Raw genomic sequence first — 57,457 nt, 5'->3', positions numbered from 1 at the left:
CCGCCGCCGAGGCGTGTTACCTGTCGATGTTCGTGCTCGTCGCCGCCGCCCTCATGCAGTTCACCCGGGGCGGCTCGCTGCTGCGGGAGCGGGCCCGCCTGATCGACCTGCTGGCCGGCGCCTGCTCGACGCTGCTGGTCGTCTGGGTGTTCATGATCGGCGGCTACGCCCCGGCCGGGAAGATCTCGGCCGCCGACGTGATCGGCGACCTTCTGCTGATCGTGGTCTTCACCTGGCTGGTCCTCGCGGCCGGCCGCAACGTCTCGGCGTGCCTGCTGCTGGCCGGCTCGGTCGGCATGCTGGCCGCCGACATCATCTACCCGCTGGCGCCGGGCGCGCTCACCGAGGTGGGCTACATCGTCCTGTACGTCGCGTGGGGCCTGGCCGCGCTGCATCCCTCGATGACCAGGCTGACCCGGCCGATGCCGCCCCGAGCGACGCCCTGGCGCGGTCGCTGGGCGGTCCTGCTCGGCGCGGCCGCGGCGACCCCGCCCGCGGTGCTGCTCGTCGAGGCGCTCTCCGGCACGGTCCGCGACGGCGTCGTGATCGCCGTGGTCGGCGCCATCACCCTGGTGCTCGCGATCACCCGCCTCGCCGACTCGATCTCGCAGAACAGCCAGGCCGCCGCCCGCGAGCGCGCCCTGCGCACGGCCAGCGGCGCGCTGGTCGCCGCGGCCGATCCGCCGGCGGTGGAGGAAGCCGTGCGTGCCGCCGTACGCCAGCTCATGCCGGCCTCGTCGGTGCGCGACGTCGTGCTCGCCCTCGACGAGCGTGGCGCCTCCGTGCCGCCCACCCCGCCCGGGCCCGGCCCGCGCAGCTGGTGGGCGGACGAGTCCGGTGAGGACAACACGATGGTCTGCCCGCTGTGGCTGGAACCGATGGAGGTGGCCCGCCCGAGCGGCGGCGCCCTGGTCATCACCGCCCGGCGGGAGGTGCTGGCCAACACCCGCGACGCCCTCGAGGTGCTGGCCGGGCAGGCCGCCATGGCGCTCGACCGGATCACGCTGGTCGAGGCCGTCGGCCGCCGCGACAGCGATCAGTACCTCCGCACGGTCATCGGCAACACCGCCGACCTGATGCTGGTGATCGACGACGACCAGCGGATCCGGTACGCGAGCCCGGCCGTCCACGACCTGGTCGGCGAGGAGTTCTCCCCGCTCGCGACGCTCACCGACCTGGTCCACCCGGACGACCGCGGGCAGGTGCGGCGGGCGTTCCAGTCCAACGGCGACGGCAAGCTGTTCTGCTCGCTGCGCCGCGCCGACGAGTCCCAGATCCTGATCGAGGCGACCTACCGCGACCTGCGCGAGGACCGCCTGGTGCGGGGGTACGTGGTGACGATGCGCGATGTGACCGACGGCCGCGACCCCGGCGAGCGACAGCCGCGCCGCGATCACCTGGAGGAGCTGCCCGCCTGGGTGAACCGGCGGAGCGCCCAGCACAAGTTCCGCTACTGACCCGGCCGGAGAAGGCAATGCGCCGGACCTGAACCAGGTCCGGCGCATTTCGATGGTGTTGTCGGCGGATGGTGTTACCGGCGGCTGACGCCGCGACGGCTGCCCATGCCGGCCACGAGGGCCACACCGATCGCTGCCAGGACGACCTGGAACAGCAGCTCGATCCAGTCGAAGCCCTTGGTGTCGGCTACGCCGAAGGCGCGGGCGAGCACCGTGCCGAGCAGCGCGGCGACGACACCGATGACCAGGGTCAGCCAGATGGGGATGTTCTGCTTGCCAGGCACGACCAACCGGCCCAGCGCACCGATGATCAGACCGACGATAAGCGCCGTGATGATGCCGGTGACAGTCATGTGGTTCCTCCTCGGGGTGGAGCAATCCGTTGCGTCCGTCGAGCCCCAGATTTCCCGAGCACAGGAGAAACCAAACCGACCTATTTCTTGCCTGCCCCTTTGGTGGCGTCCGGCCCGTCCGAGGTCGACAGCGCGGCGATGAAAGCCTCCTGCGGAACTTCCACCCGGCCGACCATCTTCATCCGCTTCTTGCCCTCTTTCTGCTTCTCGAGCAGCTTGCGCTTACGGGTGATGTCACCGCCGTAGCACTTGGCGAGGACGTCCTTGCGGATCGCGCGGATCGTCTCCCGCGCGATGATCCGGCTGCCGATGGCGGCCTGGATCGGGACCTCGAACTGCTGCCGCGGAATGAGTTTCTGCAGCTTGGCCGCGATGCTCACGCCGTAGTTGTACGCCTTGTCCTTGTGCACGATCGCGCTGAACGCGTCGACCGGCTCGCCGTGCAGCAGGATGTCCACCTTGACCAGCTCGGCGACCTGCTCGCCGGACGGCTCGTAGTCCAGCGAGGCGTACCCCTTGGTCTTGCTCTTCAATTGGTCGAAGAAATCGAAGATGATCTCGGCGAGGGGCAGCGTGTACCGCAGTTCGACCCGTTCGGAGGACAGGTACTCCATGCCGAGCAGGCTGCCGCGGCGGCTCTGGCACAGCTCCATGACCGCGCCGACGTGCTCGTTCGGCACCAGCACGGTGGCCCGTACGACCGGCTCGTGGATCTCGGCGATCTTGCCGGTCGGGAATTCGCTCGGGTTCGTGACCACGAACTCCTGCGCGTCCTCGGTGTACACGCGGTACACCACGTTCGGCGCTGTGGAGATCAGGTCGAGGTTGAACTCGCGCTCCAGCCGCTCGCGGATGATCTCCAGGTGGAGCAGGCCGAGGAAGCCGCAGCGGAAGCCGAAGCCGAGCGCCAGGGAGGTCTCGGGCTCGTAGACCAGGGCGGCGTCGTTGAGCTTGAGCTTGTCGAGGGCGTCGCGCAGGGCCGGGTAGTCGGAGCCGTCGATCGGGTAGAGGCCCGAGTAGACCATCGGCTTCGGGTCCTTGTACCCGCCGAGGGCCTCCTTGGCCGGCCGATTGTTGCCGGTGACGGTGTCGCCGACCCGGGACTGGCGGACGTCCTTCACGCCGGTGATCAGGTAGCCGACCTCGCCGACGCCGAGCGCGCCCGCCTTCTCCATCTCGGGCGAGACGACGCCTATCTCGAGCAGTTCGTGCACCGCACCCGTGGACATCATCTTGATCCGGTCGCGCGCCTCGATCCGCCCGTCGATGACCCGGACGTACGTGACGACACCGCGGTACACGTCGTACACCGAGTCGAAAATCATCGCGCGCGCCGGCGCCTTGGGGTCACCGACCGGCGGCGTGAACTGCCGGACTATCTCGTCCATCAGATGGTCGACGCCGACGCCGGTCTTGCCGGAGACCCGCAGCACTTCGGACGGGTCGACGCCGATCAGCTTGGCCAGCTCCTCGCCGTACTTCTCGGGCTGCGCGGCCGGCAGGTCGATCTTGTTGAGCACCGGGATGATGTGCAGGTCGTTCTCCATCGCCAGGTACAGGTTGGCGAGCGTCTGCGCCTCGATACCCTGCGCCGCGTCGACCAGCAGGACCGCCCCTTCGCAGGCGGCAAGGCTGCGGGACACCTCGTACGTGAAGTCGACGTGCCCCGGCGTGTCGATCATGTTGAGGACGGCGGTGTCGCCCTTTTTGTCGCCCTCACGCACCACCCACGGCATGCGCACGGCCTGCGACTTGATGGTGATGCCGCGTTCCCGCTCGATGTCCATGCGGTCGAGGTACTGCGCCCGCATCTGCCGCGGGTCGACCACCCCGGTGATCTGCAGCATCCGGTCGGCCAGCGTCGACTTGCCGTGGTCGATGTGCGCGATGATGCAGAAGTTGCGGATGCGACTCGGGTCGGTAGCCCCGATCACATTCACAGCGGGGTCGAGCGGTCCAGGCACGTTCTTCCGTTCTTTCCAGGCCGAGGTGGTCAGCCAAGCCGTTTCGGCGCCGACGTCGCGGCACCGGTGGTTCGCACTGCTCGGCTCGTTCGCACCGGGTTGGTTTCGCAGGCAGTCTCGCAGGGCAGTTCGCGGGCAGTACGCGGGCAGTTTCGCAGCGGGTTTCACGCACCGGCGAAGCCGGCCCGCGTTCTATCGTCCCACGCCCGCACGCAAGCCCCGCTCACACCCGTTCAAGCGGCGCATGCGGCAGCGGCGGCAACTCGGCCGTGACCACGTCCCCGGGCCGCACAACCCCACCCCGAAGCACAACCGCCATGACCCCCGCCTTACGCACCACGTTCCCCGCAGCGTCCCGCCCGATAACCTCCTTGAGCAGCCCCTCAGCAAACCCATTGATCTGCCCACACGGATTGCGCAGCCCCGCAAGCACCACAGCCGGCCGCAGATCCTCCCCCAAATCCCGAGCCGCAGCCGCCGCAAGCGCCACCGCCGAGGCAGCAGTAGGCCCATCCAACTCCGCCGCCGCAGCCACCTCCAGAACAGCGCCGAGCGGCCCTCCCGAAAAGCCCACTCCCGCCGCCACGCCCATTCCGACTGCCCCGCCGCCGCCCGCCGCGCTCACTTCCGCCGCGCCGCCGCCGCCCGCCGCGCTCACTCCCGCCGCGCCGCCGCCCGCAGCATCCACTCCCGCCGCGCGCGTTGCTACCGGGCCACCGTCGCCTCCGGCGGGGCTTCCGCCGTCGACTTCCGTTCCAGCCGCCGCGCCCATCGGCGGCCCATCCCCCGAGTCGGCGCCGGCCCGCGCCGGTGGGCCGAAGCGCAGGATCGTGCCCACCGGCAGCCCCAGCAGATCGATGCCGCTGGTGGTCACGTTCTCGCCCAGGTTCCCCGCCGCGACCGCGTACCCCTTGGCCCCGACCTCGGCGAACAACTCCTGCTGGATCAGATGCACCTGCCGGAAGTTCGGCTGCGTCGGATCGGCCCGCACCCGCCCCCGGTGCTTGACGTACACGCCGGCATGCACGTCCCCCTTCACCCCGACCCCGGCGATCAGGACGATCTCGCCCCGCACCGGCTTCGTGAACGCATAGGTGTCGTTACAACTGACCGCGGCAACCGTCCCCTGTGCAGCCTCCATACCTCAGAGTGTCGCCGAGCGAGCGCCCGCCGCTCGACCGTGTTTCTCGCGCATTGGTCTCCCCTAGTCGGGCGGCTCCAGGAACAGAGCGGACAAACGGGGCAGTCGCCTCTGCATCTCCTCCTCGTTGTCGAAATCCCACAGGTCGGCCGCGTCGGGACGGGTCGCCGGGCCCTCCCCGGCCGGCAGCTCGGAGCCGGTGGCCTGCCGATAGGCCTCGGCCCCGATGGCCAGCACCTCCCCCGCCTCGAAGACCGCACCGGTATCGGAGGCGGCCCGAACCGCCGGGAGCTCGGCCAGCGAATCGGGCGCCCGCACCGATTTCGCCACAGCCTCTCGCCCATGCGCGATCAGCCAGCCGCGGAAGGCGTCGAAGCCCTCGTCGGAACATCCGCCGTTGATCAGGTAGGCCGCCGCCCACAGGTCCTGCGTGCCGGAGGCGACCATGACCTTGTCGAGGTGGCGGGCCCAGGCGACGATCTCCTCCGGGTCACGGGTGGCCAGGTCGGCGGTGGCGCGTTCGGCCACCTCGCCGGGGGAGGCGGGCCGATCGGCGGTCGCGCGGTCGATGACCGCCCAGAAGTCGTCGGTTCTCATGGCGAGGATCCTGCCAGTCGGGTACGACAAAATTCGGGACGGCAGGATGGGCGGGTGCGACCGATTTCGCTTCCCGACGTCGCGTACGGTGCCACCGCCGTACGCCCTCAATGGTCTGACCTGCCGGAAAGCCTGCGGAACGCGATCGCGGCCCGGCTTGGCGCGCCGATAGCCTCGGCGCAAAGCGCCGGCGGCGGCTTCACCCGCGCCTTCGCCGCGATCCTCACGACGTCGGCCGGCCAAAGTGCCTTCGTCAAGGCCGCACCCCTTCAAGATCCAAATTCCCAGTGGTACGCGCGGGAAGCGGCGCTGACGACCGCCCTGCCGAGCACGGTCCCCGCCGCCAGACCGCGCTGGACGATGGTGGATTCCGACTATTTCGTCCTGTGTCTGGAGGCAGTCGACGGGCACGTGCCGGCGCTGCCCTGGTCACCACCCGAACTCGAGGCCGCCCTGGCGGCGTGGACGGCGGCCGCCGAAGCGCTGCGTGAGCCGTCGCCGGAGCTGCTGGCGGTGGGCGTGCCAACCTTGCCGGACATTCTGCGCGGCGAGATGTCCTGGTGGTCGGCGATCCAGGGCGGACACGAGCCGATGCCGAGAACCGCTGGGAACACCGTCGCGCTGGCCAGGCTTCGCGAGCTGGCCGCGTTGGAGCGCGACCTCCCCGCCCTGACCGCGGGCCACGGCCTGATGCACGGCGACCTACGCATCGACAACGTCATGATCGATCGAGCTGGCCGCGCCTGGCTGTGCGACTGGACCTGGCCCTCCCTGGGCGCGCCCTGGTTCGACACTGTGACGCTGCTGGTCAGCGCCTACGCGAGCGGCTTGGACGCGGACGCCCTCCTCGCGCCCTGGAACGCCCCCGCCGAGGGGGTGGACGGCGCGCTGGCCGCACTGGCCGGCTACTGGCTGGTGCGAGCCGACGGCGGCCCGAGCAGCGCCTCGCCGCACAGCCGACAGCACCAGCGCTTCAGCGGCGAGCAGGCGCTGGCCTGGCTCACCGACCGCCGCCGCTGGTGAGCCCGGAGCGGGCCGTTTTGGCGGGTCGTGGCGGTGCTGGTAGTCTGGTTCCTCGCGTGTGGTGACGCGCCGCTGTTTGCTGTTCCGGCAGACAGTTGCTCAGGCGGCTGGCTGTTTTGGCGACCGTGGTGACCACCGCGCTTGATACCAGTTTCCCGAACCTAGTCAGGACAAGGCTGTCGCGTGGCGAACATCAAGTCCCAGATCAAGCGCAACCGGCAGAACGAGAAGGCCCGGCTGCGCAACAAGTCGGTCAAGTCGTCGCTGAAGACGGTGATCCGCAAGCTCAACGAGGCGAGCGAGGCGGGCAACGTCGAGACGGCTACCGTTCTGCTGCGTGACGCCTCGCGTCAGCTCGACAAGGCTGTCAGCAAGGGCGTCATCCACAAGAACCAGGCGGCCAACCGCAAGTCGGCCATCGCCAAGCGAGTCGCCTCGCTGTCCGCCTGACCCTCAGGCTCAAACCGTCGGATCGGCGCACGGCTCCACGGACGCCGCCGCGCCGCTGCCCGCCACCTGCGGGCTGGTCATCGACGACCACACTCGGGCATCGCCGGACCCTCAACGGTCCGAGGCGGTGCCCGCGTCGTTTCCCGGCCCAGGTCGTTTCGGCCGGAGTCGCGCAAGGCACCACAGCGCGGGCACCGCTCGACGCGGGCACCGCTCAACGCGGGCAGCGCACGGCGCGGGCACCACACAGCGCGGGCAGCGCACAGCGCGGGCAGCGCACAGCGCGACGCGACGCGACGCAGTGCACAGCGCGCGAGGCAGCTCGGCGCGGCGCAGCGCGAGACCAGCGCGCAGCGCGAGACCAGCGCACAGCGAGGGCAGCGCACAGCACGGGCACCACAAGCGCGCGAGGCATCGCACAGCGGCCCCAGCGAGGCACGGACGCCCGAGACCGGCAGGCTTCGAGCGGCGCGCGGTAGGCCCGGACCGCGGCTACGAGTGTGCGACCGTCACTCGTAGCGGCGCGTGGCGGACTGGCGGACCCGCCACTGCTGGGCCTCGACCTCCTCAGCCCACGGACGCATGATGGGCGCGCCCCGCTCCCGATTGATGACCCCGGGCAGCCGGGTCGTGGCCTCCTCGGCCATCCGCATGGCGGGAGCCGGTCCCCCGGCGGTCGCCGGGCGCAGCACCTCCGCTCGAGCCGCGGCCGGAGCTCCCGGGCCGGCCGGTGCCGAGGGCCGGCTGAGCGCCCCGGCAACCACGTCGTTGAGCTTGACCATCACCGCGACGGTCAGCGGCAGCACCAGCACGCCCCACCAGCTGACCAGCTCGGCCAGCGCGAGCAGGGCACCCAGCGCGACCGTCCCCTCGAGGAAGATGAAGCACAGCAGGCCGCTCGGTGCGACGTTCCGCAGGCGCAGCAGCCGGGCATACAGCGGCGGGTGAGCCTCGCCACGGCGGGACGGGCTCATCGTGCCCCGCCCGCGCGCCGGGCCGCGACGACGGCGAAGACGGCCTTCTCGAGGGCGTACCCGCGATCCTCGGCGCCGCCCTTGACGTCGGCGTTGCAGTCGGCGGCGGCGCGCATCGCGTCGACCAGGCCCTCGGGGGTCCAGCCGCGGCTGCGTTCCTGGGCACGCTGAATCTTCCACGCCGGCATGCCGAGGGTGCTGGCCAGCTGGTACGGGTTGCCCCGGCCGGCCGCGGCGACCCTGGCCACCGTGCGGACGCCGTCGGCGATGGCGTCGGCGATCGGCACCGGGTCGACGCCGATGTGCAGCGCCCAGCGCAGCGCCTCGAGCGCCCCGGGCACGTCGCCGATCATCGCGGCGTCGGCCACCGTGAAGCCGCTCACCTCGGCGCGGCCCTTGTAATAGCGGGCGACCACCGCCTCGGTGATCTTGCCGTCGGTGTCGGCGAGCAGCTGTGAGCAGGCCGCCGCGATCTCGCGCAGGTCGTTGCCGACGGAGGCGAGCAGCGCGGACGCGGCCGCCTCGTCGCACCGGCCGCCGTTGCGGCGGAACTCGTCGCGGACGAACGCGATGCGCTCGCGATCGCCCTTGAGCTTGGCCGCGGCCACCACGGTGGCACCGGCCGTGCGCAAGCCGTCGGCGAGGGCCTTGCCCTTGGCGCCGCCGAGGTGCGTGACGATCAGCGTCACGTCGGGGTCGGGACTCTTCGCATAGGCCAGCAGGGCCGCGATCAGATCCTTACGCGCATCCTGCCCGGAGCGGATCACCAGCACCCGGCGGCCGCCGAACAGCGACGGGCTCAGCATCTCGGCGACCTCGCCGGCACTGATCGCGCCGCCCTCATACTCCCGGACGTCGGCATCGGGCTCGGCGGCGCGCGCCGCGTCGACCGCAGCCGTGACCGCGCGGGCGGCGAGCAGCTCCTCATCGCCGAGGACGAGCAGCAGCGGGTCGGGGGGCGCGGTGTTCACGCCCAATATCGTCGCACGGGGGGCTGACGTTTCCGCGAGGCTCACTCCTACGCGCAGAACGTCGATCACCGAATGCGAAGGCAGACATATCGGAGTAACAGCATGAGATGACCGCAGTAGAGTCGCTCGATCCCATCGAAGCCGCGTCGGCATCATCGACCTCCACTAATACCAACTAAAAGGACTAACCCGGGCGTGTCGGTGCGCCGTCATTGCGGAGGCGATCCGCGGGCCACCACGGCGAGACCACGGCCGGTGGCGACGGCCGCGAGGTCACCCGACTGATCCGTGCGCAGCACTCGCGCTCCCCCGCGAGCCAGCCGCGCCAGCAGCGACGCGTTCGGATGGCCGTAGTCGTTGTCCTTCCCCACCGACACGAGCGCCACGGCCGGATCGATCGCGTCGAGGAACTCCGGCTCTTGGTAGCTGGACCCGTGATGGGCCACCTTGAGGACGTCGGCCCGCAGCGCCGCGGCGCCCAGATGCCGGAGCAACTCGTCCTGCTCCTCGGTCTCCGCGTCGCCGGGCAGCAGCACGGTCTCGCCCCGCACCTCGGCCCGCAGCACCAGCGAGTTGTTGTTCGGGTCGGAGTTGGTGCCGTGCAGCGGCTCGTACGGCCCGAGCACGGTCAGCCGCAGGCCGCCGACCGCGTACGCCCAGCCCGGGCCGACGTCGTGCAGCGGAGTCCGCCCGGCCGCGGCCACCACGGACGCGCGCCCAGCCGGCGGATCGGGCCAGTCCGGACCGGCGACCGCCGCGACCTCGCGCCCCCGGAACACTCCGGCCACCCCGCCCACGTGATCGACATGGAAGTGACTGACCACGAACAGCACGACCTTGTGCACGCCGAGCCGCCGCAGGCAGTGGTCGACCGGGTCCGGCTCGGGACCGGCGTCGACCACGACCGCCCGGTCCGCGCCGGCGGGCAGCACGATCGCGTCGCCCTGGCCCACCGCGCACGCCACCACCACCCAGTTGTCGGGCGGCCAGCCGGGGGCGAGCACCCGCACCGGCAGCGCCCCGAGCATCCCGGCCAGGGCCGCGATCAGCACGAGCCGCCGCACCAGCGGTCGCCGCGCGGCGACCAGCAGCGCCACCGTGATCGCCGCGAGCAACAGCCCGCCCCACACCCCGCCCGGCCAGGGCAGCGCTCCGGCCGGCAGCCGAGCGCCGTAGGTGGCCACGAGCACCAGCCACTCCGCCGGCCAGTGCCCGAGCCAGGCCGCGAACTCGGCGCCGCCGGCCCACACCGGCGACAGCACGGCCGCGGCGACCCCGAGCAGCGTGGCGGGCGCGATCGCGGGAACGACCACGAGGTTCGCCGGGATCGCCACGAGGCTGACCGTGCCGGAGATGGCCGCCACGACCGGACCGCAGGCCACCTGGGCGGCCGCCGGGACGGCCAGCGCCTCGGCGACGCCCGGCGGCCAGCCCCGTCGCCGCAGCGCATCACGCCACGGCGGTGCGAGCAGGAGCAGTCCCGCGGTGGCGAGCACGGACAGCGCGAAACCCGGATCGGCCGCCAGCTCCGGGTCGTACAGCAGAAGAAGAGCGACCCCGGCACCCAGAGCGGGCAATGCCGCCCGAGGCCGGCCGGAGGCCAGGCCGATCAGTCCGATCGCGCCCATCGCGGCCGCACGCACCACGCTCGGCGAGGGCCGCGCCAGGATCACGAAACCGACCAGCACGACCGCGCAGACCACCGCCCGGGTCACCGGCCCGGCGCGGGTCCACCGCATCGCGAAGAGCACGACGCCCAACACAATTGCCACGTTGGCGCCCGAAACCGCCATTAAGTGCGTCATTCCGGTCGTACGGAAGTCGTCGCTCAAGGCCGGATCGAGGCGGCTCGTATCCCCCACGACCAGGCCGGGCAGCAGTCCGCCGGAGTCGTCGGGCAGCGGCGCGCAGGCACGTTGCAGGCCGGTCCGCAGCACCCCGGCCGCCCGCTGTGCCCACGGTGGACGGCCGATCAGCGTCGGCACCTCCCTGATCGACACCACGGCCGCCCGCAGGTCACCGCCGCGCGGCGGCATCAGCCGGCCGTGAGCGGTCACGCGCTGCCCGGGCAGCAGGCCCTTCCAGCCGGGATCACTGCCGAGCACCAGCGCCCGCGCCGACAGTCTCAGCGGCCGGGCGTCCTCGGCGCCGACCTCCCGCAGGTCAACGGCGACGAGGTACGTCGGGGACCGGCCGGGAGACGCACGCAGGGCACGGGGATCATCACGAACAACTGCTTCGACGCGTACGGGGTCACCCGCCCGCACAAGCGCAACCAGCGGTCCCGACTCCCGGGTCGAGACCCGCGCGCCGGTCATGCCGGCGCCGCAGCCCGCGCCCAGCAGGACAGCCAGCGCGATCCAGCGCGTCGGATGCCGGGGCAGAAGCGCGATGGCCAGGGCGGCGCCGCCGAACGCCGCGGCGCTCAGCAGGAGGCCGGAGCGCGCCGAGAGATAGAGCGCAGCCAGCGACGACAGCCAGGCCGCCACCGCGAAGCCGGCCAGCCGCAGGTCCGGTACCCGGCCGTTCACACCGTCACCAGGTCTTTCAGCTCCTCGTAGCGGGCATCGCCGATACCGTCGACCTTCCGCAGGTCGCTGACCGCCCGGAAGCCGCCCTGTGCGTCGCGGGCGTCGAGGATGCGCTGGGCGAGCACCGGACCGACGCCGGGCAGGGTGTCGAGGTCGGCGAGGGTGGCCGTGTTGAGGTTGACCAGACCGCCGGCGGCCGCGGGCGCGGAACCGGCGGCCGGCGGCGCCACGCCCGGCGGCGGCGTGACGCCGACCATGATGAGTTCGCCGTCGACCACCTTGCGGGCCAGGTTGAGCATTGCCACGTCGACGCCGGGCTCGGCACCGCCGGCCGCGGTGAGCGCGTCCGCCACCCGCGAGCCGGGCGGCAGCCGTACGAGACCGGGATTTCGTACCTTGCCGCCGACGGCAACCACCAGTTCCGATGCGCTGGGCGCGGCGGACGGCTCCACCGTCGCGCCGGTGTTCTCGAAGGACGGCGGCGCGACCGTGTCGACGCGGGGACGAGAGCGCCAGGCCAGGAACGCCGCGATCACGATCACGACCACGGCGACCAGGGCCAGCGCCTTGACGCCGCGGTTGCCCGGATCGAACGCGCCGAGGCCGAACCGCTTGCCGTTGTCGGGCGGGCTGCCGCCGAAGGCACCCTCGGCGGTCAGGGATTGTTCCGGCTCGTCGGGATCGGGGGACGGCCAGGGCAGCGCGTCGTCCGGTTCCTCCGGCAGGACCCAGGCGGGTGGTGGCAGCGGGCGGTACTCCGGGCCCGAGGGGCGTAGGGCCGGCGGCGGTACCTCGTGCATGGGAACTCCGGAAGGGGACGGGACGGGATCGGAGGGCGGGGTCTCGCCGAGTGACCGCGGCGGCGAGGCCCACGCCGTTCCCGGCGGAAAGCCGCTGGTCGGGTCCTCTGTGGGCGGTGCGGCCGGGGCGGGAGCGGGAGAGGGCGGCGGCTCGGGCATCGCATCCAGGTCGACGTCGTCCGGCCAGGAGGAGATGACGTCCGACCAGTCCAGTGGTTCGCCGACCTCGGCCAGGTCGGTGAACGCCGTCGCATAGCGGGACGAAACCGCCGGACCGCCGTACAGGATGCGGCGTTTTGCCTGGTCGCGTGCGTCCTGGGAGGTCGCGGCCAGGGCCGACCGCAGCCGTGTCGCTACCACCTCGTCCTCGGGCATGCCAGGCACGTTAGGGATTTCGCAACCCCGCTGCCGGGCCCCCTGTGGACAGCCGCGAACTGTGGATAACTCCCACGCCCGGCATTTCTGTGCTATCGACTGGCGATGTGACATCGGGGATTCCGGCGACGTCGATCGCCGAGGCTGTTGTTCGCCTACGCGCCGCGGGCTGTGTCTTCGCCGAGGATGAAGCGGAGGTGCTCGCCGTCGCGGCGACCGACGAGATCGCGCTGAAGGCGCTGGTCGAGCGGCGTGCGCTGGGCGAGCCGCTCGAGCAGGTCGTCGGCTACGCCGACTTCTGCGGGGTTCGGGTCCGGCTCCGTCGTGGGGTTTTCGTTCCACGCGTACGCAGTGAGCTCCTCGTGCGGACGGCGGTGCGGAGCGCTTCCGCGGGGTCGGTCGTCGTCGACCTGTGCTGCGGATCGGGCGCCTTGGGTCTGGCCGTGCGAGCGCGGCGCCCCGGCATCGACCTGCACGCGGCCGACGTGGACCCGGTCGCGGTCGCCTGCGCCCGGGACAACCTGGACGGGAACGTCTACCAGGGCGATCTCTACGACGCGCTGCCCGGCCATCTGCGCGGCCGGATCGCGGTGCTGCTGGCCAACGTGCCCTACGTCGCCACCCGGCACATCCCGCTGCTCCCGGCCGAGGCACGCGACCACGAGCCGCCCTCCGCGCTGGACGGCGGCGACGATGGCCTCGACATCTTCCGGGCCGTGGTGGCCGGGGCCGACGAGTGGCTGGCGCCGGGCGGGATCATGCTCTCGGAGATCACCGAGGCGCAGTCCGGCGCCGCGATCGAGGCGATTCGGGCGGCCGGGCTGGACGCTGACCTGCTCGTCGACGAGGACCTTGAGGCCCGGGTCATCCGCGGGCAGAAAACTGTCGGTGCCATGCGCTAACGTCGGCGGCCTCAAGGGAGATGAGGGCGTCGGTTGGGTCTGCTACAGCGGATGGCCCGGGCGCGACTCGGTGGTCTGGTGATCCGCCGATTGCGCCGCGCAGGCTTCACCGACGCGCGGTACGACGCACGCGGTTTCCGGGTCCGCTTCACCGCGGACGGCGACGAGACGCCGACGATCCTGGAGCTCGCTCCGCTGCTGGCAGCACGGGGCGGGCGCCGGAGGGCACGGGTGGATCGGTTCGTGGCCGGCCTGAGGGTGCCCGCGATGCCGCTGGACTGGGCGGAGGCCCGGCCGCTGCTGCGCCCGGTCTTGCGTGGTGGCACGCCGGGATCGCCGCTGAGGCGTCCGGTCCTGCCGTTCCTGTACGAGTACGTGGTGGTCGATCAGCCGGACACCATGACCTACGTCGGGCCGGATCAGCCGGCCGGTTGGGGGGTGAGCGCGGAGGAGGTCTTCGCGGCGGCCCGGGCGAACCTGTCCGGGGCGGTGCTGCAAGGCGTCGCGAGCGAGCCGGTGGTGGTGCGGTTCCTGGACGACGGGGACGCCTACTGGACGTCGCACCTGCTGCTCGACGGCTGGCTCGAGCGGCTGGCGGGGCAGGTCGGCGGCGTGCCGGTGGCGTTCGCGCCGGAACGTGGCACCCTCCTGGTCACGGCGGACGGGAGCGAGCATCTGCGAGGGCTCTTCGCCCAGGCGGAGGAGATCTACGCGAGCGCATCCCGGCCGATCACCCCGATGGCGTACGGGTACGACGACCGCGGCTGCACGGTGCCCTACACGGTCCCGCCCGGCCATCCCCTGCACGCCGCCGTGCGCCGCGCCGAGGGCCTGCTCGCCGTCCACGAGTACACCCGCCAGGCCACGAGCCTGCCCGAACCGCCGGCCGAAGCCGAGCCAAGCACAGCCGACGCGCCAAACACGGTGGGTGCGCCAAGCACAGCAGACACGCCAAGCACGGCGGATGCGCCAAGCACAGCCGACGCGCCAAGCACGGTGGGTGCGCCAAGCACAGCAGACACGCCGAGGACGGCGGATGCGCCAAACACGGCCGACACGCCGAGCACGGCCGACACGGAGACGTGGCGGGGCGCGCACATGGTGGGGCTCAGGCTGGTGGGCTCGGAGGGTGAGGGCTGGCGCACCCGTGCGATCTGGGAGCGAGACGAGCCGGTTCTGCTCCCGGTGGCCGACGAGGTGCAGGTGGGCGCCGACGTGCGCTCGTGGGACGAGGTGGTGCCGCATCTGAGCGCGGCGCCTCGTCTCGAGCCCGCCCGCTGGGCAGCCGACGGCTGGCCGTCCGCCTGATCGACGGTCATGGGCGCGGGGCAGCCGGCAGGCCGCCATCTGGTTGACGGTCAGGGGCGGCGGTGGACCACGACCCCGACGACGCCGGGGCCTACGTGGGCGGCTACCACCGCGCCGATCTCGGTGATGTAGCAGTCTCGTAGGCGGTCGGTCAGGCGCATGGAGACGGCGTCGGCCAGGGCTGCGGCGCGCTCGGGGGCCTCCAGGTGGTGGACGGCTATGTCGACCTCGCCGTCGCCGCTGACTTCGACCGCGTAGTCGACCAGTTTGGCCAGGGCTCGGCCGGCGGTGCGGACCCGGTCGCGGACGACTATGGCGCCGTCGACCACGTGGAGTATGGGTTTTACCGAGAGGGCGGTGCCGAGCAGGGCCGAAGCGGCGCCGATGCGGCCGCCTCGTCGCAGGTACTCCAGGGTGTCCACGTAGAAGAGCGTGCTCACGCGGGAGGCATGGTCGGCTGCTTCGCCTCGTACGGAAGCAAGGTCTTTGCCCTCGGAAGCGGACCTGGCCGCCGCCAGCGCGGCGAAGCCCAGGCCCATGCCGGTTGTCTCGCTGTCGACGACCTGGACATGATCGCCGAGCTCGGCCGCCGCCAGGCACGCGGCCTCGAACGTGCCGGACAGTTTTGCCGACAGATGGACCGAGACGATGCCGTCGGCGCCGGCGTCCAGCAGGCGGCGGTAGGCCTCGGCGAACTGGGCCGGTGCGGGGCGGGACGTGCTGACGGCGAAACGGCGAGCGCTCAGGGCGCGGGCCACCTCGGCGGGCTGGATCTCCAGGCCCTCCAGACCCTCGGCGCCGTTGATCACCACTGTCAGGGGGACGACGGTCAGGTCATACGAGCCGCTCAGTTCGGCGGGCAGGTACGCGGTGGAGTCGGTGACAACCGCGACGGGCATGCGAGGGACGGTAACCGATTCCCGCGCGGGAAGCCGCAAGGCGCGATCATGCGGGGCTCACCGAGGTGACGACGAACGGGACACCCTGCTGACAGGTCGTCATCATGCCGGGCTCGGAACGCCCGGTCACCGTGACCTTCTTGCCCACGGCGGCCGACGCCTTCAGCGACGGATCGTCGAAATACAGCAGGTGGGAGCCCGTGCTGTCCTTGATCAGCCGGCAGTTGGCCTCGACACCGGCCTCGACCGTGCCGGTCACGGTCTGTGCACGACCGGTCGACGGCTCGACCGAGGGCGACGGCGACGCGGAAGCCGATGCGGACGACGCGGGGGCCGAAGAAGCCGGAACCGAAGAAGCCGAGGACGCCGACGAGCCGGTCGCGGACGGCGAGTTGCCGGCGCAACCGGCGACGCACAGCACAAGCGTCAAGGCGATGGCAAGGCGACGAGTCAGCATGATTCTTGGACGCTACCGGACCAAGCCGAGTTCCCCCAGGGTCAGACCGGGGGCGGCACCGGCCGGTCCGTGAACGGCCCGACGTTGTACGCCGCGACCTGCCAGCCTCGCTCGCGATCGTGCGTCAGCTCGACCCAGTGACAGTTCTGCAGGGCGCGCAGCGTGCGCAACTGCTCCAGCGGCCACCCGAGCAGGTGCCCTATCCCCTGCCGGGCCGCCGCGCCGTGCGTGGCCACCACGACCGTGCCGCCGGGCGGCGACAGCTCGGCCGCCGCGTGCAGCGCCTCGGAGACGCGCCGGCCCAGGTCGGCCAGCGTCTCGACCTCGCCGCCGACCTCCTGGCCGTGCGTCCACCGCTCGTACTGGTCGGGGTAGAGCTCGGCCACCTCGGCCATCGTGAGGCCCTGCCAATTGCCGAAGTACCGCTCGCGGAACCGCTTGTCGTAGTTGATCGTCAGCCCGCTGAGCGCGGCGAGCGCGGCGGCCGTGTCGGCCGCGCGGTGCAGGTCGCTGGAGACGATCATGTCGGGCCGCATCTTGATGAGCAGCTCCGAGGCGTCGACCGCCTGCTGGCGGCCGACCGCGTTGAGCGGCACGTCGGTCTGCCCCTGGACGCGATGGCTCGCGTTCCAGTCGGTGTTCCCGTGCCGCCAGACGATCAGCCGGCTCATCGGGCGGCCCGCTGAACGATGAAGGCAAGGCGCCGAGCGATGAAGGCCGGCCGCCGAGCCTCGAAAAGACTCACGAGGCGTCGGCGTCGACCATGTCCCGGTCGACGAACGGGATCGTCGGACAGTCTTTCCACAGCTTGTCGAGGGCGTAGAACTCCCGCTCCTCGGCGTGCTGGATGTGGACGACGATGTCGACGTAGTCGAGCAGCACCCAGCGGCCCTGCCGCTCGCCCTCACGGCGCACGGGTTTAGCCTTTTCCGGCAGGTTGACCAGGGCTTCCTCGATGGCGTCGACGATCGCGATGACCTGCCGCTCGTTGGACGCGGAGGCGATCACGAAGGCGTCGGTGATGTAGAGCTGCTCGGCGACGTCGATGACGACAATGTCCTGCGCCTTCTTGTCGGCAGCGGCCTGCGCGGCCGCCATCGCCAGTTCGAGCGCGCGTTCGGTGACGGGCAAGAGCGTCCCCTCGTTCGGTGTCCTGGAGCTACAAGCGTCTCACACGGGTGTGACATTTCCCGAGCCCCGATAGAGGCCACGCTTGTTGATGTACTGCACAACACCGTCGGGAACCAGATACCAGACCGGCTGACCGAGGGCGACCCGCTCGCGGCAGGCCGACGAGGAGATGGCCATCGCCGGCACCTCGACGAGGGTGACCGAGTCGGCCGGCAGGTGGTCGCCGGAGAGCTCGAAGCCGGGCCGCGTGACGCCCACGAAATGCGCCATGGTCAGCATCTCGAGCGCGTCCTTCCAGCTCAGGATGCGGGCGAGCGCGTCCGCCCCGGTGATGAAGAACAGCTTGGCGTCGTTCCCGAAGATCGCCCGCATGTCCCGCAGCGTGTCGACCGTGTAGGTGGGCCCGTCGCGGTCGATGTCGGCCCGGCTGACGTGGAAACGCGGGTTCGAGGCCGTCGCGATGACGGTCATCAGATAGCGGTCCTCGGCCGGGGAGACCCTGCCCTTCTCGTACGGCTCGCCGGTGGGCACGAAGACGACCTCGTCGAGATCGAACCGCGCCTGCACCTCACTGGCCGCGACCAGGTGCCCGTGGTGGATCGGATCGAAGGTGCCACCCATGATCCCGATCCGGCGCATCAAAAAAATATATGCCTTTCCGATCAAGGGTGGCGGGCGGGGCGGTTGGATGGGGATCAGTCGTCCAGCCGTTTGCGGACGGCCGCAAGCAGGTCACCGGCCGTGAAAGGCTTCTCCAACAGCTCAACCCCGGGATCGAGCGTGCCCTGCGAGTGCAGCACCGGCTGCGCATATCCGGACATGTAGAGCACTCGGGTGTCGGGCCGCACGCAGGTGAGTCGCTCGGCCAGCTCCTTGCCCAGCATCCCGGGCATCACCACGTCGCTGACCAGCAGATCGATGGCCCCCTCATGCCGCGCGGCCAGCTCGAGCGCCGAGGCCCCGCACTCCGCCGACAGCACGTGATAGCCGGCCCCGGAGAGGATCCGCCCGGCCACGTCCCGCAGCGCCGCCTCGTCCTCGACCACGAGAAGCGTCTCCCCCTGACCACCTATAGGGGAAATGTCAGGATTATCGGGGGAAGGGGTAGCAGTCGCCACGGGAAGCAGCACGGTGACAGTGGTGCCCAGCCCCACCGACGAGGCGATCGACACCTCGCCCCCGGCCTGCGTGACGATCCCGTACACGCTGGCCAGCCCCAGTCCCGTACCCCCGCTGCCTTTGGTGGTGAAAAACGGCTCAAAGGCCCTATCCAGCACCTCGGGCGACATCCCCTCCCCGGAATCGCTGACCCGGAGGCACACCTGGTCCCCGTGCCGCGCGGTGTCGATCACCAGGTCGCCGCCCGACGGCATCGCATCCCGCGCGTTGACCGACAAACTGACCAGCAACTGCTCGATCTGCCCCGGATCGCACATCACGGCCGGCAGGGACGGCTCAGCGCGTACGAGAAGATTGATGTGCTCCCCCAGCGAACGCCGCAGCATCTCCTCCACCTCGAAGATCGCCCCGTTGAGGTCGAGCACCTGCGGCCGCACCACCTCCCGCCGGGCGAAGGACAGCAGCTGATGGGTGAGATCGGTCCCGCGCTGCCCCGCGCGCACCACCTGCTTGGCATCCGCCGCGATCGCCTTCAGATCGGGCGACGGCGACGAAGCTTCCTCGATCACGAAGTTCGCATAGTTCACGATCACGCCGAGCATGTTGTTGAAGTCGTGGGCGATCCCCCCGGCCAGCTGCCCCAGGCTCTCCAGCCGCTGGCTGCGGTGCACGTGCGCCTCGGCCCGCAGCCGCGCCTTCTCCTGCTCGGCCCGGGCCCGCTCGCTGAGGTCCCGGATCACGCAGACGGCGAGCCGCCCCTGCGGCGTGTCCACGATCGCGACCGACGACTCCACCGGGATCTCGCTGCCGTCCCGCCGCCGGATCGTCGTGGTCACCGCCCCGACCGGCCCGGGGCGCCCCTCCTCGAGCCGTCGCCGGCGCGCGGCCGGCATCATCCGGGCGTCGTCGGTGAGCAGGGTGTCGATGCGCGTGCCGAGCAACTCGTCCCGGCCGAAGCCGTACAGTTCCTCGGCCCGGTCGTTGACCAGCACGATCCGGCCGTCATCCTCCATCACGAGGATCGCGTCCGGGGCGGCCTGCAGCAGACCGCCGGCAAGCTCCTCGGACCACTCCAAGACACCCCCACCCCCTAGGGGCGAGGGTATCCGCTAAAAGCGTTTAGCAGAGTTCGTTCGGAAAAGGTCTAAAAGCGGGCAGCCAGCGCCTTGCGCATGTCGTCGTCCTGGTCCTGCACGACGCGGCGCAGGATCGGATCAAGATCTTCGCGGGACAGCAGCTCGGCGGCGAGCCGCCGGGTCTCCGGGTCCACCACCAATTCCGGGTACGCGAGACCGACCGTCCTCTCCGCGCTCATGCCACTCCGGATCCGCATCATCGCGGGCATCTCGGCGAAGTAGCGCGCCACGTACGGGGCGAGCAGGCCGAGCTGCTCCGGCTGCCAGAACCCGGACGCGGTCATCTCGACCAGCCGGTTGGACAGCTTCACGTCCTCGACGATCGACCGCCAGGCCGCGGCCTTCGCCTCGGCCGACGGCACCGCCGCACGACAGCGGGCGGCCCACTGCTCGCCGGTGGCGCTGCGGTCCCGTTCGAACTCGGCGTCGATCTCGGCCGGCCCGGCTGCGCCCAGCACGACGAGCCGGTAGAGGATCAGCCAGCGCAGGTCGGCGTCGATCGCGAGCCCCTCCGGCACGCCCACGCCGGCCAGCCAATCGGTGAGCCGGGCCGCGTCGACCGTAGCGCCGATGAACCCGCGGGCGGCCGCGAGCTGCCGGGACCCGCCCGGCTCGGAGACGGCGAGCAGCCGGTCGGTGGCCTGCGCGACGAGCTCGAGCGCGGCGGGCCGAGTGTCGGCGGTCGAGTAGCGGTCGACCAGGCTGCGGGTGGCCCGCAGCACGTCCTCGACGATCACCACCTCGGTCTCCACCGGCAGCGCGGCCAGCACGAGCGTGACCAGCTCGGCGACCGGGCGCTCGCCGTCGACCACGGCGTCGAGGGTGGCGGCCCAGAGCACGGCCCGGGCCAGTGAGTCGCCGATCAGCGGCAGGACGACCGGAACGGCGGCGTTCGACGCCTCGTCCAACCGGATCTTCGCGTACGTGAGATCGCCGTCGTTGAGCAGCACCAGGTCGGCCCTTCCGGAGATGTCCGGAACATCGGAGGAGGCCGACGCCGCGACCTCGGCCGAGACGAGCGAACGCCGTACGACGGTTCCATCGAGGCGGTCGTAGAGCCCGATCCCGATCTTGTGCGGACGCAGGGTCGGATACGCGGCCGGCGCGGTCTGCAGCACCGAGATCGACCCGTCCGCACCGACCGACGTCCGCAGCGTGTTCACCTGCGCCCGCCGCAGCCACACCTCGGCCCACGCCGAGAGATCCCGCCCGCTCGCCTTGGCCAGCTGCGCCAGCAGGTCGGCGAGCGTGGCATTCCCGTACGCGTGGGCCTCGAAGTGCGCGTTCAGCCCCGCCCGGAACGCCTCGTCCCCCACCCACGCCACCAGCTGTTTGAGGGTCGCCGCCCCCTTCGCGTACGAGATCCCGTCGAAGTTGAGCAGCGCCTGATCGGTGTCCGCGACCTCGACCGGCGCCACCGGATGGGTGGACGGGTGCTGGTCGGCCCGCAGCCCCCACGCCTTGCGCTGCATCGCGAAGGTCGTCCACGTCCCCTTGAACCGGGTGGCCTCCTCGGTGACCCGCGTGCCCAGGTACTCGGCGAACGACTCGTTCAGCCACAGGTCGTCCCACCAGGCCATGGTCACCAGGTCGCCGAACCACATGTGCGCCATCTCGTGCGCGATCACGTTGGCTCGCGACTCGCGCTGGCCCTCGGTCACCGCCGAGCGGTAGATCATCTCGTCCCGGAAGACCACCAGGCCGGGGTACTCCATGGCGCCGAAGTTGAACTCCGGCGCGAACGCCTGCTGGTAGTGCCCGAAGGGGTACCGGATGTCGAACATCTCGTGGTACCGGTCCAGGCACTGCTTCGTGATCGTGAACAGTTCCGGGGCCTGCTCGTCGAGGTGCTCGGCGAGCGCCGCCCGCACGTAGAGCGCCAGCGGGATGCCGTCGTGCGTGTCGGTCACCGCGTGGAACGGCCCGGCGAAGAGCGTGGCCAGGTACGTCGAGATCGGCTTCGTGGGCTCGAACTCCCAGTGCCCGCCGGCCGAGGACCGCAGCATGCCGTTGGTGGCAACCTTCCACGCGGCCGGCGCGGTCACCGACACCCGCCACGACGCCTTGAGGTCGGGCTGGTCGAAGGCCGGCAGCACCCGCCCCGCGTTGTTGATGAACAGGTGCTGGTAGAGGTACACGTTCCCGTCGGCCGGGTCGACGTACTTGTGCAGGCCCTCGCCCGTGTTCGAGTACCGCATCGTCGCCGTCACGGCGAGCTCGTTCGTGGCGGCCAAGTCGGAGAGCACAAGCCGCCCGTCGACGGGCGCCGGCACCGGAACGCCGTTCAGCGTCATCGACTCGACGGAGACCGGCTCGAACTCCAGGAAGGTCGTCGAACCTGGCCGGGCATCGAACCGCACCACTGCCCGCGACGTGAACGTGTCCCCCTCACCGGTGACGTCGAGGTGAACCTCGTACTCGTGGACGTCGACGGTGGCGGCGCGGTCAGCGGCCTCGGCACGGGTGAGCGACATGACGACCATCATGCCTGTCCGTCCGATCCGGGACATCGCCGCCTCGCGGTAGGATGGTCACGTGCGCACGCTGAACCTCTGCTGGTGGCTGCCCTGACCGGGCGGCTCACCCACACGCGCACGACACCATCGCGGCCGCCTCTCCGGGCGGCCGTTTTCGCATGTCACGGCCATCTCCGGCGGGGCTCGGCCCCCGACCGGAAGGAAACGACCATGACCAAGCGACTCACCGGCTTTCAGCCCACCGGAAACCTGCACCTCGGCAACCTTCTCGGCGCCATGCGCCCGCTCGTGGCGGCGCAGGAGGAGCCCGGCGGCTCGATCGCCATGATCGCCGACCTGCACGCGATGACCATGGAACATGAGCCGGCCGCCCTGAGAAAGGGCACGCTCGACGTGGCCACGCTGCTGCTCGCCGCCGGTGTCGACCCGGGGCGCACCGAGCTCATCGCGCAGTCGCAGATCCCCGAGCACACCGAGCTGCACTACCTGCTGGAGTGCACGACCGCCTACGGCGAGGCGGCCCGCATGATCCAGTTCAAGGAGAAATCGGCCCGGGGCGGCCCGGTCCGGCTCAGCCTGCTGACCTACCCGGTGCTGATGGCGGCCGACATTCTGGTGCACAACGCCCATGAGGTGCCGGTCGGCGACGACCAGAACCAGCATCTCGAGCTCACCCGGGCCCTGGCCACCCGGTTCAATGCCCGCTACGGCGAGACCTTCGTGGTGCCCGAGGGCGTACGCCCCGAGTCGGCCGCGCGGATCATGGACCTCGCCGATCCGGTCCGCAAGATGAGCAAGAGCTCGGCGACGGCGGCCGGGCGGATCGGCCTGCTCGACCCGCCCGAGGTGATCCGCCGGACGATCTCGCGGGCGGTCACCGACACCGTGGGCATCGTCCGGCACGACCCGGAGAACCAGCCGGGCGTCACCAACCTGCTGGCGATCCTGGCCGAGAGCACGGGCGAGCGGCCGGGCGCGTACACGTCCTACGGTGCGCTGAAACGCGACGTCACCGAGGCGGTGGATGCCCTGCTCGCGCCCATCCGCAAGCGCTACGCCGAGCTGGCCGACGACCCCGGCTACGTCCGCGAGATCTTGGCGGAGGGCAAGGCCAAGGTTCGGCCTGCGGCGCTTGCCACCGTACGGAGGGCACGCGCCGCGCTCGGGTTATTGGACTAACGCGGCGAGGCGTTTTTCGAAGCACACGCTGAACGGGTTGTCGACGTACGGGCCGTAGGCGGGGATCTGGTGGTAGCCCGCCGACTGGTAGAGGGCGATCGCCGCGGGAAGGTAGTCACCGGTCTCGAGACGGATGACCGGCCGGCCCGCGGCGAGCGCCTCCTCCTCGATCGCGACGATCATCTGGCGGGCGATGCCGCGGCCCCGGAACGCCGGCCGCACGTACATGCGCTTGAGCTCGGCGACCCCGTCGTCGAGCGCCTGCCACGCCCCGCAGCCCACCGCGCGGTGACCGACGATCGCCACCAGATACGCAGCGTCATTCTGGGGGATGAACACCGCGGAGTTCATCCCCTTGTCGATCTCCCGTATTTCCCGCTGCTGGGCCGTGACCAGGGCGGCAAGTTCCGGGTCCAGAGCGGGGCGGGATTCGATCAGCACACCGTGACTCTAAGCGAGGACCGTTTCCGGATGGTTGCGCGAAGCTGGACTACGCCCTATTCGCCGGTGTCGTCCTCATCGTCCTCGTCGGTAACCAACACCGGCCGCTGGGCGTTCGCGAGCGTCGTGATCGTGCCGTCGGCGTCCATGTGCAGCAGCTCGTCGTCGGTGCGGGTCCGGCGCGCCTTGCGGGCGGCGAGCCGCTGCGCCGCCGAGGCCCGGCCGCTCTCCTCCTCGAGGCGGGCGTCGGTGCCGCGCGGGCCGGCCACGAACTCGCCGCCGTTGGGATGCCAGTCGAACTCGCGATCGGCGATCCGCACCGGGTCGCCCGGCTGCGCGCCCCTCTTGGCGAGGTCGGCCTCGACCCCGAGCCGCTCGAGCCGGTCGGCCAGGTAGCCGATCGCCTCGTCGTTGTCGAAGTTCGTCTGCCGGATCCAGCGCTCGACCTTCGCGCCGCGCACCACGAAGACACCGTCCTCGTCCTGCGCGATCGTGAAGCCGCTGTCGTCGACCGCGCGGGGGTGCACCACGACCCGGGACGGCTCGGCGGGCGGCTTGGCCAGGCGGTGCTCGGCCACGGTGGCGGCCAGGGCGAACACGAGCTCCTTGAGACCCTCGCGGGTGACGGCGCTGACCTCGAAGACGCGGTAACCGCGCTCCTCCAGCGAGGGCCGGACCATCTCGGCGAGGTCGCGCCCGTCCGGGATATCGATCTTGTTGAGCACCACGAGCCGGGGGCGGTCCTCGAGACCGCCGTACGCGGTCAGCTCGGCCTCGATCGCGTCGAGGTCGGCCAGCGGGTCGCGCTCGATCTCCGGCGTCGCCGCGTCGAGCACGTGAACCAGCACCGAGGTGCGCTCGATGTGCCGCAGGAACTGCATGCCCAGGCCCTTGCCGGTGGCCGCGCCCGGGATGAGACCGGGCACGTCGGCCACGGTGAACGTCTGGTCGCCGGCCTGCACCACGCCGAGGTTGGGCACGAGGGTGGTGAACGGGTAGTCGGCGATCTTCGGCTTGGCCGCGGACATCACCGAGATCAGCGACGACTTGCCGGCCGACGGGAAACCGACCAGGCCGACGTCGGCGACGCTCTTCAGCTCGAGTACGACGTCGAGCTGCTCACCCGGCTCGCCGAGCTCGGCGAAGCCGGGCACCTTGCGCCGGGTGTTGGCCAGCGACGCGTTGCCCCGGCCGCCGCGTCCGCCGCGGGCCGCCTCGAAGCTGGCACCGGCGCCGATCAGGTCGGCCAGCACCTCGCCGTCGGCGTTCTGCACGACCGTGCCGTCGGGCACCGAGAGCACCAGGTCCTTGCCGTTGGCGCCGTCGCGGTTGGCGCCCGCGCCGCCACCGCCGTTGGGGGCCTTGACGTGCGGGTGGAAATGGAAGTCGAGCAGCGTCTGCATCTGCGGGTCGACGACCAGCGTGACGCTGCCGCCGTGCCCGCCGTTGCCGCCGTCGGGGCCGCCGAGCGGCTTGAACTTCTCCCGGCGCACCGAGACGCAGCCGTGCCCGCCGTCACCCGCCTGCAGGTGCAGCACGACCCGATCGACGAACGTGGTCACTTGCTCAACTCTCCTCAAAAGCAACAACGGGCCGAGAACCCCCGGAGGGGTCCTGGGCCCGCTGTTGGTAAGACTTACTCCGAGACCGGGACGATGCTCACGGTCTTGCGGCCGCGGATCGTGCCGAACTGCACGTTGCCGGTGGCCAGCGCGAACAGCGTGTCGTCGCCGCCGCGGCCGACGAGCTCGCCCGGGTGGAACTTCGTGCCGCGCTGGCGGATCAGGATCTCGCCGGCGTTGACCAGCTGGCCGCCGAACCGCTTGACGCCGAGCCGCTGAGCGGAGGAGTCACGGCCGTTGCGCGAGCTGGAAGCACCCTTTTTGTGAGCCATGAGTGATCCGCCCCTTACTTCCCGCTCGTGATGCCGGTCACCTTGACGCGAGTCAGCGGCTGACGGTGCCCCTGGCGCTTGTGGTAGCCGGTCTTGTTCTTGAACTTGTGGATCCGGATCTTCGGACCCTTGGTGTGCTCGGCGATCTCGCCGGACACCGTAACGTTGGCAAGCTTGGCCGCGTCGGTCACCAGGTTGTCACCGTCGACGAGGAGGACCGCAGCGAGCGTCAGCGCATCGCCGGGCGCACCCGCGAGCTTCTCGACCTCGATCACGTCGCCCTCGGCAACCTTGTACTGCTTGCCGCCGGTCTTGACGATCGCGTACATCGGACGCGGACTCCCTGAGACTTACGCAGCGATAACCGCTGCTTGGCGGATGGTGCTGGCCCGGCCGGGTGGTAACACGGACGCGGAGCACGGCGCATGGAAAAGCGCCGTCGGCAAGCGTACTTCATCCGACGCGCCGATCCCAAACCGGGGCGTCAGCTCCGGCCGCAGGCCTTGTCAAGGGTAGCCGTGATCGCCGACATCTTGTCCGGATTGATCTTCGCGACGTCGCCCTTGAACGCGGTGACCTGCTTGCTCATCTGGGTCAGCGCCGCCTTGAGTGCCTTGTCGTCGGCAAGCTTGGCCATGCCGGCCAGCGCGGACGAGAAGCTCGACACGTCCCGGTCGATCTTCTCCTGGGCCTGCGCCTTCGCCGCCGCGCCCTGGCTCGCGGCGTCGATCTGCATCTGGAGGTCGGCGATGAAGGCCTGGCCGAAACCGGTGCTGGTGCGCTCGGCCTGCTCGCAGATGGCCTTGGTGTTGCCGCTCAGCGCCTTGTCGGCCGAGGCGGCCACCGACGGGTCCACCGGCGCGGGCGCCACGGCCGAGGCGCCGCCCCCGGCGTTCGGGGTGGGGCCGGCGGTGGTCGCCGCGTCGTCGCCCGCGGCGGAGCAGCCGGCCAGGAGCAGCGGAAGGACCAACAGGGGCGCGAAGCGTCGCACGGGGAGCTCTCCTCGGGGGGAAGGATCGATCCCCCGGAGGGTAGCGGACTTCGACGACGGTGAGCGGCTTGGCAGTTAAGTTTCTTTACCAAACCGCTCCCGCGTCGATGCCTTACGGCCGGGTACGCCGCCGGGTGCCGCCCCGCCGGGTACGGCGCCGGCCCGCGCCCGCGCCGACCGGCTCGTCGTCGTCCTCTTCTTCCTCGTCTTCTTCCTCGTCGATCGCGTCCGGGTCGTCCGCCCCGGTCAGCCGCAGCGGCTCGACCGGCTCGCCGAGCTCGACCGGCTCGGCCTGCGACGCCTGCGAAGCCTGCGAAGCCTCGTAACGCGACAGGTCGTACCCGCTGATGTCGTAGTCGTCCTCGGGGTCGGCCGAGGTCAGCGCCGACCCGGCCGGCGCGACGATCCCGGAGCCCACGATCGGCGGCAGGCCAGCGGCGACCGCCATCGGGTCCTCGCCATCGGTGACCGGTGTCGCCGGGGCGGCCTCGGCCCCGCCTCGCCGCCGCCGCGACCGGGTGGAGGCGGCCGGCTGCTGTTGCTGCGCCGGTGCGGGCGGCTGCTCGGTACGGGTCGCCGCCGCCACCGCCTTGACCTGGTTGCCCGCGCCGCCGCCACCGCCGCCACCGCCGCCACCGCCGCCACCGTTGGTCCGCTTCTCCGGCACCGGCTCGGTGTGGATGATCACGCCCCGGCCCTTGCAGTGGTCGCAGGTCTCGCTGAACGCCTCGAGCAGGCCCGAGCCGATCCGCTTGCGGGTCATCTGCACCAGGCCGAGCGAGGTGATCTCGGTGACCTGGTGCTTGGTGCGGTCGCGGCCCAGGCACTCGGTGAGCCGCCGCAGCACCAGCTCGCGGTTGCTCTCCAGCACCATGTCGATGAAGTCGATCACCACGATGCCGCCGAGGTCGCGCAGCCGCAGCTGACGCACGATCTCCTCGGCCGCCTCGAGGTTGTTGCGGGTGACCGTCTCCTCGAGGTTGCCGCCGGCGCCGGTGTACTTGCCGGTGTTCACGTCGACGACCGTCATCGCCTCGGTCCGGTCGATCACCAGGTGGCCGCCCGAGGGCAGGAACACCTTGCGGTCGAGGCCCTTGAGGATCTGCTCGTCGATCCGCTTGTCGGCGAAGAGGTCCCCGGCGCCGGTGTACCGGTGCAGGCGCTCGACCAGGTCCGGCGACACCGAGTTGAGGTAGTTCTCCACCTCGGCGTACGCCTGGTCGCCCTGCACCACCAGCTCGCGGAAGTCCTCGTTGAAGAGGTCCCGGACGACCCGGATGACCAGGTCGGGCTCCTCGGAGAGGGCGACCGGCGCGTGGCCCTCGGCCGCCTTGCGCTGGATCTCCTCCCACTGCGCCTGCAGCCGCTTCACGTCGCGGGCCAGCTCGTCCTCGCTCGCGCCCTCGGCCGCGGTCCGCACGATCACCCCGGCGCCGTCCGGCACCAGCTTCTTGAGCACGTCGCGCAGGCGCTTGCGCTCGGTGTCGGGCAGCTTGCGGCTGATCCCGGACGCGTTGCCGTTGGGCACGTAGACCAGGTGCCGGCCGGAGAGCGCGATGTGGCTCGAGAGCCGGGCGCCCTTGTGACCGATGGGGTCCTTGGTGACCTGGACCAGCACCGAGTCGCCGGACTTGAGCGCCTGCTCGATCGAGCGGGCGCGGCCCTCCAGCCCGGTGGCGTCCCAGTTGACCTCGCCGGCGTAGAGCACGGCGTTGCGGCCCCGGCCGACGTCGACGAACGCCGCCTCCATGCTGGGCAGCACGTTCTGCACCTTGCCGAGGTACACGTTGCCGACCATGGTGCCGGAGGTCGCCCGGGCCACGTAGTGCTCGACGAGAATGCCGTCCTCGAGCACCGCGATCTGGGTGCGGTCGGATTTCTGCCGTACGACCATGACCCGGTCGACGGCCTCGCGGCGGGCCAGGAACTCCGACTCGCTCAGGATCGGCGGGCGGGTGCGGCGCTGCTCCCGGCCGTCCCGGCGGCGCTGGCGCTTGGCCTCGAGCCGGGTCGAGCCGGAGACGCCCTGCACCTCGTCGGTGCGGCGCGGCTCGCGCACGCGGACGACCGTGTGCACGCCGTCCTCGATGCCACCTGCCTCGCCGTCCCCGCTGGCGCCCTTGCGGCGGCGACGGCGCCGGCGGCGGGTGACGCCGTCACCCTCGTCGCCCTCGTCCTCGCCTTCCTCGCCGTCGCCCTCGGTCTCGACGGACGCCTCGGCGCCCTCCTCGATCTCGGCCATCTCGTCGTCGGCGGTGCCCTTGCCCCGGCCACGGCCGCGGCGGCCACGGCGGCGGCGACGACGGCCGGCGGCGTAATCGTCGTCGCCCTCGTCCTCGAGGCCTTCCTCGACGTCGTCGGCGGATTCGTCCGCCTCATCGACGGGCTCGGTGACCTCGGCGGTCTCGATCGTCTCGGCCGGCTCCTCGGCGGCCGAACCGCGACGGCGGCGACGGCTGCGGCGGGAGCCCTCGACCGGCTCCTCGACCGGAACCTCGGCTACGGCCGCCTCGGTTTCCGAGACCTCGGGCTCGGCGGGGGCCGGTGCCGCCGCAGGGGCGGCCGCGCGACGCGAGCGCCGCGCGACGGGTGCCGGCTCGGACTCGGTGGCGTCCGGGGGCATGAAGAGCACGGCGGGAGGCAGCGCGACCCGACGCGTACGGCGCCTGGGCTGCTCCTCCTCCACGAAGTCGTCGTCGAGCGGGAGAACACCGATGATCGGCGTCTCCTCGACCGGCTCGTCCTCGACCGGAGCCTCGGCCTCGTCGATCGCGACAACCGGCTCGGGTGCGGGCTCGACGATCGGCTCGGGAGCCGGTTCCGCGAGGGCGGGAGCGGCCTTCTTCCGCCGGGTGCGGGTCGCCTTGACCGGCGGAGCGGCCTCGGCCGCATCCGAATCCGAAGGCACGGCCGCGGGCTCCTCCGGAGAAGCAGCCGGTGCGGCCGCCTTCCGGCGACTGCGGGTCGCCTTCACCGGTTTGACGGGCGGCTGTTCCCCGGTGGTCTCCAGCTCGACGGAGACGGCGGCTTCCGGGGCCACCGCCTTCCGGCGAGGAGCACGAGTCCGGCGAGCGGGAGTGGTAGTAGGTGTATCGGTGGTCTCGGCGGGCGGCACAACAGCTCCGCTCGTTTCACCACCCTGTGGCTCGTTTTCGAGCATGGGGCGCTCTCCAGTTCTGGCGGCCCCGGGCGCGTGTGAGCGCTGCCACGCAGGGCTGCCGCAAGTGTTTCGGTCCCGGCCGGGTTGGCGGACGGGCGTCCGAAGTCTGCCGATAGGGCCCCAACTGGCGATCCAGCTAGTGCCCTCCGATGGCGGCACGGTCCGTGTCCAACGGATCGACGATCTCCCCCTGCGCGGTGAGCGTGCCCTGGGCCAGCCGGGTCACCCGTGGGGGCACCGGCGGCTCCAGGCCAGCTACGACACGCAGGCCGGAAAGGACGTCATCGGGTCGTACGGCGGGCGTTACCTGTCGTACGACAAGGTCGATTATCGCACACGGTGCCGCGAACGCCCCGGAAGGTAGGTGGGACTGCTCGGTCACAGCGAGATGAGTCACCGCGGCCCGGGCGTCGAAGGAGCGGCGCCCCTGCTTGGTCATGCGCTCGACCAGCACCTCGCCGGCGTCCAGAAAACTCTTGACGGCGGCCGCCGCGACGGCCGGGTCGACCTCGGGCAGCTCCAGCCGCCATCGGGAGGCGTCGATGCGGTCGGCGAGGCTGCCCTCGTCGGCCACGACGGCTTCCAGCACGTCAAGCCCGGGAGAGAGGGCCGCGTCGAGGGCAAGCACCAACTGCGCCGGGTCGACCTCGGCCTGCAGACCGATCTCCAGGTACTCCGCCTCGCTGCTGACGCCGGTGGGCGCCGCGCTCGCGTACGAAATCTTGGGGTGTGGGGTGAAACCCTGCGAATAGGCGATCGGAACCGCGGCCCGGCGCAGGGCACGCTCGAAGGCACGGGCGAAGTCCCGGTGTGACGTGAATCGCAGCGGGCCACGCTTCGCGTACCGGATCCGGATCCGCTGGACGACCGGAGCCTGGCCGCCCACCGGCTGGTTCTTGGGGGGAATTGTCGTTACTCCTAAGCCGGGACCCGCAGGTTGTTCACGGGAGTAAGGGGCAATAGCTTCTTGCCGGTCGGGCCGATCTGGATCTCGGTGTCCATCGACGGGCAGACGCCACAGTCGAAGCACGGGGTCCAGCGGCAGTCGTCCTGCTCGTACTCGCTGAGCGAGTCCTGCCAGTCCTGCCAGAGCCAGTCCTTGTCGAGGCCGGAGTCGAGGTGGTCCCAGGGCAGCACCTCGGACTGGTCGCGCTCGCGAGTGGTGAACCAGTCGAGGTCGACCCCGAACCCGGGCAGCACCTCGGCGGCGGACTCGATCCAGCGGGCGTACGAGAAATGCTCGCTCCACCCGTCGAAACGTCCGCCTTTTTCCCAGACGCGCCGGATCACTGCCCCGACGCGCCGATCGCCCCGGGAAAGCAGGCCCTCGATCAGCGACGGCTCGCCGTCGTGGTAGCGGTAGCCGATCGCGCGGCCCAGCGACCGGTCGCTGTTGATCTCCTGCTTGAGCAGCTTGAGCCGGTGGTCGATCACCTCGGGCCGGGCCATCGGCGCCCACTGGAACGGGGTGTGCGGCTTGGGCACGAACCCGCCGATCGACACCGTGCAGCGGATGTCCTTGGTGCCGGTCGCGGCCCGGCCCGCCTTGATCACCTCGTGCGCCATCCGGCCGATCTGCAGCACGTCGTCGTCGGTCTCGGTGGGCAGGCCGCACATGAAGTAGAGCTTCACCTGCCGCCAGCCGTTCGAATACGCCGTCACGACCGTCCGGATCAGGTCCTCCTCGGTCACCATCTTGTTGATGACCTTGCGGATCCGCTCGGAGCCGCCCTCGGGGGCGAAGGTGAGGCCGGTGCGCCGCCCGTTGCGGGACAGTTCCTGCGCGAGGTCGATGTTGAACGCGTCGACCCGGGTCGAGGGCAGCGACAGCGAGACGTTGGTGTCCGCGTACTGCTCGGCGAGGCCGGAGCACATGTCGCCGATCTCGGAGTGGTCGGCGGACGAGAGCGAGAGCAGGCCGACCTCGGAGAAGCCGGAGAACTCGAGCCCCTCCTTCACCATCTGCCCCACCGTCGTGATCGACCGTTCCCGGACCGGGCGGGTGATCATGCCGGCCTGGCAGAACCGGCAGCCGCGGGTACAGCCCCGGAAGATCTCGACGGCGTACCGCTCGTGGACCGTCTCGGCCAGCGGGACCAGCGGCTTCTTCGGGTACGGCCAGGCGTCGAGGTCCATCGTCGTGCGCTTGGAGACTCGGAACGGGACGTCCGGGCGGTTGGGCACGACCCGCTGGATGCGGCCGTCGGGAAGGTAGTCGACGTCGTAGAAGCGCGGAACGTAGATGCTCTCGGTGCGGGCCAGGCGCAGCAGCAGCTCGTCGCGGCCGCCGGGGCTGCCCTCGGCCTTCCACTCGCGGATGATGCCGCTGATCTCGAGGACCGCTTCCTCGCCGTCGCCGAGCACGGCGGCGTCCAGGAAGTCGGCGATCGGCTCGGGGTTGAAGCTGGCGTGGCCGCCGGCCAGCACGATCGGATCGTCATCGCCGCGCTCGGCGGAAAGCAGAGGGATGCCGGCGAGGTCGAGCGCCGTGAACATGTTCGTGTACCCGAGCTCGGTCGAGAACGACAGGCCGAGCACGTCGAAGTCGCGGACCGGGCGGTGCGCGTCGACGGTGAACTGGGGCACGCCGTGCTCGCGCATCAGCGCCTCGAGGTCGGGCCAGACCGCGTACGTCCGCTCGGCGAGCACGTCCTCCTGCTCGTTGAGCACCTCGTACAGAATCTGGACGCCCTGGTTGGGCAGGCCGACCTCGTAGGCGTCCGGGTACATCAGCGCCCAGCGCACGGTGGTGGCGTCCCAGTCCTTGACGACGGCGCCGAGCTCGCCGCCCACGTACTGGATCGGCTTGCTGATCAGCGGCAACAGCTGCTCGAGCTGAGGAAAGACGGAACGTGCACTCATGGGACTTCAGGGTACGCGGACTATCTCCCCAGCTCGGCCGCGGCCCGGTCGAGGTCGGTTTCCAGAACATCCTCGCGAAACGCGCAAAGCTGCAGGGTCATCCGGGCCGGGCCGCGCTCGCCGACCACGAGCCGGGCCCGCTTGCCCTGGGCCGCGAGGTCGCCGATCAGCGCGTCGAGCAGCCGCACCCCGGCGCTGTCCAGGAAAGAGACGGTGGTCAGGTCGATCAGCACCTTGCCGGACTCCCGGATACGGTTCACGATCGCCCTGCCGATCTCGCCGGAGTTGGCCATGTCGATCTCGCCGGACAGCCTGACCAGCTCGGCGTCGCCGAACTTCGAGAAGGTGATCCACTGGTCGGTCACTCCGCCTCCCGGGCCCGGCGCATGGTGACGGTGGTGCCGTCGGTGCGGTCGAAGAGCACCTGGTCCATCGACTCGCGGATCAGCTGCAGGCCGCGCCCGCGCGATACGTCGGTCGTCGGGCCGCGCCAGGTTCCGTGGTCGGCGACCTTGACCTCGACGGCGTCGGCGGTCACCGTGGCCGCCACGTCGATCGTGCCGAACGGGTCGTCCCGGTACCCGTGCTCGATCGCGTTGGCCACCGCCTCCGAGCAGGCCAGCAGCACCGCGTCCCGGGTCTCCGGCTCGACGTCGTGCGAGACCAGCCAGCCGCGCAGGTCGGCGCGCAGCAGCGCGATCTGCATCCGGTCGGCGCCGATGGTCCGCTCGATCCGCTCCTCGGTGCCCAGCGTCAGGCAGATCAGGCAGACGTCGTCGGTGTTGTCCCGGCCGACCAGGGTGTCGGCCAGGGCCGCGGTCAGACCCTGCAGCGGCGCGTCCCGCCGGCGGGCGTACTCGCGCGCCAGCAACTCGAAGCCCTTGTCGATCGGGCGGGTGCGCCGCTCGATCAGCCCGTCGGTGTAGAGCAGCAGGCGGCTGCCGGCCGGCAGGCGGCGGGTGGTCTGGGTGCGGCGCAGGTCGCCGGCCCGGGAGCCGAGCGCCGCCGACCGGGCCTGCAGCAGGTATTCCGGCGAGCCGGCCGGCTCCTGCAGCAGCGGCGGGAGGTGGCCGGCGCAGGCGTAGGTGAGATCGCCGGTCGGCAGGTCGATCTCGGCATAGGCCACGGTCGCCATCCGGGCGGTCTCGACCCGGTCGACGAACCGGTCGAGCGCCTCCAGCAGCTTGGCCGGGCCGACCTCGTCGCCGGCGAGCGCCCGGATCGCGCTGCGCAGCTGGCCCATCGTCGTCGCCGCGTCGATGCCCCGGCCGACCACGTCGCCGACGGCCACGGCCAGGCGATCATTGTTGATCATGAAGGCGTCGAACCAGTCGCCGCCGATCTCGAGATCCTGCCCGGCCGCCTGGTAGTAGGTCTCCACCGCGAACCGGGCGTCGCCGCCCGGCATGTTGCCGGCGAGCAGGCTGCGCTGCAGGGTACGGGCGATCTGCCGCTCCTGTTCGTAGAGACGGGAGTTCTCGAGGGCCAGCGCGGACCGGTCGGCGAGCTCGACGAGGAACGCGTGCTCGCCGGCGACGCTGAGGTGCTCGGGCGCCATCCGCAGCGACAGCGTGCCGAGGACCCGGCCGCGGGCGGTCAGCGGCAGCACCGCGCAGCCCAGTTTCTCGTCGGGCGCCGGGAAGATGGCCTCGCCGGTCGTGGTCACCCGGGCCAAGGCGTGGGCGAGCAGGTCGGCGTCGGGCGCCGGGCCACCCTTCTCCTCCAGTACGCCGGTCGGGCCGACCGAGAGCCGCACGGCCGCCCAGTCGGCGATCTCGGGCACCACCCGGTCGACCAGGATGCGCGACCGGGGCAGGAGGCGGTGCAACTCGTCGAGCGCTCGGGTGGTCTCGGCGAGGAACGTGGCCAGTTCCTCGCGATGGCGGGCGGCGTCGTACAGGCGGGCGCGGTCGAGGGCCTGGCCGGCCTGCTGGCCGAGCAGCCGCACCACGCGCAGCTCAGCGTCGGAGAGCCGGCGCTCGCCGGTGAAGCTGAACGCCAGCACGCCCAGCGTCTCGGTGCCGGCCTGCTCGTCGGCCGGGCCGGTGGTCAGCGGCAGCAGCACCACCGTGTTGCGCCCCGAGCGGCGCATGTTCTCGGCCAGGTCGGGGAAGTGCTGCTTGGCCTCGGTCAGCGAGCCGACCACGTGCAGGTCGCCGCGGTCGGCCACCCGCGCCACCGCCCGCGGCGAGGAGCGCGGCATGTCGTCCCAGTTGCCCGTGGTGGGGTCGGTCGAGGCGACCGCGACGATCGTGTCGCGCTCGACGTCGACCAGGTAGATGCTGCTGCTCGCCGCGCCGAACGCCGCCTCGGGCGCGCGGACCACGGCCTCCGCGACCTCGGCCTCGGTGGGCGCGGCGGCCAGATCGGCGACGACCTGCTGCAGCACCTGGATGCGGCGCTCGGAGTCCTCGGCGCGCTTGCGGGCGAACAGCAGTTCCTTCTCGTAGCCGCGCCGCTCGGTGGCGTCGAAGAGCGTGGTGCGGATGGCCCGCGGCTCCTGTTCGGGACCGCGGGCAAGCAGCGAGTTGACCAGGGTGGGCAGCGTCCGGCCGTCCGCGCAGACGACGTCGAAGGCGAGCTCGTGCACCTCGTCCTGCATGCGGAGCAGCGGCGCGTAGTGCGTCTCGTAATAGATCTGCCCGCCCGACGAGAGCAGATCGCGGAAGCGGCGGTGACCGACCAGGTCGCCACGCTTGTACCCGGTCCAGGTGAGGAAGGTCTGGTTGACCTTCACGATGGTGCCGTCGGGGAGCGTCGTCAGATACCCGCACGGCGCGTGCTCGTACAGGTCGTCCGGGTCCTCGTCCCAGGGCAGCCGCAACTCCTGCGTCACGTCCGGCCCACCAGAGTCACTCACTGTCCCGCTCTACAGCCAAGCCTTCATAGCGTCGATCGTCTCCTCCGGCGCACTGAGGTTGGGACAGTGCCCGGTCGCGTTCATCCGCACGAGCGTGCTCCCGGAGGTGTGTTTATGAACGTAGTCGCCCACGACCGCCGGCGCGATCACATCGTCGGAGCATTGCAGGATCAGCGACGGTACGCGGAGTCGCAGCAGATCGTCGCGGTTGTCGGAGAGGAACGTGACGCGCGCGAACTTCTTGGCGATCTCGGGGTCCGTGCGGCAGAAGCTGTTGGTCAGCTCGGCGCCGAGGCCCGGCCGGCCGGTGTTACCCATGATCACCGGGGCCATCTGGCTCGACCAGCCCAGATAGTTCGAGTCGAGCGAGTCGAGCAGGGAGTCGATGTCCTCCCGGCCGAAACCGCCGACGTAGTCGTCGGCCGGTTCGTTGATGTACCGCGGGGAGGGGCCGACGAGGACCAGCTTGGCGAAGCGCTCCGGTTCCTTGACCGCGGCGAGCACGCCCATCATGGCGCTCACCGAGTGCCCGACGAAGACGACGTCCCACAGGTCGTGCTCGTGGAGGATCTCGAGGATGTCGTCGGCGTAACCGTCGAGTGAGGAGTAACGGGCGTCATCGTACGCGGATAAATCGGACTTGCCGTTGCCCACGTGGTCGAACAGGACGAGCCGATACGTGTCCGCGAAAGCGGGAGCGACCAGGCGCCACATGTTCTGGTCGCAGCCATAACCATGGGCGAACATCATCGGCTGACCGAGATCGTTCCCGGTCAACGTGACGGCGTTTCTCTGCGTCGTTCTCATGTCTCGGTAACCATACGGCTCCGATGCGTCCGGCACATCGCCCTCTCTGTCCGGCATTTGCGCCCGGAGTCCGTTCCGTGCACGGTCGCCGGCCGTGCCTCCGCTGGCGCACCGGCTCTAACCTGGCGGAAGACGGCAGCGAAGGAGATCGACGGATGGCCGACCAGGAGTCGGGCAAGCTACCTGATCCGACCCGCGTCGAGGGCGGCGACGAGCCGTCGACGGTGGACGCACCGTCCCGGTGGAGCGGCTCGGCCACGGTGCCGCCGCCCACCCCGAAGAAGTCGCGCTGGTCGCGCCGCCGGGCGGAGGAGGACGAGCGCACCGCGGTCCCGGCGGTCGACCCCTGGGCCGGCCACGACACCCCGGTCGACCCGATGCCGGTGGCGGTTGTCGACCCCACCAAGATCGAGCTGCCGGCGCCCCCGGCACCTCCGGCACCCGCACCCGTGCCGGTGCCGCTCCCTACCGCGCCCCGGAAGCCGACCCGCCGCGAGAAGCGAGAGAAGAAAGCGCAGGCCAAGCAGCTCCAACCGGTCAACCGCCTCCCGGTGCAGACCCGCCCGCCGACGCCACCGGCGCCACCGCCGTGGGCGACGCCGAGGCCACCCGAGCGTCCCCTGCCGCCACCCCGCCGCAAGCGCCGCCGGGGCCGCCTGTTCCTCTTCGCGCTCCTGGGCGTCCTGTGCTGCTGCGGTCTTCCGTTCGCCTATTTCCAGTTCCCGGCCGCCCGGCAGTACCCGGTCAGCGCCGACCTCCCGACCGACTTCTCCGACCTGAGCCTGCGCGACGACAGCGCCAGCAAACGCGCCGCCGACCGCCTCGCCCAGGACCTGAAGGCGGCCAAGGCGCGGGACGGGAAACCGTTCGCCGGCGTCTACGGCGACAGCCGCGGCAAGCGAGTCACGATCTTCGGCGTCACCGGCTGGAGATTCACTCCGAAGGGTGACGTCCGGGCGCAGCTCGACCGCCTCGCCGACGACTTCAACCTCTCCGGTGTCACGTCGTTCAACCTCGGCGAGACCGGAGCGCACGAGAGCTGCGGTGTCGGCCGGGCCGACGGCAACGCCGTGGTGGTCTGCGCCTGGGCCGATCACGGCAGCATGGCCACGGTGCTGCTGACCCGCCGCAACATCAAGGACAGCGCCGACCTGGTCGGCCGGCTCCGCTCGGCGGTCCTTACTCCGGGCTAGCGGCCTTGGCGGGGGCGTACCGCGGCACGTACTCCTGCCCGGTCAGCTTCTGGATCTCGGCCATCACCTCGTCGGTGAGGGCCCGCAGCGACGTGCGGTCGTCGGCCCGCCCGGTCGTCTCGATCGGCTTGCCGAACTTGACCGTGATCTTTCCGCGGAACGGCATGGGGTACGGCTGGCCGATCGGCTGCACCTTCTCGGTGCCCAGCGTCCCGACCGGGATGATCGGCACGCCCGCGGCCACGGCGAGCCGGGCCACCCCCGTACGCCCTCGATAGAGACGCCCGTCGGGCGAACGGGTCCCCTCGGGATAGACCACGACGCAGTCCCCGGCCTTGAGCACCGGGATGGCGCCGTCGAACGCGGCGAGCGCGTCCCGTCCGCCGGCCCGTTGAACCCGGATGGCCCCGAGTCCGTTGAGCAGGTTACGGGTGAACCAGCCGCTGAGGCCGGTCCCGTCGAAGTAGTCGGACTTGGCCCAGAACGCCAGGTGCCGCGGCACGACCGCGCCGAGGAAGAGCTCGTCGGCGACCGAGAGGTGGTTACCCGCGAAGATCACGCCACCGGTACGGGGCACGAACTCGAGGCCCTCGACGTGCGGCCGCCAGCCGATCATCAGCGCGTTGCCGACGGTGACTTTGCCGATCGAGTAGAGCAGCGGCAACTCGGGTTCCTCCGGGGACGGTTCGTGCAAAAAAGTAGGGGGCACGGTGAGGTTATCGGACGGCACCCCGGAAGTCCCCGTCGATCTTGCGACGCGGCCCGGACATTCACCACACAGGCGGCAAATGTCCGGGCCGGGTTAACTGTTTCACAGCCTCTCAGGCGGTGGCGCGGCTCACCGTCACCGTGATCTCTTCCCCGTCGCCGACCTCGCCGGCGAAGCCGGGAGCGCCCGCGGCCGCGAACCCGACCGAGGTCGCCAGCGTCTCGCCGGCCACGAAGTCCCGGTGCGCCCCGACCGCGAGCTGAACCGCTTCGGTGGCCGAGACGGTCAGCGCGATCCGGTCCGAGACGTCCAGGCCGGCGTCGCGGCGGGCCTGCTGCACGACCCGGATCACGTCGCGGGCCAGGCCCTCGGCGAGCAGCTCGGGCGTCACCACGGTGTCGAGCACGACCACGCCGGCCCCGCCCGGCAGCGGCGCCGAGTTCGCCACGTCGGCGGCGACCTGCTTCAGCTCGTACTCACCCTCCTGGAGGGTGACGCCGGCCGCGACCGGCGCGCCGTCGACGAGCGTCCACTCGCCCTTCTTGACCGCCTGGATGACCTGCTGCACCTGCTTGCCGACGCGCGGGCCGAGCGCCCGGGGCACGACGGTGAGCACCTGCTCGCTGTAGCCGGCGACGTCGTCGGTGAAGACCACGTCCTTGACGTTCACCTCGTCGGCGAGCAGGTCGCCGAAGCTCGCGAGCGCGGCCGCGTCGGCGGTCGCCACCGTGAGCCGGGCCAGCGGCAGCCGCACCCGCAGGGCACGGGCCTTGCGCAGGGACAGCGCGGCCGAGGCCACGTCCCGGATCGCGTCCATCGAGGCGACCAGCTCGTGGTCGGCCGGCAGGTCCGCCGCCGAGGGCCAGTCGGTGAGGTGCACCGACCGCTCCCCGGTGAGGCCGCGCCAGATCTCCTCGGTGGTCAGCGGCGCGAGCGGCGCCACCACCCGGCAGACCGTCTCGAGCACGGTGGCGAGCGTGTCGAAGGCGTCCCGGTCGCCGGCCCAGAACCGGTCCCGCGACCGCCGGACGTACCAGTTGGTCAGCGCGTCCAGGTACGACCGGACCGAGCCGGCCGCGCCCGAGATGTCGTACTCGTCCATCTGGCGCTGGACGTCGGCGACGAGCTCGCCCGTCTTGGCCAGGACGTACCGATCGAGCAGGTGGGTGGAATCTGTTCGGAACTTCGCCTCATAGGCCGAGGCATTTGCATAAAGGCTGAAGAAGTACCAGACGTTCCAGAGCGGCAGCAGCACCTGGCGCACCGAGTCGCGGATGGCCACCTCGGTGACCGGCATGTCCCCGCCCCGGAGAACGGGCGACGACATCAGCATCCACCGCATGGCGTCCGAGCCGTACGTGTCGAAGACCCGGTACACATCCGGGTAGTTGCGCAAGGACTTCGACATCTTCCGGCCGTCCTCGCCGAGCAGGATGCCGTGGCTGAGGCAGTTCAGGAACGCCGGCCGGTCGAACAGCGCCGTGGCCAGCACGTGCATGGTGTAGAACCAGCCCCGCGTCTGACCGATGTACTCGACGATGAAGTCGCCCGGGTAGTGGTGCTCGAACCAGTCCTTGTTCTCGAACGGGTAGTGCACCTGCGCGAACGGCATCGACCCCGACTCGAACCAGCAGTCGAGCACCTCCGGCACCCGGCGCATGGTCGACTTCCCGGTCGGGTCGTCCGGGTTCGGCCGGGTCAGCTCGTCGACGTACGGCCGATGCAAGTCTTTGACCTCGACGCCGAAGTCCCGTTCCAACTCCTCGAACGAGCCGTACACATCGACGCGCGGATAGTTCGGGTCGTCCGACTTCCAGACCGGGATCGGCGAGCCCCAGAACCGGTTCCGCGAGATCGACCAGTCCCGGGCGTTCGCCAGCCACTTGCCGAACGAGCCGTCCTTGATGTGCGCCGGCGTCCAGGTGATCTCCTGGTTGAGCTCGACCATCCGGTCGCGGAACGTGGTGACCGCCACGAACCACGACGACACGGCCTTGTAGACCAGCGGGGTGTCGCAGCGCCAGCAGTGCGGGTACGAGTGCGTGTAGCCCTCGTGCCGCAGAACGACACCCTTCTCCTTCAGCGCGGCGATGACCGGCTTGTTGGCGTCGAAGACCTGCACGCCCTGCCATGGCGGAACGATCGCGGTGAACCGGGTGTGGTCGTCCACGGTCACGATCGTCGGGATGCCGGCCGCGTTGCAGACGTTCTGGTCGTCCTCGCCGAACGCCGGCGCCTGGTGCACGACACCGGTGCCGTCCTCGTCGCTGACGTAGTCGGCCACGAGCACCTGGAACGCGTTCTCGCCGGCCTGCTCGACCAGGAAGTCGAACAGGGGCGTGTACCGGCGCCCGGCCAGCTCCGACCCGAGCACGGTGCCGACCTGCGTGTAGCCCTCGAGTTCCTTGGCATACGCGGCCACTCGCGTCGCGCCCATGATCAGCCGGTGGCCTTCGGCATTTTCCAGGATGGCGTACGTCAGTGAGGGCCCCACGGCCAGCGCGAGGTTGGACGGCAGCGTCCACGGCGTCGTCGTCCAGACGGCGATGTCTTCGCCGGTCTCGAGCCGGAACGTCACGGTCAGCGCCGGGTCGGTCCGATCGCGATAGACGTCATCCATCCGCGTCTCGGTGTTCGACAGCGGCGTCTCGCAGCGGAAACAGTAGGCGAGAACCCGGAAGCCCTCGTACACCAGGCCCTTGTCGTACAGCGTCCGGAACGCCCACATGACCGACTCCATGTAGCTGGGGTCGAGGGTCTTGTAGTCGTTCTCGAAGTCGACCCAGCGCGCCTGCCGGGTGACGTAACGCTCCCAGTCCTTGGTGTAGGCGAGCACCGACGTCCGGCAGGCCTCGTTGAACTTGTCGATGCCCAGCTCGACGATCTGCGCCTTCGTGGTGATCCCGAGCTGCTTCTCGGCCTCCACCTCGGCCGGCAGCCCGTGCGTGTCCCACCCGAACCGGCGCTCGACGTGCTTGCCGCGCATCGTCTGATACCGCGGCACGAGATCCTTCACGTACCCCGTGAACAGATGGCCGTAGTGCGGCAGCCCGTTCGCGAACGGCGGCCCGTCGTAGAAGACGTACTCGTTGCTGCCGCTCTCCCCCGCCGGCCGCCGATCGATGGACGCCTCGAACGTCTTGTCATCGGTCCAGTGCTCGAGAACGGCCCGCTCAACGGCGGGAAGATCCGGACTGGCCGGCACGCCCTCGGAGTCGGTGTGCTTCGGGTAGCCCATCGGTGGATTCTCCTCGCGCAGCTCACATCAAGTGGACTGCGAGGACGAGCGGTCTTTTCACCGCCCGCGGTACCACCTCGCTTGGCAGGGTGTACCTGCCCGCTCATTCGCCGACGATGCCGCACGTGCCGATCCGCCCGGTTCTACTGAGGCCGTCACGGCCCGTTCTTCCGGAGGCTCCCCGGTGATAGCCGGTTCAATGCCTGCGCCACCACAACGATACCGGCCGCCTCAGGATTCCTTCATCCGCATTGCCTGCCTAGCGGATGGCCCGCCACTGCGTGATGGCGATGTTGTGATCGTCCGGGTCCCGGAAGGTCGCCGACCACAGTTCGAGCCGGTCGCCTCGATTGACCGGTTGCGGCGGGTGGACGAACGTCACGCCCTTCTCCTTGAGCTCCGCGTATACGGCTTCGACGTCCCCCACCTCCAGGTTCAGGAAGATCAGCCGCCCGGCCTCGGACGAAAGCCCCGAAACGGTCCGCAACACCAGCCGGGTGTCCCCCGACGCCAGCACCGCGCTCCCGTCTCCCCGGTCGATCTCGTAGAACCCCAGCGTGTCCCGGTAGAAAGTCACCGACCGCTCCAGATCGGTGACAAGAACCGTGATCCCCACCCCGTAGATCGCCCCCGCCGCACCCGGCCGGGCACTCGGATAGGCCGTAATCAACTCATCGGCGTGCTCATCGGGCTCCACCGACACGGGCGGCGGCGCGGCCCAGGGGTTCTCGTCCGGCATTCCGGAAGCCGCAGCACCCCCGGCGGCCGGCGCGGGCTCGGCCGGGCCCGGGCTGGACGCGGCGGCGGGCGCGGGCTCCGTCGGCAAGGGCTGGGTCTGCGCGGGCCCGGTGGGCGCGGGCCCGGTGGGCGCGGGCCCGGCGGGTGCAGGCCCGGTCGGCGCGGGCCCGGTCGGCGCGGCCGAGGCCGGGGCTTCCGGCTCGCCCTTCTCCGAGTGGCCGAACTTCTTCATGGCCGCAACCACACCGGCCGCCATCGCACCTGCAGCTGCGGCCGCCCCCGCCATGACACCCGGCGAGGTGTGCTTCTCCTCCGGAGCGGCGGGCATCTCCCCCGCAGCTGCCCCGGACGGCGGGGACGCCTCGGCATCGTGCGCCGCGTTGGACATGAACCTGGTCGTGGGCCGCGACTCCGGCCCGCGCGGCGTCCCGGCCGCGACCGGCGGCACCTCCGCAGAGACGGATGGCACCTCGACCGGCGGGCTCGGCTCCTCCTCGACCGGGGGCGCGATCAGTCCCTCGTCCATGGCTTCCGCGGCTCCTGGAGACATGCTCTCCGGCTCGGCGTCCGCGTCCAGCGGAAGGTCGATGTCGTCATAACCGGCCGCCGGTGGCGCGCTGGGCCGCCGCGTGGACGGCTCGGGCGCGGTCGGCGGTGGCGAGACCGGGTCGGGCGCGGTCGGGAACGTCGTCACCGGCTCGGGCGCGGCCGTCGTCGCGGTGGCCGTGGGCTCGGGCCGCCGATAAGGCCCCGGCTCATCCAGCGGCACGTCGAGCAGCTCGTCGTCGAGCGGCTCGACGGGCAGATCCTCGGCCGGCAGGTCCTCATCGCCCAGCACGTCATCCGGATGCGGCGCCCGCTGCGGCGGCGCCGTGGCCTGCGTCTCGTCGACGATCGGCTCGGCCGTGGCCGTGGCTGTCCCGCCGCCACGCGGACGAGGGCTGGGTCGTCTCCCGGCCGGTCGCGACTCAGTACCGGCGCCAGGCCCGCCACCAGCCCCGGCAGCACCAAACCCAGCGGCAGCACCGGCGGCAGCGCCGTGCCCAGCGGCAGCACCGACACCCGCACCAGCCCCGGCATCGGCGCCCAGCCCAGCAGCGGGCCCGGCGGCAGCGCCAGCAGCGGCGCCCGGCCCGGCGGCAGCAGCGGCGGCATCCGGCTCAGCGGCAGCGGCATCCGGCTCAGCGGCAGCACCCGCCGCGGGGCCGGCTGCAGCGGCAGCACCCGCCGCGGCGCCGGCTGCAGCGGCACCCGCGGCGGCGCGGCGGGGAAGGGTCTGCGGGGCCTCGTCGTGATCGACGAACTCGCCCTCGACGACCGGGCCAGCGGGAGTGTCGCGCACGACCACCGGTGGGCCCTCGGGGGCGGGCGGCTCTTCCTCGTCCGGCTCGTCGTCCCACTGGCGGTCGCGGGCCACCCACGGTGGTGGGTCCACGTCGCCGAGCAGGTCGTCGTCGATCTCTTCGTCCACCTCGTCGGGGAGGTCGCCGTAGTCGGTGGTGCGCGGGGGCGGCGGGTCCTGGCCCCGGTTGCGCGGCGACGCGTCGTCCCAGTTGATTTTCACGCGGCGCATGTCGTCGACGTCGACGGTGATCGGCAGGGTGTCGCCGGGCATCGGCCACTTCACGACCGGGATGCGTGGCTCGCGGATGGTCACCTCGGAGGTCGGCAGCCCGGGCGCCACGATCACGGCCTGGATCTCGGCGCGGCCGAACACGGCCGACGACGTGGGCGGCGGCGAGATCGCCTTGACCTCGGCGGTGCCGGTGACCCAGGCGCGCGCGCCGCGCCGCACCACATTGACCATCCCGAGGGCGATCGAGAGCACCAGCACGGCCAGGCCGAAGAGGGCCACCCCCCAGCTGGACATGCCGAGCCCCAGCGCCACCACGAAGACGGCGATCGTGCCCATGACGGCCGCCACCAGCTTGCGCGCCGGTGCGACAGGACGGCCGGTCTGGTTTGCCAATGTGGACCTCCCGCTCTTTCACGTCAGGTTATTGCCCGGCGCACTCCGAGGGAAAGTGCGGCAGTCCCGGCGTTGCCGCTCGCCGGAAAGTCGGTACCGATAGGCTGAATCGCGCGTGTCCCGTCCCGAAAGTTCGGTTCCACTGGAGGATCTTCCGTGACCAGCCCCGTCGAGCGTTCTCTCGTGCTCGTCAAGCCCGATGCGGTCCGCCGCGGCCTCCTCGGCGAGATCCTCGCCCGTTTCGAGCGTAAGGGCCTGGTCATCGAGGCGCTGGAGATGCGCACGATGGACGCGACCCTGGCCGACCAGCACTACGCCGACCACGTGGAAAAGGCGTTCTACCCCCCGCTCAAGCAGTTCATGACCAGCGGCCCGCTGGCCGCGCTCGTCCTCGCCGGCGACAACGTGATCGAGGTTGTCCGCGCCATGATCGGCGCCACCGACGGGCGAAAAGCGGCGGCCGGCACGATCCGCGGCGACTACTCCCTGTCCAACCGGGAAAACCTCGTCCACGCCTCCGACTCCCCCGAGAGCGCGGCCCGCGAGCTGGCCCTCTGGTTCCCCAAGATCTGAGCGAAGAGCAAGATCTAGGCGAAGAGCGAGTTCAGCCCCTCCGCCAGGAGCGGATGCGTGAAGATGGCGTCGGCCATGGCGGTGGCCGGCAGCCCGCCCAGCATGGCGACCTGGATCATCGTCATGATCTCGCCACCCTCGCTGCCGAGAACGGCGCACCCCAGGATCTCGCCGCTGTCCGCGTCGATGACGGCCTTCATGAAGCCGCGCGTCTCCCCGGTCTCGATGGCCCGCACGACGGCGCCCATCGGCAGCTTGGCCACCCGGATGGCACGGCCCTCCGCCCGCGCCTCCCGCTCGGTCAGGCCGACCCGCCCGAGCTGCGGGTCGATGAACACGGTGTAGGGCACGACCCGCCCGCGGGTGCTCGCCTTCTCGTCGCCGATAAGGTTGGCGTGCAGGACGCGGTAGTCGTCGTACGACAAATGGGTGAAGGCCGGACCGCCCTTGATGTCACCCATCGCATAGATGCCGGGCACGCTGGTCTCCAGGCGGTCGTCGACCACGATGAAGCCCCGGTCGTCGAGCCGGATGCCGGCCGCCTCGGGGGTGAGCGCCTCGGTGTTCGGGACCCGGCCGAGCGCCGAGAGCAGGTGCGACCCCTCGATCCGCCGTACGCCGTCCTCGGTGCGTACGGTCAGCCGCAGCCGGCCGCCGTCGAGGCGCTCGACCCGCTCCGGGGTTGCCGAGGTCAGCACCGTGATCCCCTCGTCGCGCAGGATGGTGGCGACCTCGTCCGCGACGTCGTCGTCCTCGATCATCAAAAGGCGGGTCCGGCTTTGTACGACGGTGACCTCGCTCCCGAACCGGCGGAACATCTGCCCGAACTCCAGCCCGATGTACCCGCCGCCGAGGACGATCAGATGTTCCGGGACGTCGTCGAGCTCCATGATCGATGTTGAGTCGAGCACCGGGACGTCGGCGGCGCCGGGGATCGTCAGCGGCTTGGACCGCGTGCCCGCGTCGACAACGATCACCGGCGCGCCGATCGGCCGGGTCCCGCCGCCGGTCAGCGCGACCTCGACCGTCCGCGGCCCGGTGAAGTACGCCTCGCCCTCGATCAGATCGAGCCCGTCCTGCGCGAGGCGGCTCGCATAGTTCTGCCGCGCGCCGGCGACCATGGCCCGCTTCCGCTCCCGCACCGCGGCCAGGTCCACCGATACCGGACCCGTGCGTACGCCGTACTCCGCGCCGCGGCGTGCCTGGTACGCGAGGCGGGCGCTGGCGACCATCGTCTTGGTCGGCGTGCACCCGGTGTTGACGCAGACACCGCCGAGCGGTCCGCGTTCGACGAGCGCCACCCGCCGGCCCGCCTTCGCCAGCTCGAGGGGGAGGAACCGGCCGCCCTGACTGGTCCCGATCACGATCGCGTCGTACTGGTCATCGGTGCTGTTCGCCATCTGCTATCTCCGATCCGATCTAATGGTCAAAGACATGCTTTCCATTAGGCACTATGTCGGCGTCCGGCCCGCGTGTCAAATGGTTGCGTTGGCTCTTTCCATTAGGTCGGGTACGGTGGCGGCGTGACGCGCGAGGGAGCCACCACCAGCGCGACCCTGCTGGGCGAGCCGCTCCCGGTCGAGCTGATGAACACGATCAACGTCGGACGCGACGGGGTCCACGATGCTCTCGCCGACGACGACGCCGCTACCGCCTGGCTACGCGCGGTCGCCGACCGCATCGACGCCGAGGCCGGAACGGGCCGCTGGGAGGGCAAGGCGGCGGGCACCGCAGCGGGCGACATGGCGGGCCCGATGGCCGCGGAGCTGCGCATGCTGCGCGACGCGCTGCGCCGCCTGGCCGCCGAGGCGACCGGCGATCCACGCCCACCGGCCACCGCCCCCGAGCTAACCCGTCCGGAGGCGGTCGCGACGCTCAACGCCCTGGCGCGCGCATGGCCCGAGCTGGTCTGGCTCGGCGACGGAAAGCCGGCGCGCCGATACCACCCCGGCGACGCCGTCTCGCTGATCGCCCACCAGGCCGTCGAGCTGTTCGCCGGCCCGGACCGCGAGCGGCTGCGGCCCTGCCTCGCCCCGAACTGCCTGCTCTTCTTCGCCAAGGACCACGCCCGGCGGGAGTGGTGCTCCCCCGCGTGCGGCAACCGCGCCCGCGTCGCCCGCCACTACCAGCGGCGGAGGCCTGGCCGACAGAGCTGAGCTGATGCTCAGAGGGTGTCGAGGCTCGCCGTCCGCCGCGACTCCGTCTCAAAGATCTTGAGCAGCAGCGCGGCGAGAATCGCGTATCCGACACCGACCAGCGCCTCCCGCCCCAGCTCGGGTGCGGCCGCCGACAGCCCACTCCCGCCCGCGAGCCGGCGCGCGGCCTCGGCGGCATGGGTGATCGGCAGGAACTGGCCGACCGTCACCATCCAGCCCGGAAGCGACCCGCTCGGCACGTTCACGCCGGTGAGCAGGAGCAGCAGCGCCACCGCGACGTTCGAGATGACCCAGACGTCGCGGAAGCGCAGGCCCAGCGCGCCGAGCGTGAGCCCGAAGAACGCGCAGGCCAGCGAGCCGACGGCCATGGACAGCAGCAGCCCCGGCACGGCGGCGGCCGGTATACGCAGGCCGAGCAGAGCGGAGCTCACGCCGAGCGTCACCACCGCGATGAACAAGCCGTTCCCGGCGTACGGCAGCGCTCGCCCGAGAAAGACCACCGTCCGGCTGCGCGGCGACAGCAGCACGTGGCCGAGCGTCCCGTAGCGCCGCTCGTTGCCGACCGCGAGCGTGCCGCCGAAGACGCAGGCCAGCGTCGCCGTCAGCACCGCGTTGCCGACGATGTAGAAGCGGTCGTCGGCGACCTGCAGCTGACGGCCCAGATAGGCGAAGAACAGCAGCTGGAACAGCGGGCCGACCAGCAGCGTGCCGATGAAGATCGAGGGCCGGGTCCAGTTGAACAAGGCTCGATAGGCGATGACGCCGCCCACGGTCATCAGTCGGAGGGTCTTCAGTCCGGTCAAGGGCGGCGGCGGGGTGGTCGGACCGGGCTTCATGCGAGCGCCAGGGTTGCGGCCGCGCGGGCGCGGCGTTCGACGTAGGTGAGGGAGATCGAGCCGAAGACCAGGCAGAGCACGCTGATCCCCAGGCAGACGCCGACCGCGGGCCAGACCGGGCCGCCCGTGGTCGCCTCGCGCAGCGCCCGGGCGCCCCAGGTGGTGGGCAGAACGGCCGCGATCGGCCCGGTCCAGGCCGGCAGCACGGTGATCGGCACCAGCATCCCGGACACCAGCCAGATCGGGTACTCGAGCGTGTTGGCCAGGGCGTTGGCGTTGCGCATGAGCACGAAGGTGGAGGCGAGCAGCAGGCCGAACATGCCGAGCGCCACGATGCAGACCACCGCGGCCACCACGAAGGCGAACGGGTGGGCGAACTCGAGCCGGATGCCGTAGAGGATCCGTCCCCAGGCCAGCGTGGCCAGCAGCGAGTAGGTGCCGGTCAGCCCGGTCGCCACGGTGATCGGCAGGATCACCAGGACCGGGCGGCGCGGCGCCAGCATGATCATCTCCAGGGTGCCCTGCCAGCGCTGGTTCTGGATCGCGCCACCGGAGCCGAACAGCACCGACGACCAGACGCCCATGAGCCCGGCCCCGACCGCCGCCTCGATCAGCCGGTGCTGCTCCTGGCCGGCCCGGAACAGGTAGACCGCCAGCGTCGCCTGCACGATGGGCACGACCAGAGCGATCGTCACCTCGAACGGCGAGTGGCTCATCTGCTTGACGTGGGTGAGCGTGCCCAGCGCCAGCATGCGGAGGGTCCTCATGCCGCGTTCACAATCGCCACGTACGCGTCCTCGAGGGTCGGCTCGCGGCTGTTGACCCGGCCGAGCCGGATGCCGGCGAGCTCGCGGAGGATGTCGCCCTGGACGTCGATGTGCGCGTCGGACTGCACGGTCAGCAACTGCAGCGCGCCGCGCTCCTCGATCGCCGTCTCGCGCACCCCGGGCAGCCCGCGCAGCGCCGAGACCGCCGTGTCCGGCACCCCGTACGCCTCCACCTCGACGATCCGCCGGCCGTCGGCGTGGTGGCGCAGCTCGGCCGGCGTGCCGAGCGCCTGGATCTGCCCGTCGGCGATCACCGCGATCCGGTCGCACAGCTCGTCGGCCTCGGCCATGTAGTGCGTGGTCAGCAGCACGGTCGTACCAGTCGCGGCCAAGTCCGAGACGGTACGGCGCAGCTCCCGGGCGGCCACCGGGTCGACCCCGATCGACGGCTCGTCGAGGAACAGCACCTCCGGCGAGTGCAGCAGCCCGCGCGCGATGTGCAGCCGCTGCCGCATGCCGCGGGAGTACCCCTCGACGCGTTCCCGCTCCCGGCCGGTGAGCCCGACCAGTTCGAGCAGCTCGGCGATGCGGCGCTTCTGCTCGCGCGGCGCCACCCCGTACAGCTCGGCGAAGTACCGCAGGTTGTCCAGCCCGGAGAGGCGGTCGTAGAGCCCGCGGTCGCCGCCGAACACGTAGCCGATCCGGCGGCGTACCTCCCGGGTCTGTTTGACCACGTCCTGGCCGCACACCCGCGCGGAGCCGGAGGTGGGCAGCAGCAGGGTGTTGAGCATCTTGATCGTCGTGGTCTTGCCGGCGCCGTTCGGCCCGAGCAGGCCGAACAGCTCCCCGCGCCCGACCGTGAACGACACGCCGCGCACCGCCTCGACCTCGGTCCGTCTGGGCCGAAGCCACCCGGTGCGCCCCCGATATGTCCGGCGCAATCCATCCGCCTCGATGGCGTAGTCGTTCCCCATGGCCGGAACGGTAGGGGGCGGACGCGGTCCTAGGAAACGAATTCGGTGCGGGCCGAATCGTCGCCCAACAGGTTGACCAGCGCGATCCCGGCCGGCTCGAGACCGTAGAGAACTCGCCGACCGGCCCGGCGGCGGTGCACCACGCCGGCCGCCTGCAGGCCGGTCAGGTGTTCCGAGATGGTGCTCGGCGCGAGCCCGAGCGCCGTCGCCAGCCCGGTCGTGGTGGCCGGCACGGTGAGCGCCCGCAGCACCGTGGCCCGCCCCCGCCCGACCAGAATGGCAAGTCGATCGTCGGCGACGGACGAAGCGGGCGGAGCGGAGGCGAGCACCGCGGCCCCGCGCGCCTGGTAGGTGACCATCACGATGTCGGCGTGGTCGGAGGAGCACATCAGCGCGCCCCGGGAAAAGATCAGCGGGACGAGCAGGAGTCGCTGGTTGACCGCCTCGAACGACTGGTCGAGCGGCTTCACCAGGGTGAGCACCGGCCGCTCCCAGCGCACCCGCTCGTGCAGCCGGGAGAGCAGCGCGTCCGGCCCGTCCGACGCGAGCGCCCGGGCCCGCAGCAGCACCTCCTCGTCGAGCGCCGCGCGCATGGCCGGCCAGTACGGCGCGATCGCGGCCTCCCAGTAGGCGGCCAGCCCGTCCGCGAGTCGATCAAAGGCCCCGACCCGGTTGTCCCTAAATGGCCGGAAAAAAGAGGGCAACTCACCCGAGGGGTAGTACTTCGCGAACTGCTCCTCGACCGTCGACGCCGGCGTCGAGCGCAGCTGGTCGAGCTGCTCCTCGAGCGTCGGCGTGGCCGTGAGCGGGATCGGGCACAGGAAGTCCGGCGAGGTGGACGGTGCGTCGAAATAGACGCTCAGCGGCGCCGTCGCCGGGTCGGTCCGGAGGATCTCCCGGGCCCGCAGCGCCCACCCGTCGTACGGCCAGGGCGCGCCGTCCGGGTTGCGTTGCAGCAGCGCGAGACCGCAGTAGACCTCGGCCAGCGGGCTGATCGCGATCCGCGTGCGGGCCAGCGTGGGTTCATCGATCTCGATCCGGATCACACGGTGAAGTTTAGGGAATGGCCACCCGTGGGCCACGTCGGATCGATAGGCATCAGGTCATGACCTCGATCTCGCGACGCAATCTGTTCAAGGCCGGCGTGGTCGGACTGGCCGGCAGCACCCTCTTCGAAGCGCCGGCGTTCTCCTCCGCGGGCGTCCGTCCGCTGCTCACCCACGGCGTGCAGAGCGGCGACGCCACCTCCGACTCGGCGATCGTCTGGGGCCGCGCCGACCGCCCCGCGCGGCTGTGGGTGCAGGCCAGCCGCCGCCCCGACCTGCGCGGCGCCCGGGTGATCCGCGGCCCGATCGTCACCCCCGACACCGACTTCACCGGCAAGGTGCGGCTGCGCAACCTGCCCTCCGATTCCAAGATCTATTACCGGGTACGCGCCGAGAGCCTCGACCGCCCCGGCCTGTTCGGCTCGTCGGTCAACGGCTCGCTGAGCACTGCCCCGGTTCACCGCGGCGACGTCCGTTTCGTCTGGACGGGCGACGTGGTCGGCCAGGGCTGGGGCATCGATCCCGCGTACGGCGGCCTCGCGCTCTTCGAGTCGATGCGCCGGCGCCGCCCCGACTTCCTGCTGCACAGCGGCGACACCGTGTACGCCGACGGGCCGCTGGTCGAGTCGGTGACGCTGCCCGACGGCCGGATCTGGCACAACGTGGTCACCGAGGAGAAGTCGAAGGTCGCCGAGACCCTCAAGGAGTACCGCGGCCAGTACGCCTACAACCTGCTCGACGAGAACTACAAGCGCTTCGCGGCCGAGGTCGCCCAGATCAACCAGTGGGACGACCACGAGGTCCGCAACAACTGGTACCCCGGGCAAATCCTCGACGACGTCCGCTACACCGAGAAGTCGATCGACGTGCTCGCCGCCCGCGCCCACCAGGCCTACCACGAGTGGACGCCGATCCCGTCCGCGTCCGGCCCGGTCTACCGCAAGATCTCGCACGGCCCGCTGCTGGACCTGTTCATCCTCGACATGCGCACGTTCAAGGACCCGAACGACGGCAACACCTACGCCGACCCGAAGCGCGGCATGCTCGGCGCCGAGCAGCGCGAATGGCTCATCCGCGGCCTGCGTGAGTCACGCGCCACCTGGAAGATCATCGCCAACGACCTCCCGCTCGGCCTCGTCGTCCCCGACGGCGCCACCGCTCAGGAGGGCGTCGCCCAGGGCGACAACGGCGCTCCGAAGGGCCGCGAGCTCGAGTTCGCCCAGGTCCTGCAGTCGGCGCACCGCCACGGCGTCACCGGCATCGTCTTCCTGACCGCCGACGTGCACTACACCGCGGCTCAGCACTACGACCCGTCCCGCGCCTCCGTCCAGGACTTCACGCCGTTCTGGGAGTTCGTCTCGGGTCCCGCCCACGCCGGCGCGTTCGGCCCCAACGTCCTCGACGGCACCTTCGGCCCCGAGACCGTTTTCGTTCACGCCCCGCCGGTGGCGAACACGTCGCCCGCCGGCGGCTACCAGCACTTCGGCGAGGTCGAGATCGACGGCCACTCCGGCGACCTGACCGTCAACCTCCGCGACCGCGACGGCGTTTCCCTCTGGTCCACCAAACTCAAAAACCACCACTAAGACCTTTTTGCCCGTACGGGGGGGAAGCACGGTCCCGAGGGTGAGTGGGCAGCTCAGCCCGGCGCGGGCGGCAAAGGCGCAACCCACCACCTGGATCGCCGTGATCCCACGGGACCTGTGCCGACCCCGTACGGGAAAAGGCCTTTGATGGTGATTTATCCGAGGATCGACCGGCGAACGTAGGCCGCGTAGGCCCAGGCGGCGGCGAAGATCAGGCCGATGACCGCGAGTGACCAGTGCAGGAGGCCGCACGCGAGCAGCAGGACCTGGAGGACGGCGCCGGCGGCCCAGGCCCACGAGTGCGACATCATTCCGGCCAGCACGATCGCGAGGACGGCCAGGGCGATCACCGCGGCGACGCCCCAGCCGCTCAGGTGACCGCCCATGATCCGGATCGGCTGGATGGCCAGGACCAGCACGATCGCCTCGAGGATCAAGGTCCCGGCGCCCAGGGCACGCACCGCCGCCTTGGGATTGCGCAGGCCCGACCGTGGCGCCTGCTCAACGGGCGTCGCGCTCTCCTCGGGCGGCTGATCGGTCATCGCTTCAGGAGTTTCCGGGCGTCGGCGACCGTGACGACCGAGCCGGTGATCAGCACGCCGACGCCGCTGAGCTCGCCGGACGTGTCCTCCTCGGCCAGCGCCACGGCCTCCTCGATCGCGTCCGGCATGGTCTCGGCCACCGTGACCCGGTCCTCGCCGAAGATGTCGGTCGCCACCTGGGCCAGCTCCATCACCGCCATCGAGCGCGGGGAGCTGTTCTGAGTGACCACGATCCGGGCGGCGACCGGCTCGAGCAGGTCGAGCAGGCCGGAGACGTCCTTGTCGCCGAGGACCGCGACCACCGCGACCAGGTGCCGGAACCGGAACTCCTCCTCCAGCGCGCTCACCGTGGCGGCCATGCCGTGCGGGTTGTGCGCGCCGTCGAGCAGGATGGTCGGGGCGCTGCGGACCCGTTCGAGCCGGCCCGGCGAGTCGACCCGGGCGAAACCCTCGCGGACCAGGTCCGCCTCCAGCTGCTTGGTCTTACCGGCGCCGAGGAACGCCTCGACCGCGGCGAGGGCCATGGCCGCGTTCTGGGCCTGGTGGGCGCCGAACAGCGGCAGGAAGATCTCGTCGTAGACGCCGCCGAGGCCCTGCAGGGTCAGCACCTGGCCGCCGACCGCCTGAGTGCGCTCGACGACACCGAACTCGCTGCCCTCCCGCGCGACGGTCGCCCCCATCTCGGCGCTGCGCTCGAGGATCGGCCGCATCGCCTCCTCGGTCTGCAGCGCGGTGATCACGGTGGCGCCCTTGTGGATGATGCCGGCCTTGGCCCAGGCGATGTCCTCGATGGTGTCGCCGAGCCACTCGGTGTGGTCGAGCCCGATCGGGGTCATCACGCAGACCCCGGCCTCGATCACGTTGGTGGCGTCGTCCTCGCCGCCGAGGCCCACCTCGACCACGGCGATGTCGACGGGCGCGTCGGCGAAGGCCGCGTACGCCATGGCGGTCGTCATGTCGAAGTAGGTCAGCGGCTCGTCGTACCGCGCGTCGATCAGCCCGGCGAGCGGCTCGATCTCCCGGTAGGTGGCGACCAGTCGCTCCTCGGAGATCGGCTCGCCGTCGAGGCTGATCCGCTCGCGGACCGTCTCGAGATGCGGGCTCGTGTACCGGCCGGTGTGCACGCCGTGCGCCCGCAGCAGCGCGTCGATCATGCGAGCGGTGCTGGTCTTGCCGTTGGTGCCGGTCAGGTGGATCGCCGGATAGGCGCGCTGGGGACTGCCCAGCACGTCCATGAGATCCCGGATCTTGCGCATGTCGAAGACCATGCGGGTGAAGCCGCGCTGCTCGAGCGCGGTCACCACCTCGTCGTACTCGCTCATGTCGTCGGCAACCCGTCGAGAGCCGCGGCAATTCGCGTGAGATCGGCCTCGGCCGTGGCGAGCCTGTCCTTGATCTTCGCGACCACCTGCTCGGGCGCCTTCGCGAGGAACGCGTCGTTGCCGAGCTTGGCGCGGGACTGGGCCAGCTCCTTCTCGGCGGCGGCGCGGTCCTTCTCGAGGCGGGCCCGCTCGGCCGCGACGTCGATCGTGCCGCGGGTGTCGAGGTCGACCGTGATGCCGCCGGTCACCGCGAGGGTCGCGGTGGCCGTGAAGCCGGCCGACGGGCGGTCGAGCCGGGCCAGCGACCGGATCAGTGGCTCGTGCGTGTCGATGCCGACGTTGCCGAGGCCGGTGAGCGCCGCGGTGACCCGCTGGGTGGGCTTGAGTCCCTGGTCGGAACGGAACCGCCGAACCTCGGTGACGACCTTCTGCAGGGCGGCCAGTTCCTCCTCGGCGGCGTCGTCGATCAGCTCCTTGTCCGCGGTCGGCCAGGCCGCCTTCGTCACCGTCTCGCCGCCGGTGAGCGCGATCCACAGCTCCTCGGTGACGAACGGGATGACCGGGTGCAGCAGGCGCAGCAGCTGGTCGAGGACGTGGCCCAGAACGCGTTGCGTGGTGCCGGCGTTCTCGGAGGCCAGTACCGGCTTGCTCAGCTCGAGGTACCAGTCGCAGACGTCGTCCCAGGCGAAGTGGTAGAGGGTGTCGCAGACCTTCGCGTACTCGTACGTCGCGAACAGCTCGTCGACCTCGCCGATCACGTGCTCGAGCCGCGACAGGATCCACTTGTCGATCGCCGACAATTCCGTTTTGTCCGGCAGGGGGCCCTCGACGGTCACGCCGTTCATCAGGGCGAACCGGGTGGCGTTCCAGAGCTTGTTGCAGAAGTTGCGGGAGCCCTGGCACCACTCCTCGCTGATCGGCACGTCGGAGCCCGGGTTGGCCCCGCGGGCCAGCGTGAAGCGGGTGGCGTCGGCGCCGTACCGGTCGATCCAGTCGAGCGGGTCGACGACGTTGCCGAACGACTTCGACATCTTCTTGCCGTGGCCGTCGCGGACCATGCCGTGCAGGTTGACCACGTCGAACGGCTGGACGTCGTCCATCGCGTACAGACCGAACATCATCATGCGGGCGACCCAGAAGAACAGGATGTCGTACCCGGTGACCAGCACGCTGGTCGGGTAGAACTTCTCGAGCTCGGGGGTCTGCTCGGGCCAGCCCATCGTGGAGAACGGCCAGAGTGCGGAGGAGAACCAGGTGTCGAGTACGTCCTCGTCCTGGCGCCAGCCGTCACCGGTGGGCGGCTGCTCGTCGGGGCCGACACAGACGACCTCGCCGTCCGGGCCGTACCAGACCGGGATGCGGTGACCCCACCAGAGCTGGCGGGAGATGCACCAGTCGTGCATGTTGTCGACCCAGGCGAAGTACCGTTTCGCCAGCTCGGCCGGCTCGATGGTGACCCGGCCGTCGCGCACGGCGTCACCGGCCTTCTTGGCCAGGGGTGCCGTGTTGACGAACCACTGCAGCGACAGCCGCGGCTCGACGGTGGTCTTGCAGCGCGAGCAGTGGCCGACCGAGTGCAGGTACGGTCGCTTCTCGGCGACTATCCGGCCCTGTTCGCGCAGGGCGTCGACAATCGCGGGCCGGGCCTCGTACCGGTCGAGGCCCTCGAACGGCCCGGGCACGGTGACGACCGCGCGCTCGTCCATGATGGTGATGCTGGGCAGGCTGTGCCGCTGGCCGATCTCGAAGTCGTTGGGGTCGTGGGCCGGCGTCACCTTGACCGCGCCGGTGCCGAACGACGGGTCGACGTGCTCGTCGGCCACGATCGGGATGCGCCGCCCGGTCAGCGGCAGCTCCACCTCGGTGCCGACGAGGTGCCGGTACCGCTCGTCGTCGGGGTGGACGGCCACCGCGGTGTCACCCAGCATCGTCTCGGCGCGGGTGGTGGCGACCACGATCGCGTTGTCGCCGTCGCCGTACCGGATGGAGATGAGCTCGCCCTCGTCGTCGGTGTGCTCGACCTCGATGTCGCTGAGCGCGGTGAGGCAGCGCGGGCACCAGTTGATGATCCGGTTGGCGCGGTAGATCAGGCTGTCGTCGTAGAGCCGCTTGAAGATGGTCTGCACGGCCCGGGACAGGCCCTCGTCCATCGTGAACCGCTCGCGGCTCCAGTCGACGGAGTCGCCGAGCCGGCGCATCTGGCCGAGGATCGCGCCGCCGGACTGCGCTTTCCACTCCCAGACCTTCTCCACGAACTTCTCGCGGCCCAGGTCGTGGCGGGAAAGCCGCTGCCCGGCGAGCTGGCGCTCCACGACGTTCTGCGTGGCGATGCCGGCGTGGTCCATGCCGGGGAGCCAGAGAACCTCGAAGCCCTGCATCCGCTTGAGGCGGGACAGGGTGTCCTGGATGGTGTGGTCGAGGGCGTGGCCGATGTGCAGCGAACCGGTCACGTTCGGCGGGGGGATGACGATCGAGAAGGCCGGCTTGTCACTGGCCGGGTCGGCCGTGAAGTAGCCCGCGGATACCCACGTCTCGTACCGCCGCTGCTCTACCTCGCCCGGCTGGTACTGGGCGGAGAGGCCACCGGTGGGCCGGCTGTCGGGGGTGCGTGTCTGGGTCGTCTCGGTCACCCAGCAAGTCTACGGAGCCCCCACGAGAACCCCGAATTCGCACCTCCTCCCTCGGGACGCGATTGCTAGGCTCCCCCAATGCCCGACGAGTCCCCCATCGAGATCGGCGCGATCGAGCTCACTGCCGAGCCACCTTCCGCCGACGTCGAGCCACCGTCCAGCCCGCGGTCCCGCGTTCGGCTGGTCCTGCTGTCGACCCTGCTCGTGGTGGGAGTGGCCGGCGGCGCCGTCCTGGCCTACACGGGCTGGCAGGTCGCCACTCAGAAGGACGCGAAGCTGGCGGCCCCGGCCAAGGTCGGCACCCTGACCCTGGACTCGTCGGAGGACGCCAAGTCCACCGCCGACTATCTGCAAACCGCGGTGGCGGCCGAGATCGACCTCGACAAGACCATCGGCGCGGTCTACCAAGATTCGACGTCGCCGCAGAAAGACGTGCTCGTCTTCGGCGGTACCAAGCTCTTCTGGGCCCCGGAGAACGAGCTCGACACGGCCTTCGACCTGGTCGCCGACAACGAGGGCGCGGTGGTCGGCCTGCACGAGGTGGACGCGGGCAAGCTGGGCGGCACGATGAAATGCGGCTCGACGAAGACCGATGCCGGCGATCTGACCGTCTGCGGCTGGGCCGACCACGGCAGTGTGGCCCTGGCGATGTTCAACAATCGCTCCGAGACTGAGGCGGCCGGCCTGCTTCGCCAGATCCGGGACGCTACCGAAACCCGCTAGGACGATTTTCCCCACAAATGCAGAAAGCCCATCCCGGTGATCCGGGATGGGCTTTCTGTCGGTTTGAGTCCGGCGGCGTCCTACTCTCCCACACCCTCCCGAGTGCAGTACCATCGGCGCTGGAGGGCTTAGCTTCCGGGTTCGGAATGAGACCGGGCGTTTCCCCTCCGCTATGGCCACCGAAACAGCTGCCAGC

48 protein-coding genes and 1 rRNA gene (1 of these 49 cut by a window edge) are annotated in these 57,457 nt (G+C 70.9%); 11 read left to right on the top strand and 38 right to left on the bottom strand.

Going from position 1 to position 57,457, the window contains the following annotated elements:
* Positions 1-1,457: the 3' portion of a PAS domain-containing protein gene (locus tag A3CQ_RS0119515; protein WP_020512634.1), read on the top strand. Its footprint begins 166 nt before the window's first position; 1,457 of the gene's 1,623 nt are visible here — the last part of the coding sequence; its start codon lies beyond the left edge, outside the window; it ends in the stop codon at positions 1,455-1,457.
* Between the two features lie 74 nt (positions 1,458-1,531).
* On the opposite strand, the gene A3CQ_RS0119510 is transcribed toward A3CQ_RS0119515, so the two are convergent.
* The 4 genes from A3CQ_RS0119510 to A3CQ_RS0119495 form a co-directional block, all read right to left on the bottom strand.
* Positions 1,532-1,810 (bottom strand): GlsB/YeaQ/YmgE family stress response membrane protein, encoded by a 279-nt coding sequence (locus tag A3CQ_RS0119510; protein WP_020512633.1) that lies wholly within the window; start codon positions 1,808-1,810, stop codon positions 1,532-1,534.
* Between the two features lie 80 nt (positions 1,811-1,890).
* A complete protein-coding gene (gene lepA / locus A3CQ_RS0119505; protein WP_026205897.1) occupies positions 1,891-3,774 on the bottom strand; it encodes a translation elongation factor 4 in 1,884 nt (627 codons plus the stop codon).
* Positions 3,775-3,997: 223 nt separating this feature from the next.
* Positions 3,998-4,915, bottom strand: coding sequence for an MOSC domain-containing protein (locus A3CQ_RS0119500; protein ID WP_020512631.1), 918 nt, complete (start codon positions 4,913-4,915; stop codon positions 3,998-4,000).
* Positions 4,916-4,978: 63 nt separating this feature from the next.
* The gene (locus A3CQ_RS0119495) at positions 4,979-5,512 is read right to left on the bottom strand and encodes a DUF4240 domain-containing protein (protein WP_020512630.1); all 534 of its coding nucleotides are present in this window, start codon (positions 5,510-5,512) and stop codon (positions 4,979-4,981) included.
* 54 nt (positions 5,513-5,566) lie between these two features.
* On the opposite strand from A3CQ_RS0119495, the gene A3CQ_RS0119490 reads away from it, so the two are divergent.
* On the top strand, positions 5,567-6,535 hold the full coding sequence (locus tag A3CQ_RS0119490) for a phosphotransferase (protein WP_020512629.1): 969 nt from the start codon (positions 5,567-5,569) through the stop codon (positions 6,533-6,535).
* Between the two features lie 183 nt (positions 6,536-6,718).
* Positions 6,719-6,985 carry a 30S ribosomal protein S20 gene (rpsT, locus tag A3CQ_RS0119485; RefSeq protein WP_020512628.1) on the top strand — a complete coding sequence of 89 codons (267 nt, stop codon included), beginning with the start codon at positions 6,719-6,721 and terminating at the stop codon, positions 6,983-6,985.
* 509 nt (positions 6,986-7,494) lie between these two features.
* Here rpsT and A3CQ_RS62880 read toward each other — a convergent pair.
* From A3CQ_RS62880 to A3CQ_RS53420, 4 genes are all read right to left on the bottom strand, one after another.
* Positions 7,495-7,959, bottom strand: coding sequence for a hypothetical protein (locus tag A3CQ_RS62880; RefSeq protein WP_020512627.1), 465 nt, complete (start codon positions 7,957-7,959; stop codon positions 7,495-7,497).
* The gene (gene holA / locus A3CQ_RS0119475) at positions 7,956-8,939 is read right to left on the bottom strand and encodes a DNA polymerase III subunit delta (protein WP_026205896.1); all 984 of its coding nucleotides are present in this window, start codon (positions 8,937-8,939) and stop codon (positions 7,956-7,958) included. The genes A3CQ_RS62880 and holA overlap by 4 nt, the downstream gene beginning before the upstream one ends.
* Before the next feature lie 200 nt (positions 8,940-9,139).
* Positions 9,140-11,461 (bottom strand): ComEC/Rec2 family competence protein, encoded by a 2,322-nt coding sequence (locus A3CQ_RS0119470; protein WP_020512625.1) that lies wholly within the window; start codon positions 11,459-11,461, stop codon positions 9,140-9,142.
* Positions 11,458-12,261 carry a ComEA family DNA-binding protein gene (locus A3CQ_RS53420; RefSeq protein ID WP_084699148.1) on the bottom strand — a complete coding sequence of 268 codons (804 nt, stop codon included), beginning with the start codon at positions 12,259-12,261 and terminating at the stop codon, positions 11,458-11,460. Before A3CQ_RS53420 ends, A3CQ_RS0119470 begins: the two co-directional genes overlap by 4 nt.
* A gap of 482 nt (positions 12,262-12,743) precedes the next feature.
* On the opposite strand from A3CQ_RS53420, the gene A3CQ_RS0119460 reads away from it, so the two are divergent.
* Both A3CQ_RS0119460 and A3CQ_RS62165 read left to right on the top strand, forming a co-directional pair.
* Positions 12,744-13,538: a putative protein N(5)-glutamine methyltransferase gene (locus A3CQ_RS0119460; protein WP_245577274.1), complete on the top strand. Its 795-nt coding sequence runs from the start codon at positions 12,744-12,746 to the stop codon at positions 13,536-13,538.
* Between the two features lie 51 nt (positions 13,539-13,589).
* Entirely contained in the window at positions 13,590-14,846 is a 1,257-nt protein-coding gene (locus A3CQ_RS62165; protein ID WP_020512622.1) for a DUF1444 domain-containing protein, read from the top strand.
* A gap of 50 nt (positions 14,847-14,896) precedes the next feature.
* On the opposite strand, the gene A3CQ_RS0119450 is transcribed toward A3CQ_RS62165, so the two are convergent.
* The 7 genes from A3CQ_RS0119450 to pepN form a co-directional block, all read right to left on the bottom strand.
* Complete coding sequence (locus A3CQ_RS0119450; RefSeq protein WP_020512621.1) at positions 14,897-15,745, bottom strand: DegV family protein; 849 nt, start codon at positions 15,743-15,745, stop codon at positions 14,897-14,899.
* A gap of 46 nt (positions 15,746-15,791) precedes the next feature.
* Positions 15,792-16,202: a hypothetical protein gene (locus tag A3CQ_RS60930; RefSeq protein WP_157296087.1), complete on the bottom strand. Its 411-nt coding sequence runs from the start codon at positions 16,200-16,202 to the stop codon at positions 15,792-15,794.
* A gap of 41 nt (positions 16,203-16,243) precedes the next feature.
* Positions 16,244-16,873 carry a histidine phosphatase family protein gene (locus A3CQ_RS0119440; RefSeq protein ID WP_020512619.1) on the bottom strand — a complete coding sequence of 210 codons (630 nt, stop codon included), beginning with the start codon at positions 16,871-16,873 and terminating at the stop codon, positions 16,244-16,246.
* Positions 16,874-16,943: 70 nt separating this feature from the next.
* On the bottom strand, positions 16,944-17,333 hold the full coding sequence (rsfS, locus tag A3CQ_RS0119435) for a ribosome silencing factor (RefSeq protein WP_020512618.1): 390 nt from the start codon (positions 17,331-17,333) through the stop codon (positions 16,944-16,946).
* A gap of 39 nt (positions 17,334-17,372) precedes the next feature.
* Positions 17,373-17,972, bottom strand: a complete 600-nt coding sequence (gene nadD / locus A3CQ_RS0119430) for a nicotinate-nucleotide adenylyltransferase (protein ID WP_020512617.1) — start codon at positions 17,970-17,972, stop codon at positions 17,373-17,375.
* 56 nt (positions 17,973-18,028) lie between these two features.
* Entirely contained in the window at positions 18,029-19,528 is a 1,500-nt protein-coding gene (locus A3CQ_RS0119425) for a hybrid sensor histidine kinase/response regulator (RefSeq protein WP_020512616.1), read from the bottom strand.
* Between the two features lie 68 nt (positions 19,529-19,596).
* On the bottom strand, positions 19,597-22,074 hold the full coding sequence (gene pepN, locus A3CQ_RS0119420) for an aminopeptidase N (protein WP_020512615.1): 2,478 nt from the start codon (positions 22,072-22,074) through the stop codon (positions 19,597-19,599).
* Between the two features lie 201 nt (positions 22,075-22,275).
* On the opposite strand from pepN, the gene trpS reads away from it, so the two are divergent.
* The gene (trpS, locus tag A3CQ_RS0119415; RefSeq protein ID WP_020512614.1) at positions 22,276-23,244 is read left to right on the top strand and encodes a tryptophan--tRNA ligase; all 969 of its coding nucleotides are present in this window, start codon (positions 22,276-22,278) and stop codon (positions 23,242-23,244) included.
* On the opposite strand, the gene A3CQ_RS0119410 is transcribed toward trpS, so the two are convergent.
* The 11 genes from A3CQ_RS0119410 to A3CQ_RS0119360 form a co-directional block, all read right to left on the bottom strand.
* Complete coding sequence (locus tag A3CQ_RS0119410; protein WP_020512613.1) at positions 23,233-23,685, bottom strand: GNAT family N-acetyltransferase; 453 nt, start codon at positions 23,683-23,685, stop codon at positions 23,233-23,235. The genes trpS and A3CQ_RS0119410 overlap by 12 nt on opposite strands.
* Positions 23,686-23,741: 56 nt before the next feature.
* Positions 23,742-25,247, bottom strand: a complete 1,506-nt coding sequence (gene obgE / locus A3CQ_RS0119405; protein ID WP_020512612.1) for a GTPase ObgE — start codon at positions 25,245-25,247, stop codon at positions 23,742-23,744.
* Between the two features lie 74 nt (positions 25,248-25,321).
* Positions 25,322-25,579: a 50S ribosomal protein L27 gene (rpmA, locus tag A3CQ_RS0119400; protein WP_020512611.1), complete on the bottom strand. Its 258-nt coding sequence runs from the start codon at positions 25,577-25,579 to the stop codon at positions 25,322-25,324.
* A 14-nt stretch (positions 25,580-25,593) separates the two neighbouring features.
* Positions 25,594-25,908, bottom strand: coding sequence for a 50S ribosomal protein L21 (rplU, locus tag A3CQ_RS0119395; RefSeq protein ID WP_020512610.1), 315 nt, complete (start codon positions 25,906-25,908; stop codon positions 25,594-25,596).
* A 155-nt stretch (positions 25,909-26,063) separates the two neighbouring features.
* Positions 26,064-26,570, bottom strand: a complete 507-nt coding sequence (locus A3CQ_RS0119390; RefSeq protein ID WP_020512609.1) for a hypothetical protein — start codon at positions 26,568-26,570, stop codon at positions 26,064-26,066.
* A gap of 112 nt (positions 26,571-26,682) precedes the next feature.
* Positions 26,683-29,730, bottom strand: a complete 3,048-nt coding sequence (locus A3CQ_RS0119385) for an Rne/Rng family ribonuclease (protein WP_026205894.1) — start codon at positions 29,728-29,730, stop codon at positions 26,683-26,685.
* Between the two features lie 136 nt (positions 29,731-29,866).
* Positions 29,867-30,616 carry a TIGR03936 family radical SAM-associated protein gene (locus A3CQ_RS0119380; protein ID WP_020512607.1) on the bottom strand — a complete coding sequence of 250 codons (750 nt, stop codon included), beginning with the start codon at positions 30,614-30,616 and terminating at the stop codon, positions 29,867-29,869.
* Between the two features lie 32 nt (positions 30,617-30,648).
* Complete coding sequence (locus tag A3CQ_RS0119375) at positions 30,649-32,592, bottom strand: TIGR03960 family B12-binding radical SAM protein (RefSeq protein ID WP_020512606.1); 1,944 nt, start codon at positions 32,590-32,592, stop codon at positions 30,649-30,651.
* Between the two features lie 20 nt (positions 32,593-32,612).
* Positions 32,613-32,957, bottom strand: coding sequence for an STAS domain-containing protein (locus A3CQ_RS0119370; RefSeq protein WP_020512605.1), 345 nt, complete (start codon positions 32,955-32,957; stop codon positions 32,613-32,615).
* Entirely contained in the window at positions 32,954-35,452 is a 2,499-nt protein-coding gene (locus A3CQ_RS0119365; protein ID WP_026205892.1) for a SpoIIE family protein phosphatase, read from the bottom strand. The genes A3CQ_RS0119370 and A3CQ_RS0119365 overlap by 4 nt, the downstream gene beginning before the upstream one ends.
* A gap of 9 nt (positions 35,453-35,461) precedes the next feature.
* Positions 35,462-36,259: an alpha/beta fold hydrolase gene (locus A3CQ_RS0119360; RefSeq protein WP_026205891.1), complete on the bottom strand. Its 798-nt coding sequence runs from the start codon at positions 36,257-36,259 to the stop codon at positions 35,462-35,464.
* Between the two features lie 155 nt (positions 36,260-36,414).
* On the opposite strand from A3CQ_RS0119360, the gene A3CQ_RS59190 reads away from it, so the two are divergent.
* A complete protein-coding gene (locus A3CQ_RS59190; RefSeq protein ID WP_020512602.1) occupies positions 36,415-37,452 on the top strand; it encodes a hypothetical protein in 1,038 nt (345 codons plus the stop codon).
* On the opposite strand, the gene A3CQ_RS0119350 is transcribed toward A3CQ_RS59190, so the two are convergent.
* From A3CQ_RS0119350 to A3CQ_RS64230, 3 genes are all read right to left on the bottom strand, one after another.
* Positions 37,439-38,116 (bottom strand): lysophospholipid acyltransferase family protein, encoded by a 678-nt coding sequence (locus A3CQ_RS0119350; RefSeq protein WP_020512601.1) that lies wholly within the window; start codon positions 38,114-38,116, stop codon positions 37,439-37,441. The two genes, A3CQ_RS59190 and A3CQ_RS0119350, sit on opposite strands and share 14 nt — an antisense overlap.
* A 157-nt stretch (positions 38,117-38,273) precedes the next feature.
* Entirely contained in the window at positions 38,274-41,399 is a 3,126-nt protein-coding gene (gene ileS, locus A3CQ_RS0119345) for an isoleucine--tRNA ligase (RefSeq protein WP_020512600.1), read from the bottom strand.
* 259 nt (positions 41,400-41,658) lie between these two features.
* Positions 41,659-44,106: a VOC family protein gene (locus A3CQ_RS64230; protein ID WP_245577273.1), complete on the bottom strand. Its 2,448-nt coding sequence runs from the start codon at positions 44,104-44,106 to the stop codon at positions 41,659-41,661.
* Between the two features lie 156 nt (positions 44,107-44,262).
* Between A3CQ_RS64230 and ndk the strand changes: the two genes are divergently transcribed.
* Positions 44,263-44,679: a nucleoside-diphosphate kinase gene (gene ndk / locus A3CQ_RS0119335; RefSeq protein WP_020512598.1), complete on the top strand. Its 417-nt coding sequence runs from the start codon at positions 44,263-44,265 to the stop codon at positions 44,677-44,679.
* Positions 44,680-44,693: 14 nt separating this feature from the next.
* On the opposite strand, the gene A3CQ_RS0119330 is transcribed toward ndk, so the two are convergent.
* Positions 44,694-46,079, bottom strand: a complete 1,386-nt coding sequence (locus A3CQ_RS0119330; RefSeq protein ID WP_020512597.1) for a mercuric reductase — start codon at positions 46,077-46,079, stop codon at positions 44,694-44,696.
* A gap of 123 nt (positions 46,080-46,202) precedes the next feature.
* Here A3CQ_RS0119330 and A3CQ_RS0119325 point away from each other — a divergent pair, with 123 nt between their 5' ends.
* Positions 46,203-46,835 (top strand): CGNR zinc finger domain-containing protein, encoded by a 633-nt coding sequence (locus A3CQ_RS0119325; RefSeq protein ID WP_020512596.1) that lies wholly within the window; start codon positions 46,203-46,205, stop codon positions 46,833-46,835.
* A gap of 8 nt (positions 46,836-46,843) precedes the next feature.
* Here the strand turns inward: A3CQ_RS0119325 and A3CQ_RS0119320 are convergent, their stop codons facing one another.
* From A3CQ_RS0119320 to A3CQ_RS0119305, 4 genes are read right to left on the bottom strand one after another with little or no spacing between them, the layout of a single operon-like run.
* Positions 46,844-47,611, bottom strand: coding sequence for an ABC transporter permease (locus A3CQ_RS0119320; RefSeq protein ID WP_245577272.1), 768 nt, complete (start codon positions 47,609-47,611; stop codon positions 46,844-46,846).
* A 56-nt stretch (positions 47,612-47,667) separates the two neighbouring features.
* Complete coding sequence (locus A3CQ_RS0119315; RefSeq protein ID WP_040432617.1) at positions 47,668-48,438, bottom strand: ABC transporter permease; 771 nt, start codon at positions 48,436-48,438, stop codon at positions 47,668-47,670.
* Positions 48,435-49,412 (bottom strand): ABC transporter ATP-binding protein, encoded by a 978-nt coding sequence (locus A3CQ_RS0119310; RefSeq protein WP_026205887.1) that lies wholly within the window; start codon positions 49,410-49,412, stop codon positions 48,435-48,437. The genes A3CQ_RS0119315 and A3CQ_RS0119310 overlap by 4 nt, the downstream gene beginning before the upstream one ends.
* A gap of 29 nt (positions 49,413-49,441) precedes the next feature.
* The gene (locus tag A3CQ_RS0119305; protein WP_020512592.1) at positions 49,442-50,458 is read right to left on the bottom strand and encodes an ArsR/SmtB family transcription factor; all 1,017 of its coding nucleotides are present in this window, start codon (positions 50,456-50,458) and stop codon (positions 49,442-49,444) included.
* 59 nt (positions 50,459-50,517) lie between these two features.
* Here A3CQ_RS0119305 and A3CQ_RS0119300 point away from each other — a divergent pair, with 59 nt between their 5' ends.
* Positions 50,518-52,044, top strand: coding sequence for an alkaline phosphatase D family protein (locus tag A3CQ_RS0119300; protein ID WP_020512591.1), 1,527 nt, complete (start codon positions 50,518-50,520; stop codon positions 52,042-52,044).
* 155 nt (positions 52,045-52,199) lie between these two features.
* On the opposite strand, the gene A3CQ_RS0119295 is transcribed toward A3CQ_RS0119300, so the two are convergent.
* Genes A3CQ_RS0119295 through A3CQ_RS0119285 form a run of 3 tightly spaced genes read right to left on the bottom strand, consistent with a single transcriptional unit; the run spans position 52,200 to position 56,538 of the window.
* Positions 52,200-52,586, bottom strand: a complete 387-nt coding sequence (locus A3CQ_RS0119295) for a DUF4233 domain-containing protein (RefSeq protein WP_020512590.1) — start codon at positions 52,584-52,586, stop codon at positions 52,200-52,202.
* Complete coding sequence (locus A3CQ_RS0119290; RefSeq protein ID WP_020512589.1) at positions 52,583-53,908, bottom strand: bifunctional folylpolyglutamate synthase/dihydrofolate synthase; 1,326 nt, start codon at positions 53,906-53,908, stop codon at positions 52,583-52,585. The genes A3CQ_RS0119295 and A3CQ_RS0119290 overlap by 4 nt, the downstream gene beginning before the upstream one ends.
* Positions 53,905-56,538 carry a valine--tRNA ligase gene (locus A3CQ_RS0119285; protein ID WP_020512588.1) on the bottom strand — a complete coding sequence of 878 codons (2,634 nt, stop codon included), beginning with the start codon at positions 56,536-56,538 and terminating at the stop codon, positions 53,905-53,907. Before A3CQ_RS0119285 ends, A3CQ_RS0119290 begins: the two co-directional genes overlap by 4 nt.
* Positions 56,539-56,616: 78 nt before the next feature.
* Here A3CQ_RS0119285 and A3CQ_RS0119280 point away from each other — a divergent pair, with 78 nt between their 5' ends.
* Positions 56,617-57,261: a hypothetical protein gene (locus A3CQ_RS0119280; RefSeq protein ID WP_020512587.1), complete on the top strand. Its 645-nt coding sequence runs from the start codon at positions 56,617-56,619 to the stop codon at positions 57,259-57,261.
* Positions 57,262-57,328: 67 nt separating this feature from the next.
* Here the strand turns inward: A3CQ_RS0119280 and rrf are convergent.
* Positions 57,329-57,445 (bottom strand): 5S ribosomal RNA (gene rrf, locus A3CQ_RS0119275).
* Between the last annotated feature and the right edge of the window lie 12 nt (positions 57,446-57,457).

It is taken from the genome of Paractinoplanes globisporus DSM 43857 (assembly GCF_000379645.1).
GTDB lineage: Bacteria > Actinomycetota > Actinomycetes > Mycobacteriales > Micromonosporaceae > Actinoplanes > Actinoplanes globisporus.
This window is presented reverse-complemented; position numbering and strand designations above follow the sequence as displayed.

What these genes read in the sequence shown, in the direction of transcription:
- A3CQ_RS0119385 (WP_026205894.1), bottom strand. Translation starts at nt 29,730, where the DNA reads ATGCTCGAAAACGAGCCACAGGGTGGTGAAACGAGCGGAGCTGTTGTG.
- pepN (WP_020512615.1), bottom strand. Translation starts at nt 22,074, where the DNA reads ATGATGGTCGTCATGTCGCTCACCCGTGCCGAGGCCGCTGACCGCGCC.
- A3CQ_RS0119310 (WP_026205887.1), bottom strand. Translation starts at nt 49,412, where the DNA reads ATGGGGAACGACTACGCCATCGAGGCGGATGGATTGCGCCGGACATAT.
- rpmA (WP_020512611.1), bottom strand. Translation starts at nt 25,579, where the DNA reads ATGGCTCACAAAAAGGGTGCTTCCAGCTCGCGCAACGGCCGTGACTCC.
- A3CQ_RS0119510 (WP_020512633.1), bottom strand. Translation starts at nt 1,810, where the DNA reads ATGACTGTCACCGGCATCATCACGGCGCTTATCGTCGGTCTGATCATC.
- A3CQ_RS60930 (WP_157296087.1), bottom strand. Translation starts at nt 16,202, where the DNA reads ATGCTGACTCGTCGCCTTGCCATCGCCTTGACGCTTGTGCTGTGCGTC.
- A3CQ_RS0119500 (WP_020512631.1), bottom strand. Translation starts at nt 4,915, where the DNA reads ATGGAGGCTGCACAGGGGACGGTTGCCGCGGTCAGTTGTAACGACACC.
- A3CQ_RS0119280 (WP_020512587.1), top strand. Translation starts at nt 56,617, where the DNA reads ATGCCCGACGAGTCCCCCATCGAGATCGGCGCGATCGAGCTCACTGCC.
- A3CQ_RS0119450 (WP_020512621.1), bottom strand. Translation starts at nt 15,745, where the DNA reads ATGCCCGTCGCGGTTGTCACCGACTCCACCGCGTACCTGCCCGCCGAA.
- trpS (WP_020512614.1), top strand. Translation starts at nt 22,276, where the DNA reads ATGACCAAGCGACTCACCGGCTTTCAGCCCACCGGAAACCTGCACCTC.
- A3CQ_RS0119360 (WP_026205891.1), bottom strand. Translation starts at nt 36,259, where the DNA reads ATGAGAACGACGCAGAGAAACGCCGTCACGTTGACCGGGAACGATCTC.
- A3CQ_RS0119315 (WP_040432617.1), bottom strand. Translation starts at nt 48,438, where the DNA reads ATGAGGACCCTCCGCATGCTGGCGCTGGGCACGCTCACCCACGTCAAG.
- nadD (WP_020512617.1), bottom strand. Translation starts at nt 17,972, where the DNA reads ATGCGCCGGATCGGGATCATGGGTGGCACCTTCGATCCGATCCACCAC.
- A3CQ_RS0119290 (WP_020512589.1), bottom strand. Translation starts at nt 53,908, where the DNA reads ATGAGCGAGTACGACGAGGTGGTGACCGCGCTCGAGCAGCGCGGCTTC.
- ileS (WP_020512600.1), bottom strand. Translation starts at nt 41,399, where the DNA reads ATGGGCTACCCGAAGCACACCGACTCCGAGGGCGTGCCGGCCAGTCCG.
- A3CQ_RS62165 (WP_020512622.1), top strand. Translation starts at nt 13,590, where the DNA reads ATGGCCCGGGCGCGACTCGGTGGTCTGGTGATCCGCCGATTGCGCCGC.
- A3CQ_RS0119320 (WP_245577272.1), bottom strand. Translation starts at nt 47,611, where the DNA reads ATGACCGTGGGCGGCGTCATCGCCTATCGAGCCTTGTTCAACTGGACC.
- A3CQ_RS0119300 (WP_020512591.1), top strand. Translation starts at nt 50,518, where the DNA reads ATGACCTCGATCTCGCGACGCAATCTGTTCAAGGCCGGCGTGGTCGGA.
- A3CQ_RS0119495 (WP_020512630.1), bottom strand. Translation starts at nt 5,512, where the DNA reads ATGAGAACCGACGACTTCTGGGCGGTCATCGACCGCGCGACCGCCGAT.
- A3CQ_RS0119440 (WP_020512619.1), bottom strand. Translation starts at nt 16,873, where the DNA reads ATGAGCCGGCTGATCGTCTGGCGGCACGGGAACACCGACTGGAACGCG.
- A3CQ_RS0119330 (WP_020512597.1), bottom strand. Translation starts at nt 46,079, where the DNA reads ATGGCGAACAGCACCGATGACCAGTACGACGCGATCGTGATCGGGACC.
- rplU (WP_020512610.1), bottom strand. Translation starts at nt 25,908, where the DNA reads ATGTACGCGATCGTCAAGACCGGCGGCAAGCAGTACAAGGTTGCCGAG.
- A3CQ_RS62880 (WP_020512627.1), bottom strand. Translation starts at nt 7,959, where the DNA reads ATGAGCCCGTCCCGCCGTGGCGAGGCTCACCCGCCGCTGTATGCCCGG.
- A3CQ_RS53420 (WP_084699148.1), bottom strand. Translation starts at nt 12,261, where the DNA reads ATGCACGAGGTACCGCCGCCGGCCCTACGCCCCTCGGGCCCGGAGTAC.
- A3CQ_RS0119375 (WP_020512606.1), bottom strand. Translation starts at nt 32,592, where the DNA reads ATGAGTGCACGTTCCGTCTTTCCTCAGCTCGAGCAGCTGTTGCCGCTG.
- A3CQ_RS59190 (WP_020512602.1), top strand. Translation starts at nt 36,415, where the DNA reads ATGGCCGACCAGGAGTCGGGCAAGCTACCTGATCCGACCCGCGTCGAG.
- A3CQ_RS0119295 (WP_020512590.1), bottom strand. Translation starts at nt 52,586, where the DNA reads ATGACCGATCAGCCGCCCGAGGAGAGCGCGACGCCCGTTGAGCAGGCG.